We start from the raw sequence: 53,417 nt of genomic DNA, 5'->3' as shown, positions 1-53,417 counted from the left end.
GAGACAAACCACGTGAAGCCAGCACGTCTTTAATCTCAGTAAGAGATTTTTTACCCAGGTTCGGCGTTTTCAGCAACTCAACCTCGGTACGCTGTACCAGATCACCGATATAGTGGATAGCTTCTGCCTTGAGGCAGTTAGCAGAGCGGACAGTCAATTCGAGATCGTCAACAGGGCGCAGCAGGATCGGATCGAATTCTGGTTTCTCTTCTTTCACTTCCGGCTGACGTACATCACGTAAGTCAACAAAAGCTTCCAGTTGTTCTGCCAGGATGGTTGCCGCACGACGAATCGCCTCTTCAGGATCGATTGTACCGTTGGTTTCCATTTCGATGACCAGCTTGTCCAGGTCGGTACGCTGTTCTACACGCGCTGCTTCAACATTGTAGGCAATACGCTCTACTGGGCTGTAGCATGCGTCGACCAACAGACGGCCGATTGGGCGCTCATCTTCTTCCGAATGAATTCGGGCAGAAGCCGGCACATAACCGCGACCGCGCTGAACTTTGATACGCATGCTAATAGCAGCGTTCTCATCGGTCAGGTGGCAGATCACATGTTGCGGCTTGACGATTTCGACATCACCGTCATGGGTAATGTCGGCTGCGGTCACAGGGCCAATGCCAGATTTATTCAAAGTAAGGATGACTTCATCTTTACCCTGAACTCTCACCGCCAGCCCTTTCAGGTTGAGCAGGATTTCAAGGATATCTTCCTGAACGCCTTCTTTGGTGCTGTACTCATGAAGTACACCATCAATCTCAACCTCGGTCACCGCGCAACCCGGCATCGATGAGAGCAGAATACGGCGCAGTGCGTTACCCAGAGTATGGCCAAAGCCACGCTCTAAAGGCTCAAGGGTCACCTTGGCGTGCGTCGAACTCACTTGCTCGATATCGACCAGGCGCGGTTTTAGAAACTCTGTCACAGAACCCTGCATTGTGTCCTCTCTTTGGTACTAAGCTTTACTTGGAGTAAAGCTCGACGATCAGGTGTTCGTTAATGTCCGCAGACAGATCAGAACGTTCTGGCTGACGCTTGAACGTACCTTCCATCTTGCCAGCATCAACTTCCAGCCAGGTTGGCTTTTCACGCTGCTCAGCCAGCTCCAGAGCGGCTTTCACGCGAGATTGCTTTTTCGCTTTCTCACGAATGCTGACAACGTCATTCGCTTTAACCTGATAAGAAGCGATGTTAACAACACGACCGTTTACCATGATAGCTTTGTGGCTAACCAGCTGACGTGATTCAGCACGAGTCGCGCCGAAGCCCATACGGTATACAACGTTGTCCAGACGACCTTCCAGCAGAGTCAACAGGTTTTCACCAGTGTTGCCTTTCAGACGTGCTGCTTCTTTATAATAGTTACGGAACTGACGCTCCAGCACACCGTACATACGGCGAACTTTTTGCTTTTCACGCAACTGCACACCATAGTCAGACAGACGCGGTTTACGCGCACCATGCTGGCCAGGAGCTTGTTCAATTTTACACTTGGTATCGATCGCGCGAACGCCAGACTTAAGGAATAAGTCAGTGCCCTCACGACGGCTCAGCTTGAGCTTAGGACCCAAATATCTTGCCATTTTCTTTCTCCAACAATCCTAGAAACGAACGCGTTATACGCGACGTTTTTTCGGCGGACGACAACCGTTATGAGGGATCGGAGTCACATCAGTAATGTTCGTGATGCGAAAACCAGCGGCGTTCAGTGCACGAATAGTAGATTCGCGACCTGGACCCGGACCTTTAACCATAACTTCCAGATTCTTGATGCCGTATTCTTTTACGGCTTCAGCGCAACGCTCTGCTGCAACCTGAGCTGCGAACGGAGTGGATTTGCGAGAACCACGGAAACCGGAACCACCGGCTGTTGCCCAACCCAGCGCGTTACCCTGACGATCAGTAATGGTAACGATGGTGTTGTTAAAAGAAGCATGGACATGAGCCACGCCATCAGAGACTTGTTTTCTTACACGCTTACGTGCACGAACTGGTGCCTTTGCCATTATTCAATCACCCCGACTATTTCTTGATCGGTTTACGCGGACCCTTGCGGGTACGTGCGTTGGTCTTAGTACGCTGACCGCGAACCGGAAGACCACGACGATGGCGTAAACCACGATAGCAACCAAGGTCCATAAGACGCTTGATGCTCAGGGTGATTTCACGGCGCAGATCACCTTCAACGACAAATTTACCTACTGCTTCACGCAGGGATTCAATTTGTTCTTCAGACAGCTCACTGATCTTAACATTTTCAGCGATACCCGTGTCAGCACAGATGGCTTTAGAGCGGGTCTTGCCGATACCGAAAATTGCAGTTAATGCAATGACGGTATGTTTGTGATCAGGAATGTTAATGCCTGCTATACGGGCCACTATGCACTCCTACTATTTAATATGTACGCACCATGCTGAAAAGCCCGTTTTCAGGATACTCAAATGGAAACGTACAGACATACAAAAGATTGGCTGGCTAATCTAGCCAGCTCAACCCAACTTTGCAAGAAAAATATGCGAATAAATCAGCCTTGGCGCTGTTTATGCTTCGGCTCGGCACTGCAAATCACGCGGATGACGCCATCACGCTTAACGATTTTGCAGTTACGGCATAATTTCTTGACGGAAGCACGAACTTTCATTTTTACTCTCCGTAACTTCTCGGGCGCCCTGTTAGCGGCCGTAGCCTTTCAGGTTCGCCTTCTTCAATGCAGACTCATACTGACTTGACATCATCAGAGTTTGCACTTGAGCCATAAAGTCCATAATCACAACGACAACGATAAGCAGTGAGGTCCCACCGAAGTAGAACGGTACTTTCATTGCATCACGCATGAACTCCGGGATCAGGCAGATAAAGGTAATGTAGAGCGCACCAACCAAAGTCAGGCGGGTCATTACTTTATCGATATACTTCGCCGTTTGCTCTCCCGGACGAATTCCTGGTACAAATGCACCGGACTTCTTCAGGTTATCTGCTGTTTCACGCGGGTTGAAAACCAACGCCGTGTAGAAGAAACAGAAGAATATGATTGCAGACGCATAGAGTAACACATAAAGCGGTTGCCCAGGCTGCAAATACAGCGAAATTGTTGTCAGCCAGTTCCAACCAGTCCCGCCCCCGAACCATGACGTGATGGTAGCCGGGAACAGAATAATACTGGAAGCGAAGATTGCCGGGATTACCCCTGCCATATTCACTTTCAGCGGTAAATGTGTGCTCTGTGCAGCATAGACACGACGACCCTGTTGACGTTTCGCGTAGTTAACCACAATACGGCGTTGACCACGTTCTACAAAGACAACAAAGAAGGTCACTGCAAATACTAATACTGCAACCAACAGCAACAGGAGGAAGTGCAGGTCGCCTTGACGCGCTTGCTCGATAGTATGGGCGATGGCCGGCGGGAGTCCCGCAACAATACCAGCGAAGATAATGATCGAAATACCGTTACCGATACCACGCTCAGTAATCTGTTCGCCTAGCCACATCAGGAACATCGTTCCTGAAACCAGACTTACAACAGCGGTGAAATAGAACGCAAAACCTGGATTAATGACCAGGCCCTGCATACCAGGCATATTCGGTAGACCAGTAGCAATACCAATCGACTGAAATATCGCCAGCACCAGAGTTCCGTAGCGGGTGTACTGGCTGATCTTACGACGACCAGACTCCCCTTCTTTCTTAAGCTCCGCCAACGGCTGATAAACAACCGTTAACAGCTGGACGATGATCGATGCCGAAATATACGGCATGATACCCAGGGCAAAGATAGAAGCACGGCTGAGAGCACCACCAGAGAACATGTTGAACATTTCAATGATGGTGCCTCGCTGTTGCTCAAGCAGTTTGGCAAGTACAGTGGCATCAATACCAGGGATCGGAATAAAAGAGCCAATACGGAACACAATCAACGCACCGATTACAAACAAAAGTCTGCGTTTCAGCTCGCCAATCCCACCTTTGGCACTTTGAAAATCTAATCCCGGTTGCTTAGCCATCTGCTACTTATTCCTCAATTTTACCGCCAGCAGCTTCGATAGCAGCACGAGCACCTTTAGTCACGCGCAGGCCACGAACAGTTACCGGACGAGATACCTCACCAGACAGGATCACTTTCGCGAACTCAATCTGGATACCGATAATGTTAGCCGCTTTCAGCGTGTTCAGGTCGACTACATCGCCTTCTACATGAGCCAGATCAGACAGACGAACTTCTGCAGTGATCATTGCTTTACGAGAAGTGAAGCCAAATTTCGGCAGACGACGGTACAGAGGCATCTGACCACCTTCGAAACCGCGACGTACGCCACCGCCAGAACGAGAGTTCTGACCTTTGTGACCACGACCACCGGTTTTACCGAGGCCAGAACCGATACCACGACCCAGGCGTTTACCCGCCTTTTTGGAGCCTTCGGCCGGAGACAGAGTATTTAAACGCATCTCTTACTCCTCAACTTTAACCATGAAGGAAACCGCGTTGACCATACCACGAACAGCAGGAGTATCCTCGCGCTCTACGGTGTGACCAATACGACGCAGACCCAGGCCAAGCAGCGTTGCCTTGTGTTTCGGCAGACGACCGATTGCACTGCGGGTTTGAGTAATTTTAATAGTCTTTGCCATGGTTTATTTCCCCAGAATTTCTTCAACGGATTTACCACGCTTGGCAGCGACCATTTCTGGAGAATTCATATTTTCCAGGCCATCAATAGTTGCACGAACCACGTTGATCGGGTTAGTAGAACCATATGCTTTAGCCAGAACGTTATGAACTCCAGCAACTTCCAGAACGGCGCGCATTGCACCACCGGCGATAATACCGGTACCTTCGGAAGCTGGCTGCATGAATACACGAGAACCCGTGTGAACACCTTTAACCGGGTGTTGCAGGGTGCCGTGGTTCAGCGCGACATTAATCATATTGCGACGGGCTTTTTCCATCGCTTTCTGGATCGCTGCTGGAACTTCACGCGCTTTACCGTAACCAAAACCTACGCGACCGTTACCGTCACCAACTACAGTCAGAGCTGTGAAGGAGAAAATACGACCACCTTTAACGGTTTTAGATACGCGGTTAACCGCGATCAGCTTTTCCTGCAGTTCGCCAGCTTGTTTTTCGATGTGAGCCATCTTACACCTCTACCTTAGAACTGAAGGCCAGCTTCACGGGCAGCATCTGCCAGTGCCTGGACACGACCATGATATTGGAACCCGGAACGGTCAAAGGAAACATCTTTGATGCCTTTTTCCAGAGCGCGTTCAGCAACAGCTTTACCCACAGCTGCGGCCGCGTCTTTGTTACCGGTGTACTTCAATTGTTCAGCGATAGCTTTTTCTACAGTAGAAGCAGCTACCAGAACTTCAGAACCATTCGGTGCAATTACCTGTGCGTAAATATGACGCGGGGTACGATGTACCACCAGGCGAGTTGCACCCAGCTCCTGGAGCTTGCGGCGTGCGCGGGTCGCACGACGGATACGAGCAGATTTCTTATCCATAGTGTTACCTTACTTCTTCTTAGCCTCTTTGGTACGCACGACTTCGTCGGCGTAACGAACACCCTTGCCTTTATAAGGCTCAGGACGACGGTAGGCGCGCAGATCTGCTGCAACCTGGCCGATCACCTGCTTATCAGCGCCTTTCAGCACGATTTCAGTTTGAGTCGGACATTCTGCAGTGATACCGGCCGGCAGCTTATGCTCAACAGGATGAGAAAAACCTAAAGCCAGGTTTACTACATCCCCTTTGACCGCTGCACGATAACCTACACCAACCAGCTGAAGCTTTTTAGTGAAGCCTTCGGTAACACCGATAACTACTGAGTTAAGCAGGGCACGCGCGGTACCCGCCTGAGCCCATCCGTCAGCGTAACCATCACGCGGACCGAAGGTCAGTGCATTATCTGCATGTTTAACTTCAACAGCATCGTTGATAGTACGAGTCAGCTCGCCATTCTTACCTTTGATCGTAATAACCTGACCGTTGATTTTTACATCAACGCCGGCAGGAACAACGACCGGTGCTTTAGCAACACGAGACATTTTTTCCTCCGATTAGGCTACGTAGCAGATAATTTCGCCACCAAGACCAGCCTGGCGCGCTGCACGATCAGTCATAACACCTTTAGAGGTAGAAATAACCGCGATACCCAGACCCGCCATAACTTTCGGCAGCTCATCTTTACGTTTATAGATGCGCAGACCTGGGCGGCTGACACGCTGAATGCTTTCTACAACAGCTTTACCCTGGAAATACTTAAGAGTCAGTTCCAGTTCCGGCTTGATGTCGCCTTCAACTTTAAAATCTTCAATAAAGCCTTCTTCCTTCAGCACGTTGGCAATTGCCACTTTCAGCTTGGAGGAAGGCATGGTGACCGCAGCTTTATTCGCGGCCTGACCGTTACGGATACGGGTCAGCATATCCGCGATCGGATCTTGCATGCTCATCTGTCTTTACTCCCGTGATTCAATTGGTGACAATTACCAGCTAGCCTTTTTCAGACCCGGGATTTCACCGCGCATGGCGGCTTCACGGACCTTAATACGGCTCAACCCGAACTTCCGCAGGAAACCATGCGGACGACCTGTTTGACGGCAGCGATTACGCTGACGAGACGGGCTGGAATCACGCGGCAGAGTCTGCAGCTTGAGAACCGCATTCCAACGATCTTCGTCGGTTGCGTTCACATCAGAGATGATAGCTTTCAGTTCAGCGCGTTTAGCGAAGAATTTATCAGCTAAAGCCACGCGCTTTACTTCGCGTGCTTTCATTGATTGCTTAGCCATTAAGTAACCCTACCTTACTTGCGGAACGGGAAGTCAAAGGCAGCCAGCAGAGCGCGGCCTTCTTCATCAGATTTCGCAGTAGTGGTAATGGTAATATCCAAACCACGAACGCGGTCGACTTTATCGTAGTCGATTTCTGGGAAGATGATCTGCTCACGGACACCCATGCTGTAGTTACCACGACCGTCGAAAGACTTAGCGGACAAGCCACGGAAGTCACGGATACGCGGTACAGCAATAGTGATCAGGCGCTCAAAGAACTCCCACATGCGCTCGCCACGCAGAGTTACTTTACAGCCGATCGGATAGCCCTGACGGATTTTGAAGCCTGCAACTGATTTGCGTGCTTTGGTGATTAACGGCTTTTGACCGGAGATTGCTGTCAGATCAGCTGCTGCGTTATCCAGCAGTTTCTTGTCAGCGATCGCTTCACCAACACCCATGTTCAGGGTGATCTTCTCGACCCGAGGGACTTGCATGACAGAATTGTAGTTAAACTCAGTCATGAGTTTAGCGACTACTTCGTCTTTGTAGTAATCATGCAGTTTCGCCATCGTACTACTCCAAATTACTTGATAGTTTCGCTATTAGATTTAAAGAAACGGACTTTTTTGCCCTCTTCAAATCTAAAGCCTACACGGTCAGCCTTGCCGGTTGCCGCGTTGAAGATAGCAAGGTTAGAGATCTGAATAGCTGCTTCTTTCTCTACAATGCCGCCTGGTTGGTTCAGGGCCGGAACCGGCTTCTGATGTTTCTTAACCAGGTTGATACCTTCAACAATGACCTTGCCGGAAGACAGGACATTTTTTACTTTACCGCGTTTACCTTTATCTTTACCGGTTAACACGATAACTTCGTCATCACGACGGATTTTCGCTGCCATGATTCGCTCCTTAGAGTACTTCTGGTGCCAGAGAGATAATTTTCATGAACTTCTCGTTACGAAGCTCACGAGTTACCGGCCCAAAAATACGCGTACCGATAGGTTGCTCGCTGTTATTGTTTAAAATAACGCATGCATTACCATCGAAGCGAATGACAGAACCGTCCGGGCGACGAACACCCTTCTTGGTGCGCACCACTACCGCCTTCAGCACATCACCTTTCTTGACCTTACCACGCGGAATCGCTTCCTTGATGGTGATCTTGATGATGTCGCCTACGCCTGCGTAGCGACGGTGCGAGCCACCCAGAACCTTGATACACATTACGCGACGTGCACCGGAGTTGTCGGCGACGTTCAGCATAGTCTGTTCTTGGATCATTTTAGTGCTCCGCTAATGTCAACTACTACTGAGACCCAAAAGAGGGTCGTTAAAAAGCCCCATATCGAGGGCGCGGCATTATAACACCGCAGATCAAATATGGGTAGAAAAAATAAACGGCTCATTGCTGAGCCGTTTATTCGTTGAGAATGCGTACTGTATTACAGAACCGCTTTCTCTACAACGCGAACCAGCGTCCAGGACTTAGTCTTGGACAGCGGACGGCACTCAGCGATTTCAACTTTGTCGCCGATACCGCATTCGTTGTTCTCGTCATGTACGTGCAGTTTGGTCGTACGCTTGATGAATTTACCGTATACCGGGTGTTTCACCATACGTTCGATAGCAACAACAATGGATTTCTCCATTTTGTCACTAACCACACGACCTTGCAGAGTACGGATTTTATCGGTCATTACGCACCCGCCTTCTGAGTCAGTAAAGTCTTAACACGTGCAACATCACGACGCACTTGCTTCAGCAGATGAGTCTGTTGCAGCTGGCCACTTGCAGCCTGCATACGCAGGTTGAACTGCTCACGCAGTAGGTTCAGCAGCTCAGCGTTCAGCTCTTCAACGCTTTTTTCACGCAGCTCTTTTGCTTTCATTACATCACCGTCTTAGTTACAAAGGTGGTTTTGATCGGCAGTTTCGCTGCTGCCAGGCCGAATGCTTCACGGGCCAGCTCTTCCGGTACTCCGTCCATTTCATACAGGACTTTGCCCGGCTGAATCAAGGCAACCCAGTACTCCACGTTACCTTTACCTTTACCCATACGAACTTCCAGCGGCTTCTCAGTGATCGGTTTGTCCGGGAATACACGGATCCAGATCTTACCTTGACGCTTAACTGCACGGGTCATAGCACGACGTGCTGCTTCGATCTGACGTGCAGTCAGACGACCACGGCCAACAGCTTTCAGACCGAAAGTGCCGAAGCTAACATCCGTACCCTGCGCCAGACCACGGTTGCGGCCTTTGTGCACTTTACGGAATTTTGTACGCTTTGGTTGTAACATCAGCGACGCTCCTTATTTACGGCCTTTACGCTGCTGCTTTTTAGGTTGAGCAGCCGGTTCCGGTTGTTCAACAGCAGCCATACCACCCAGGATCTCACCTTTGAAGATCCATACCTTAACGCCGATTACACCGTAAGTGGTGTGCGCTTCAGAGGTGTTGTAGTCGATGTCAGCACGCAGAGTGTGCAGCGGTACGCGACCTTCGCGGTACCATTCGGTACGTGCGATTTCCGCGCCGCCCAGACGGCCGCTAACTTCAACTTTAATACCTTTAGCGCCAAGACGCATTGCGTTCTGTACAGCACGCTTCATAGCACGACGGAACATAACGCGACGTTCCAGCTGAGAAGTGATGCTGTCAGCAACCAATTTAGCGTCCAGTTCAGGCTTACGAACTTCGGCAATATTGATCTGTGCAGGAACGCCAGCGATATCCGCTACGACCTTGCGCAGTTTTTCTACGTCTTCGCCTTTCTTACCGATAACGATACCCGGGCGAGCAGTGTGAATAGTTACACGAATGCTCTTAGCCGGACGCTCGATAACGATGCGAGATACGGACGCTTTAGCCAGTTCTTTAGTTAAGAACTGACGTACTTTAAAATCGCTGTCCAGGTTGTCAGCGAATTCTTTGGTGTTCGCGAACCAGGTAGAGTTCCATGGTTTGACAATACCCAGGCGAATACCATTAGGATGTACTTTCTGACCCATTGCTAGTCTCCAGAGTCTCAGCGATCGGACACAACCACAGTAATGTGGCTGGTGCGCTTCAGGATGCGATCTGCACGACCTTTAGCACGCGGCATAATGCGCTTCATGCTCGGGCCTTCGTCTACGAAAATTTTCGTAACTTTCAGATCGTCAATGTCAGCGCCATCGTTGTGTTCAGCGTTAGCAATGGCAGATTCCAGTACCTTCTTGACCAGTACAGCCGCTTTCTTATTGGTGTAGGTCAGAATATCCAGGGCCTGCGACACTTTCTTACCGCGAATCAGGTCAGCAACAAGGCGAACCTTCTGAGCAGAAGAACGAGCATGGCGATGTTGAGCTAAAGTTTCCATCTCTTCCTCCTACCTTATTTTTTCTTCGCTTTTTTATCAGCAGCGTGGCCGCGATAAGTACGAGTCGGTGCGAATTCACCCAGTTTATGACCAACCATTTCGTCGGAAACAAAAACTGGAACGTGCTGACGACCATTATGGACAGCGATGGTCAAACCGATCATGTTAGGAAAGATCGTTGAACGACGGGACCAAGTGCGCAGGGGCTTCTTGTCTCCGCTTTCCACCGCTTTCTCTACCTTCTTCAGCAAGTGCAGGTCAATAAAAGGACCTTTCTTGAGAGAACGTGGCATGGCTTATCCTCTAAAATTATTTGCTACGGCGACGTACGATGAATTTATCAGTACGCTTGTTGCTGCGGGTCTTCTTACCTTTGGTCTGAACGCCCCACGGAGTTACCGGGTGCTTACCAAAGTTACGACCTTCACCACCACCATGTGGGTGGTCGACTGGGTTCATCGCAGTACCGCGAACGGTAGGACGAACACCACGCCAGCGTGCAGCACCTGCTTTACCCAGAACGCGCAGCATATGCTCAGCATTGCCAACTTCGCCCAGAGTAGCGCGGCAGTCTGCTTCGACTTTACGCATTTCACCAGAACGCAGACGCAGGGTGACATAAGCACCATCGCGAGCAACGATCTGAACGTAAGTACCAGCGGAACGTGCCAGCTGACCGCCTTTACCTGGTTTCATTTCTACGTTATGAACGGTAGAACCAACCGGGATATTGCGCATCGGCAGGGTGTTACCTGCTTTGATTGCAGCATCAACGCCAGACTGAATCTGGTCGCCAGCTTTCAGGCCTTTAGGGGCCAGAATGTAACGGCGTTCACCGTCTTTGTACAGAACCAGCGCGATGTTCGCGGAACGGTTCGGATCGTACTCAAGACGTTCAACAACTGCCGGGATACCGTCTTTGTTGCGTTTGAAGTCAACAATACGGTAAGCCTGCTTGTGACCACCACCAATATGACGAGTGGTGATGCGGCCATTGTTGTTACGACCACCGGATTTGCTGTTTTTTTCAACCAGCGGAGCAAAAGGTTTGCCCTTGTGCAGCTCTGGGTTGACCACTTTAACGACGTGGCGACGACCCGGAGATGTCGGTTTACATTTAACAACTGCCATTGTATTACTCCTCCGACTTACTCAGCGCCGCCAACGAAGTCCAGATTCTGGCCTTCCTTCAGGGTGACGTAAGCTTTTTTCCAGTCGCTACGACGACCGATACGCTGTCCGTGACGTTTAACTTTCCCTTTAACTACCAGGGTGTTAACGACTTCGACTTCGACTTCAAACAGTTTCTGCACAGCAGCTTTGATTTCTGCTTTAGTCGCGTCTTTAGCAACTTTGAGAACGATGGTATTGGTTTTTTCCATCGCAGCAGACGCTTTTTCAGAAACGTGCGGTGCACGCAGCACCTTCAGTAAACGTTCTTCACGAATCATGCCAGCATCTCCTCAACTTGCTTAACAGCATCAGCAGTCATTACGACTTTGTCGAAGGCGATCAGGCTAACCGGGTCAATACCAGTTGCATCGCGTACGTCAACCTTGTGCAGGTTGCGCGCAGCCAGGAACAGGTTTTCGTCCAGCTCACCGGTGATGATCAGCACATCTTCCAGAGCCATGTCTTTCAGTTTCTGTGCCAGCAGCTTAGTTTTAGGCGCTTCTACAGAGAACGTCTCGACAACGATCAGACGATCCTGACGTACCAGTTCGGACAGAATGCTTTTCAGCGCGCCGCGGTACATCTTTTTGTTAACTTTTTGACTGTGGTCCTGCGGACGTGCAGCGAAGGTTACGCCACCTGAACGCCAGATCGGGCTCTTGATAGAACCTGAACGCGCACGGCCGGTACCTTTCTGGCGCCACGGCTTTTTGCCTGAACCAGTTACTTCAGCACGAGTCTTCTGAGCACGAGTACCCTGACGAGCACCAGCTGCATAAGCAACAACAACCTGGTGAACCAGCGCTTCGTTGAAATCACGACCGAAGGTAGTTTCGGAAACAGTCAGCGCGCTCTGCGCGTCTTTCAATACTAATTCCATTGCTATCCCCTTACGCCTTCACAGCTGGTTTAACGATCAGGTCGCAGCCGGTTGCACCCGGAACTCCACCTTTAACCAGCAGCAGGTTGCGCTCAGCGTCAACACGTACTACGTCCAGGCTCTGAACAGTGACGCGTTCGTTGCCCAGCTGACCTGCCATTTTCTTGCCTTTGAACACTTTGCCCGGAGTCTGGTTCTGACCGATAGAACCCGGAACGCGGTGAGACAAGGAGTTACCGTGGGTAGCATCCTGGGTACGGAAGTTCCAGCGCTTAACGGTACCAGCGAAACCTTTACCTTTAGAGGTACCGGTTACGTCAACTTTTTTAACGTCAGCAAACAGTTCAACGCTAATGTTCTGACCAACGGTGTATTCTTCACCATCTGCCAGACGGAACTCCCACAGGCCGCGGCCAGCTTCTACGCCAGCTTTAGCAAAGTGACCAGCTTCCGGCTTGGTTACACGGTTAGCTTTTTTAGCACCAGTGGTAACCTGAACAGCGCGATAGCCATCGTTAGCCAGATCTTTGATCTGAGTAACGCGGTTTGCTTCAACTTCGATAACGGTTACTGGGATAGATACGCCATCTTCAGTGAAGATGCGGGTCATGCCCACTTTTTTACCGACTAAACCAATCATTGTATCAACCTCTCAATCGCTCGATGACCTGATTAACCCAGGCTGATCTGCACGTCTACACCGGCAGCCAGATCCAGACGCATCAGAGCATCAACGGTTTTTTCAGTTGGCTCAACGATGTCAACCAGACGCTTGTGAGTACGAATCTCGTACTGATCGCGCGCGTCTTTGTTGACGTGCGGAGAGATCAGAACGGTGAAACGTTCTTTGCGGGTCGGCAGCGGGATCGGACCACGGACTTGCGCACCAGTGCGCTTAGCAGTCTCGACGATTTCCGCGGTTGATTGATCGATCAGACGATGATCAAACGCTTTAAGGCGGATACGGATTCTTTGGTTCTGCATGAGACCAGAGCTCCAATTATTTTATAGACGAAATGGTTACTCCTCATACCCATTACGATTGATGGGAGAGTGTAACCGTTCTTACATAGTTCCCCAATTGGGAACATTGTTTGATAGCCAGTTTCGCTATCAGGGTTCATATCGAACCGGCCGTCAACTTTGACAGGCCCGCGCATTATACGCAAATTCAGCCGCAACGCAAGCATTGTCTAGTAATTCATCACTGGCTTCTGAGAGCAGGGATCATCATGTTCAGCAACGCTGTGAAATGCAGGCAAATACATCTGATGGCTACTTCCATTGCACATTATTGGCCTTTGCTACATGAACGACTTCTCAGCACCCTCACTACTACAGCCATATCACAGGAACTATCCATGTTCATCACTTCCTCAATATTTATTATTTTGTACTGTGGGTTATCGCTCATGCTCTGTTGGTGCGACTACCGAAGTGGTCTGCTTCCAGATCGATTTACCTGCCCCCTACTCTGGGTTGGTTTGCTTTATCATCTATATTTATCAGAAAGTACTCTTTCAAGCGCAGTATGGGGGGCGATCGCTGGCTATGTGTCCTTTGCTACTATCTACTGGTTATACAGAGGACTGCGCGGATATGAAGGCATCGGTTACGGTGACGTTAAATTTCTGGCCGCTCTTGGGGCCTGGCATGGATGGAGCGTATTACCTCAACTAGTGCTTATTGCAACCATACTCGCATGTGTCACACTTGGGATGAAGATCATAGCGGGAAGAAAAAGGCAGGTATTATACAACCCGCTGCCTTTTGGCCCTTTTCTGGCAGCAGCGGGTCTTTGGTGTGGATGGCAGACGCTTATTAGTCCGCCACCTTAATTTGTGACTGAAGATAATTCTGTAGGCCAATTTTACCGATTAAGTCGAGCTCAGTTTCCAACCAATCAATGTGGCTTTCTTCGTCTGTAAGGATCTCAATTAGCATATCGCGGCTGACGTAGTCATAGACACTATCGGCATAGGCAATAGCTTCTCGCAAATCTTTAGCCCCTTCCAGTTCCAACCGTAAATCAGATTGCAGCATCTCCTCGACATCCTCGCCGATGCGCAGTTTGCCAAGATCTTGCAGGTTAGGGATTCCTTCGAGAAACAAAATACGCTCGATATACTTATCGGCATGTTTCATTTCATCAATGGATTCGTGGTATTCGACATCGTTGAGGCGCATCAGGCCCCAATTCTTAAACATTCTCGCGTGGAGAAAGTATTGATTAATTGCGACAAGCTCATTTCCCAATAATTTATTGAGATAAGTTATGATTTTGACATCACCTTTCATTATATAGTCCCTCCGCTTCCACTTATTGAAGCGTAGTTCGACCTATAGATATGTCAAAAAAAGCAGTCGGGCTTCAGGCAATCTCTTGATATTCTGGCATGCGGGTTAATTCATCTTCCATAATTTCTCGCGCTGCGCGAATGCACTTACCACATTGATTTCCAACAGGAATAAATTTTCTTAGTTGTTGAAAAGACTGGGGGTGGAATTGACGCACAGCCTGACGAATTTTTTTATCGTTTACACCATTACACAGACAAACGTACATACAGACTCCCGTTCAACTTATATGCAAAGTGTAAATGAGAATAGTTATGATTACAATAGCCTGTTTATTAAATATACGACTGCACTAATTTCTGTAAACAATTTCCCTCATTAACTCAAATAGTCGACAGCAAAAAGGGCGCCTAAGCGCCCTTTTCTAATTCAGAACTAATAATTAGCCCAGAACTTTAGCAACAACGCCCGCGCCAACGGTACGGCCGCCTTCACGGATTGCGAAACGCAGACCATCGTCCATCGCGATCGGGTGGATCAGGGTAACAACCATTTTGATGTTGTCGCCCGGCATAACCATCTCTACGCCTTCCGGCAGTTCGATGGTGCCAGTCACGTCAGTTGTACGGAAGTAGAACTGCGGACGGTAGCCTTTGAAGAACGGAGTATGACGGCCGCCTTCATCTTTGGACAGAATGTACACTTCAGATTCGAACTTGGTGTGCGGCTTGATTGAGCCCGGCTTAGCCAGTACCTGGCCACGTTCGATTTCTTCACGTTTGATACCACGCAGCAGAACACCTACGTTCTCACCAGCACGGCCTTCGTCCAGCAGTTTGCGGAACATTTCAACGCCGGTACAGGTAGACTTCGCAGTCTCTTTGATACCAACGATTTCAACTTCTTCGCCAACTTTAACAATACCGCGTTCTACACGACCGGTAACAACGGTACCACGGCCTGAGATGGAGAATACGTCTTCGATAGGCAGCAGGAACGGCTTGTCAATCGCACGCTCTGGTTCCGGGATGTAAGAATCCAGGAAGCCAGCCAGTTCGATGATTTTCGCTTCCCACTCTGCTTCGCCTTCCAGCGCTTTCAGAGCAGAACCACGGATGATCGGAGTGTCATCGCCCGGGAAATCGTACTGAGACAGAAGTTCACGAACTTCCATTTCTACCAGTTCCAGCAGCTCTTCGTCATCAACCATGTCGCATTTGTTCAGGAACACGATGATGTACGGAACGCCTACCTGACGACCCAGCAGGATGTGCTCACGAGTCTGCGGCATCGGGCCGTCAGTCGCAGCAACAACCAGGATCGCGCCATCCATCTGCGCAGCACCGGTGATCATGTTTTTAACATAGTCGGCGTGGCCCGGGCAGTCTACGTGTGCGTAGTGGCGAGTCGGGGTGTCATATTCAACGTGAGAAGTGTTGATGGTGATACCACGAGCTTTTTCTTCCGGCGCGTTATCGATCTGGTCGAATGCGCGAGCAGCACCGCCGTAGGTTTTAGCCAGTACGGTAGTGATTGCAGCGGTCAGAGTAGTTTTACCGTGGTCGACGTGGCCGATGGTGCCAACGTTGACGTGCGGTTTTGTACGTTCAAATTTTTCTTTAGACACGGCTATATTCCTTACTATAGTGCTCTCCCCTTCAGGAGAGAGCACGGGACTTTGGTTTTAACCCTGCGGCTTATTTACCACGGGCTTCGATTACGGCCTGAGCAACGTTATTCGGCGCATCATCATACTTCAGGAACTCCATAGAGTAAGAAGCACGACCTTTGGTCAGAGAACGCAGCTGAGTTGCATATCCAAACATTTCAGACAGCGGAACTTCAGCGTGAATCACAACGCCAGTCACGTTGGATTCCTGACCGCGCAGCATACCGCGACGACGGCTAAGGTCACCGATAACGTCACCAGTATTCTCTTCCGGAGTTTCTACTTCAACCTTCATGATCGGCTCAAGCAGAACTGGTTTCGCTTTCTTAAAGCCATCTTTAAAGGCAATAGAAGCGGCCAGTTTAAACGCCAGTTCGGAGGAGTCAACGTCGTGGTAAGAACCGAAGTGCAGACGCACGCCCAGGTCAACTACCGGGTAACCAGCCAGAGGACCAGCTTTCAGCTGCTCCTGGATGCCTTTATCAACGGCCGGGATGTATTCACCAGGAATTACACCACCTTTGATGTCGTTGATGAACTCGTAACCTTTCGGGTTAGAGCCCGGCTCCAGCGGATACATGTCAATAATGACGTGACCATACTGACCGCGACCACCAGACTGCTTAGCGTGTTTACCTTCGATATCAGTAACTTTCGCGCGAATCGCTTCACGGTAAGCAACCTGAGGTTTACCAACGTTCGCTTCAACGTTGAATTCACGCTTCATACGGTCAACGATGATGTCGAGGTGCAGCTCACCCATACCGGCGATGATAGTCTGGTTAGATTCTTCGTCAGTCCATACGCGGAAAGACGGGTCTTCTTTAGCCAGACGGCCCAGAGCCAGACCCATTTTTTCCTGGTCAGCTTTGGTTTTTGGTTCAACCGCGATAGAGATTACCGGCTCAGGGAATTCCATACGCTCCAGAATGATCGGCGCGTTTGGATCACACAGAGTGTCACCCGTAGTTACGTCTTTCAGACCGATAGCTGCAGCGATGTCGCCCGCGCGAACTTCTTTGATCTCTTCACGCTTGTTAGCGTGCATCTGAACGATACGACCAAAACGCTCACGTGCTGCTTTCACGGAGTTCAGGATGGTATCACCAGAGTTAACCACACCGGAATACACGCGGAAGAAGGTCAGGTTACCTACAAACGGGTCGGTCGCGATTTTAAATGCCAGAGCAGCAAACGGCTCATCATCGCTAGCGTGACGTTCAGCAGGAGTATCTTTACCGTCGTCCAACATACCGTTGATCGCAGGTACATCAACCGGGGATGGCAGGTAATCAATTACCGCATCCAGCATCGCCTGAACACCTTTGTTCTTGAACGCAGAACCACAGGTTACCAGGATGATTTCGTTGTTCAGAACGCGCTGACGCAGAGCTACTTTGATCTCTTCTTCAGTCAGTTCTTCACCACCCAGGTATTTCTCCATCAGCTCTTCAGAAGCTTCAGCAGCGGACTCGATCAGGTTCTGGTGCCATTCTTCGGCCAGGTCCTGCATGTCAGCTGGAATATCTTCGTAAGTGAAGGTTACACCTGCGTCTTCTTCGCTCCAGTTGATGGCTTTCATTTTCACCAGGTCAACAACACCAGTGAAATGCTCTTCAGCACCAATTGCCAGCTGCAGCGGAACCGGAGTCGCGCCCAGACGGGATTTGATCTGACCAACAACTTTCAGGAAGTTCGCACCCATACGGTCCATTTTGTTAACGAACGCAATGCGTGGAACTTTATATTTGTTTGCCTGACGCCATACGGTTTCAGACTGCGGCTGAACACCACCAACTGCGCAGTAAACCATTACCGCACCATCAAGAACACGCATGGAACGTTCTACTTCGATTGTGAAGTCAACGTGCCCCGGGGTGTCGATGATGTTTACGCGATGCGGCTCATACTGCTTAGCCATACCAGACCAAAATGCAGTAGTCGCTGCGGAAGTGATAGTGATACCACGTTCCTGTTCCTGTTCCATCCAGTCCATGGTGGCAGCGCCGTCATGAACTTCACCGATCTTATGGTTTACACCGGTGTAGAACAGAATACGTTCGGTAGTAGTAGTTTTACCGGCGTCGATGTGCGCACTGATACCAATGTTACGGTAGCGTGCGATGGGTGTTGTACGAGCCATTTGATTCCTCGTTTATTTCTTTAGGCGTTCAGTTAAGTTATCCAAAACGGGCGACTTACTTGAAGCGCCCGCTTGGTGACTATGACTCCGAAGGGATTACCAACGGTAGTGTGCGAACGCCTTGTTGGCTTCTGCCATGCGGTGAACGTCTTCACGTTTCTTAACTGCAGTACCTTTGTTGTCTGCAGCATCAGAGAGTTCGTTCGCCAGACGCAGAGCCATGGATTTATCACCACGTTTACGAGCAGCTTCAACGATCCAACGCATTGCCAGGGCATTACGACGAACCGGACGGACTTCAACTGGTACCTGATAAGTAGAACCACCAACACGGCGAGACTTAACTTCTACAGTCGGGCGCACGTTGTCGAGAGCGACTTCGAAAGCTTCCAGTTCATTTTTACCAGAGCGCTGAGCCAGGGTCTCCAGCGCGCTGTATACGATTGCTTCTGCAGTAGATTTTTTACCATCTACCATCAGGATATTGACAAATTTAGCCAGCAGTTCTGATCCGAACTTAGGATCCGGCAGGATTTTACGCTGACCAATGACGCGACGACGTGGCATGGAAATACTCCGTTGTTAATTCAGGATTGTCCAAAACTCAAAGAGTTTAGTTTGACATTAATATAAAACGTTTGGCCTTACTTAACGGAGAACCATTAAGCCTTAGGACGTTTCACGCCATACTTGGAGCGTGCTTGCTTACGGTCTTTAACGCCGGAGCAGTCAAGCGCACCACGAACGGTGTGGTAACGAACACCCGGAAGGTCTTTTACACGACCGCCACGGATCAGGATCACGGAGTGCTCCTGCAGGTTGTGGCCTTCACCACCGATATATGAAGAAACTTCAAAACCGTTAGTCAAACGAACACGACATACTTTACGCAGTGCGGAGTTCGGTTTTTTAGGAGTGGTAGTATATACACGAGTACATACGCCACGTTTCTGCGGGCAGGCTTCCAGCGCAGGCACGTTGCTCTTTGCAACTTTGCGTGCGCGTGGTTTGCGTACCAGCTGGTTAATTGTTGCCATTAAATAGCTCCTGGTTTTAGCTTTTGCTTCGTAAACATGTAATAAATCGCCTCATATAATATGAGGACGCAGAATTCTAGGGCGGTGCTGAAAAGGTGTCAAGAAATATACAACGATCCCGCCATTACCAGGCTAATTGCCCAGGGTGTTTGACTGTAAGTCTGACGAAATCAGTATAGCTAAGCCTGACGACACTGTCCGCAATTTGACCACCCAGCCCACGGGCTTCGATATCTTCTTGCAGAACATGAATGGTTATGGGGGCAGATTGCAGAATTTCAAGGAAGCGACTCCCGGCAACTGCTGCGACGACGCCATCAGACATCAGCAGGAGATCGTCTCCTTCTTTTATCAAACGAAGCATTGTCGCAGTATCAGCATACCAGGGAGATGTGCTTAATGTGTGGAGCATGCGAACCTCAAAAACGCAGTATCACGTTAAAATCGTCAAGCTGGGTTCGTAAAGCCTCTGGCTCCAGCCACTCGGCATCTACGATCCATGGCGTCGAAGAATTCAGGCCGCGTTCACGTGCAGAAGCCGCACATACCCAGCATTGCTCAATATCGTAGAGTGATAAAAGTTTGAAGGTAGAGATATAGTCGCGTGCCAGCACCGCTGCGGGCCGCTGTCCCGGAAGTAACTGGAACACGCCATCTCCGATGAAGAATACACCAATTTCCTCCGTCAGAGCGGATGTTGCAAGCAGTGCATCCAACCCTTCTCTGCCGGATGCTGAGCCGTGAGGAGTAGAGGAAAAAACAAAAGCTACGCGCTTCATCAGAACTGTACCATCCGGTCGCAGGTTAACGCGGCTTCCGCCAGCGCACCTAATCCGCTCAGCGTAAATCCAGGCTGCAAATTACAGGCTGGTAATCCCAGCTGTTGTGCTTCCTGTTGATCCACAACTCCTCGACGCAAAGCCGCGGCCACGCAGATATGCAAGGAAACAGCGTGATCGTCATGTAACGATTGCCATGCACGAACCAGATCAAACTCATCGCTAGCCGGTGCTGATAGCTGGTTTGCATTATAAACACCTTCGCGATAGAAAAAGATGCTGACCAGTTCATGGCCTTCCTGCAAAACAGCATGGGCAAACTGCAATGCGCTACTGGCCAACTGCGTACCGTAAGCAGGCCCCGTCACCGTAATCGCAAAGCGCATTACTTATCCAGCCCCTGGAAATCTCCGCTTTTAAACTGACGAATGTAGAGATACACCGTGTGTTTAGAGATATTCAACCTATCAGCAACCTGGTTGATGGCATCTTTGATGTCAAAGATGCCTTTTTCGTAAAGATTCAGGACTATCTGGCGGTTTTTAGCATTGTTAGAAACGTTACGATCGGCATTCACCTCTTCGATGGTGAACTCAAGCGTCTGCGCAACCAGATCGTCTACCGATGAGGCAAAGTTGACCTGCGAGTTCACTTCCGTCGTTTCAGGCGGAATGAAGGTGCTCATTATTTGCGAGAACGGCACATCGAGATTCATGTTGATGCACAGCAGGCCAATGACCCTATGTTCACGGTTGCGAATTGCAATCGTGACCGACTTCATCAGCACGCCACTTTTGGCGCGAGTAAAATAGCATTTGGAAACGCTGCTATCGGCCCCGGTCATATCGTGCAGCATACGCAGCGCAAGGTCAGTGATTGGCGAGCCGATTTGACGGCCAGTATGTTCACCGTTGGCGATACGGATAGCGGAACATTTTAAGTCCTGCAACGAATGCAGTACGATTTCACAGTGGGAACCGATGAGCATCGCTAACCCGTCCACCACCGCTTCATAGGATTTGAGGATATCAAAGTCGGTCTGGTCAAAAGGACGTTGATCCAGCAAATCAAGCTCGCTGGTCTCGTTGGTTAAAAGCGACCTGGACATGAAAAAAAGCACTCCTTTTCAGGAGCCTGTCGTTATTGTCAGGGCAGGCTCATCATCATTATTAATCTATCTAAAGTAATACAGCGTCTGAGGTTCTTGCCAGTTTTAATTATATTTGCCCTCAATAAAAAAACCGCCGCCTGTAAAGGCGGCGGCTTAAACCAGATTACTTCTTGGCGTCAGCGGCCGGTGCTTCTGCGGCAGCTTCAGGCTTGGCATCAGCCTTTGGTGCCGGTTTGATATCCAGCAGCTCTACATCAAAGACCAGCGTGGAGTTCGCAGGAATTCCCGGAACGCCAGTTTTTCCGTAAGCCAGGTCCGGTGGGATAACCAGTTGAATTTTCCCGCCTTTCTTAATATTTTTCAGACCTTCTGTCCAGCCAGGGATAACGCCGTCCAGGCGGAAGGATAGCGGCTCGCCACGGGTGTAGGAGTTATCAAACTCTTTACCATCGATCAGCGTACCTTTGTAGTTTACGACGACAGTATCGCTATCTTTAGGCGCATCGCCAGTACCGGCTTTCTCAACTTTATACAGCAGGCCGGATTTAGAGGTTTTCACACCTTTCTCTTTAGCAAAGGTGTCGCGGTAAGCTTTACCTTTTGCATCGTTTTCAGATGCATCTTTTTCCATTTTCTGCTGAGCAGCAGTTTTTACACGAGTTTCAAATGTCTGCAGTGTCTGTTCGATTTCCTGATCGGACAGTTTGCTCTTATTAGCAAAAGCGTCCTGAACGCCGGCAATCAGCTGGTCTTTATCCAGTTTGATACCCAGTTTTTCTTGTTCTTTCAGGGAGTTTTCCATGTAACGTCCCAGTGATGCACCCAGCGCATAAGCAGATTTCTGATCGTCATTTTTGAATGCCGATTTGCTTTCCGTTGCAGGTGCTGCTTTCGCTGCGGTATCAGCAGCAAAGGTCAGCGGTGCATTCAGGGCGACGGCCATTGTGGTCGCCAGCAGCGTTACTTTAAACAGTGATTTCATCCATTTCTCCAGGGCCGGGGCATCTCACCCCAGGGTTATCGTAAAAAGCAAAAAACGTACTATAGAACGTTGTAGAGCAAATCTACATACAGACGTTCCTGAATATCGCCTCATTTAGGACTATTTTTGTATGAATTAGTTTCCTGCCACACGCAACGATGCTGCGCGGATGCTGAAACTTCAGTAGAATCCGACCGCAGAATAGGACAGAAGAGGTTACTCATGCACGATAGCACTTTAGAGACTCGCCTTGCGGAACTGGAGAGCAGGTTAGCGTTCCAGGAAATCACTATTGAAGACCTCAACAAGACCGTCACCGCTCACGAGATCGAAATGGCCAGGATGCGTGAACATTTACGCTTAATGGTAGAAAAGCTAAAAGCAACTCAACCATCGCATATCGCCTCACAGGCGGAAGAGACGCCTCCGCCCCATTACTAATGGCGTAAAAAAAGCGGGTTTCCCCGCTTTTTTATTCCAGAACGCTAATGCGATGGAATTAGTGGCAACCGCAACCGCCATTGCCGCCGCAACCACCTTTACCATGTTCGTGGTCATGGCCGTGGCCACCGCAGCAACCGTCATGATCGTGGTCATGGTCATGATCGTGTCCATTCGCGCCGTGGACATGACCGTGCTCCAGTTCTTCAGCCGTTGCTTCGCGAATCGCGATAACTTCAACATTGAACTTCAGATTCTGGCCAGCCAACATGTGATTACCGTCAACAACAACGTGTTCATCACCCACTTCAGTGATTTCAACCGGTACCGGGCCCTGGTCGGTTTCTGCCAGGAAGCGCATGCCTACCTGCAGTTCATCAACACCCATGAAAACGTCTTTAGGAACGCGCTGAACCAGGTTTTCATCGTACTGTCCGTACGCGTCGTTAGCGCCGACTTCTACATCAAACTTGTCGCCCACTACGTGACCATCCAGCGCATTTTCCAGGCCGGAAATCAGGGAGCCGTGACCATGCAGGTAGTCCAGCGGCGCGCTTGCCGGAGACTCATCAACCAACACACCGTCTTCTGTACGTACCTGATAGGCCAGGCTGACCACCAGGTCTTTTGCTACTTTCATGATATCTCCTGAGCAAGGGAAGAATAGTGGCGCAGATTGTAGCGGAATTCTGCAGCCGTGTACCCTCTAGCTTAAAAAAAGCCGATAGATAACGCTAGTCCGGATGAAAAATGCCTATCACTTGCTCCTCTTTGCGAACATGATCGCGAACTTCCTTATCAGCCTCACGCATCTGGTGGCCGCACTTAACGCATTCAACAATATCGACATTATTTTCACGCCACATTGCCAGCGAATCCAGAGCCTGGCACGCCGGACATTTCGCACCGGCAATAAAACGTTTACGCACCGCCATATTATTTACCTTTTATTCAAACTCATCCCAGCCGTCTAACTGCCTGCTCTCTTTTTGCATCTCTCGCTGAAAGATCTCTTCCAGCTCGCGCCTGGCTTCACGCACGCGGGATATCTGCAGGGTATCAGTATGCACCGGCATTAACTCACGCAGCATTCGCATATCGAGGCGACGAAAGTGCAGTTGCGCACGCTGTGCCTGGTGTGGATGCATACCTATAGAGATAAGCGCTTTACGCCCCAACTCCAGCGCACTGGAGAACGTCTCGCGCGAAAATTGCGCCACTCCAGCCTGCAAAAGCTCATGCGCCTCAACGCGTCCCCGAGCTCGCGCCAGAATATTCAGATGCGGAAAATGCTGCTGGCACATCTCCACAAGCCTCATCGTATCCTCTGGCTCGTTACAGGTGATCACTATCGATTGTGCGTCCTCAGCCCCCGCTGCACGCAGCAGTTCGAGCTGCGTCGCGTCGCCAAAGTAGACTTTATAGCCGTATTTACGCATCAGGTTTACCGCACTGATGTCGCGCTCCAGCACCGTAATGCGCATTTTATTCGCCATCAGCAGGCGGCCAATCACCTGCCCGAAACGCCCAAAGCCGACGATAATGACCTGTGGTTTATCATCCTCAACCCACGGAGCCTCATCCTCTTCTTCAGGCTGATTAAACCGCCGCGAAAGCACTTTATCGATTAGCGTCATCAGCAGCGGCGTGGTCATCATCGACAATGTCACTGTGACCAACAGCAGCGCCATCTGATCGTTTTGAAACAAACGAAGCGAAGCGGGCATCGAAAACAACACAAAGGCGAACTCTCCCCCTTGGCTTAGAACGCCTGCAAACTGCATGCGCTCCGAGCTACGTAAGCCGTAAACTCGCGCCAGCAGATACAGGACTCCTCCTTTCACCGCGACCAGTATTGCGACGCTGGCGATAACCCATAGCAGATGGGTGTACAGCACTCCGAGATTCAGCGCCATACCAACGGAAATAAAGAACAATCCGAGCAGCAGCCCTTTAAACGGCTCAATGGCGATTTCTAGTTCATGACGATACTCGCTCTCTGCCAGCAGTACGCCCGCGATAAACGTCCCCAGAGCCATCGATAAGCCGAGCGCATCCATAAATAGCGCCGATCCGAGTACCAACAGCAGGGTCGCAGCGGTAAAAACCTCTCGCACACCGGAACCAGCGATAAAACGGAAAACCGGTCGCAGTAGGTAGCGCCCACCGACCAGCATCCCACCGAAGGCCAGGACCTTTATCCCCACAGTAGCCCAATCAAAATGATCATCGCCCGAGCCAGCAAGTAGAGGAACCAGCGCAAGAGCAGGGATAACTGCCAGATCCTGGAACAGCAATACGGAGAAACCTAACTGTCCGGATTCGCTGCGGCTCATCCCTTTCTCACGCATGAGCTGTAGCGCCATGGCGGTTGAAGACATCGCCAACCCAATTCCGCCAACCACTGCGGCCTGCCATGAGAAGTCGCTAAGCATGAGCAAACCGCCAAGAATGAGCGCACTCAGGGCGACCTGCGCAGCGCCTACGCCGAAAATTGAGCTTCTTAACCGCCAGAGCTTGGCCGGATTCAGCTCTAGCCCGATGATAAACATCAGGAAAACAACGCCTAACTCTGAGAAATGAAGAATTTCATCGACATCGCTAATAAAACCCAATCCCCACGGGCCAATGGCAATACCGGCCAGCAGATACCCCAGAACGGCACCAATCCCCAGCCTCGCCGCCAAGGGTACCGCAACCACGGCGGCAAACAGAAACAACACCCCCGCCAGCAGTAGATCAGCTCCCGCCATTTGAACCTCCTGCCGTTATAGGGTTAGCCAACCAGTCGCGATAGGCGCGCGCGTGGCTTTTCAAGTCGTTGGGGGATTGCCGCCGCGCCCAGTAGACGATAATAGGGCTCATCCAGTGCATTCTGCACATGCCAGCGGTTAGTTCAAAAGGGCGCAGGATGTCGTTCATCGGATAGCGATGGGCATCCCGCCGATAGGCGCTCTCCGGCTCACCAGTGGTAATCACACTCCGCCAGTACTTTCCCGCCAGTTGGTTTCCCCCGGCTCCGCTGGCAAAGCCGCGGCTTAACACCCTGTCCAGCCACTCTTTCAGCAATGCCGGGCAACTCCAGGTATATAGCGGATGCTGGAAAACGATCACCTCATGCTGACGCAGTAACTCCTGCTCCCAGGCAATATCGATAAAAAAATCTGGATAGTGCGCGTAGAGATCGTGCACGGTGACATTCGACAACTGTAAGGCCGGTTCAAGCAAAACCCGGTTGGCCACGGAATCCTGAGATTCTGGGTGGGCATACAGCAGCAAAACCTTCGCTGTCTGAGACATCTTTCCCCTCCCGAACGTCTTCTGGCGGCCTGTGCAGCGGCTGCGTCCCGACGCAACCAGAATGACTTTGTGTATCGTCTTCATTTTGGGCTACCATTGCGGCCCGGTTGAGCGATTCGCTCCACACTACATTATCATAATGACAAATTAACATAATCAGAACATACGGCGCCTTATGATTGTTTTCTCCTCGTTACAAATTCGTCGCGGCGTACGCGTCCTGCTGGATAACGCAACCGCCACCATCAACCCTGGGCAAAAAGTCGGTCTGGTGGGCAAAAACGGCTGCGGTAAATCCACCCTGCTTTCGCTTTTGAAAAACGAGATTAGCGCCGATGGTGGCACTATGACTTTTCCTGGCAACTGGCAGCTGGCGTGGGTTAACCAGGAAACCCCGGCGTTACCGCAACCAGCCATTGATTATGTCATTGATGGCGACCGCGAATTTCGCCAGCTTGAGGCCGATTTAAACCTGGCCAATGAACGTAATGACGGTCACGCCATCGCGACGGTGCACGGTAAACTCGACGCTGTCGACGCCTGGACCATACGTTCGCGCGCGGCCAGTCTGTTGCATGGTCTGGGTTTCAGTAATGAGCAGTTGGAGCAGCCGGTAAGCGACTTTTCCGGTGGCTGGCGTATGCGCCTTAATCTGGCACAGGCGCTAATTTGTCGCTCTGACCTGCTGCTACTTGATGAACCGACCAACCACCTTGACCTCGATGCGGTCATCTGGCTGGAAAAGTGGCTCAAAGGCTATGCCGGCACCCTGATTTTGATCTCTCACGATCGCGATTTCCTTGACCCCATCATCGACAAGATTATTCATATCGAGCAGCAGTCAATGTTCGAGTATACGGGCAACTACAGCTCATTTGAGATACAGCGCGCCACCCGCTTGGCACAGCAACAGGCAACATACGAAAGCCAGCAATTGCGCGTCGCTCACTTGCAAAGCTATATCGATCGCTTCCGTGCGCAGGCTACCAAAGCTAAGCAGGCGCAGAGTCGTATCAAGATGCTTGAGCGCATGGAGCTTATCGCACCGGCCCACGTCGATAATCCGTTCCATTTTAGCTTCCGCGCACCGGAAAGCCTGCCGAACCCGCTACTGAAGATGGAAAAGGTCAGCGCCGGTTATGGCGAGCGAGTGATTCTCGACTCGATCAAGCTGAACCTGGTTCCGGGTTCACGCATCGGTCTGCTGGGGCGCAACGGTGCCGGTAAATCGACGCTGATAAAACTGCTGGCCGGTGAGTTACAGCCGCTACGCGGTGAGATTGGCCTGGCGAAGGGAATCAAACTTGGCTACTTCGCTCAGCATCAGCTTGAGTTCCTGCGCGCTGACGAATCCCCGCTGCAGCATCTGGCCCGTCTGGCTCCGCAGGTGCTGGAACAGAAGCTGCGCGACTATCTCGGCGGCTTTGGTTTTCAAAGCGACAAGGTCAATGAAGAGACACAGCGCTTCTCCGGCGGTGAAAAGGCGCGCCTGGTGCTGGCGTTAATCGTCTGGCAGCGGCCAAACCTGCTGCTGCTTGATGAACCGACTAACCACCTCGATCTCGATATGCGCCAGGCCTTAACCGAAGCGCTGATTGATTTTGAAGGCGCACTGGTGGTGGTCTCGCACGACCGCCATCTGATTCGCTCCACCACTGACGACCTCTATCTGGTGCACGACAGTAAAGTCGAGCCTTTTGACGGCGATCTGGAAGATTATCAGCAATGGCTAAGCGACTCGCAAAAGCAGGAAAGCCAGGCGTCAGAAGAATCAAAAGAGAGCGCCAACAGCGCTCAAGCGCGTAAAGATCAAAAACGCCGGGAAGCCGAGCTGCGCACGCAAACCCAACCGCTGCGTAAAGAGATTGCTCGCCTGGAAAAAGAGATGGAGAAACTGAACGCTAGTCTAACGCAGGCGGAAGAGAAGCTGGGCGACAGCGGCTTATACGACCAAAGCCGCAAAGCAGAGCTTACCGAATGTTTACAGCAACAAGCCAATGCAAAGTCCGGGCTTGAAGAGTGTGAAATGGCCTGGCTGGACGCCCAGGAACAGCTGGAGCAAATGCTGCAGGAAGGCTAATGTCTGATAGCTAACGGCACAAAAGGCGGGATAACCCGCCTTTTTTAATACCTCTCACCGAGGCTTAACGCTGCGCTGCCAACCGGGCGCGTATCTGTTCAAGATGTTCGCGGCGGAACACTTTGCCATCGAGGAAGCGAGTTTTTAGCTCTCCCTGCAGCTCCTGCTCCAGAGTTTGTTCATCATGCAGCTGCAGCTCTCCCAGAGCATCGCGCTCAACCCGTAAAAGACCGCGGGCCGAACGTTTCAGGCCATTGTCCGTTTTTGGCTCTTTGAAAATCATTCGCCCTTCGCCACTGACTTCCCCCCAGGTTGCTTTCATCGCAAAACCAAAGGTATCGCGCGTATTATACTGGTAGGTAAAGGAGCCCACGCCGAACACCACATTAGAACTGGCGAAACCCTTCGCTTCCAGACGACGCATGATCTCATCGGCTCTGGCGAGAGTAATGGAATCACCGTAAATCAGGCCCACATGGGGATCCAATACCTTGTAGCCTTTATCATTTATTGTGCCGCCAAAAATCTCCCACAGCACCTCGACAGAGCCTTTCTCTTCTACACTTCGTTCAGTACGTACATCATCGCTAGCAGCAGTACCGCATAGGATCTCAACCGGATCACCGCTATCCGGGCGGAACACAACCCGTCCCTGGCGCTGCATAATGCTCCCCTTGAGTTCGCGGGTAAATTCACTCAGTACCCGCCAGTAATCCCAGGTATCGGAGACGATAGAAACAAATCCCTGCGGATAAATATCGGCAATCAGACGACGGAAGGTTTCTATCTCATGCTCACGCTCCCCCATACACATCACACTATGCTCAGTCGCCGGAATGCTGGCGCCGATAAAATAGTCTTCACTTTCGGTATAGTAATCGCGGGCATAGAGCAGTGCCGGAATGCTATCTGTCCCCTTGAAGCTTAACAAATGCCCACACCCCGCCTGGGCGGCATCCTGCAATCCGGCCATACCGCGAAATGAAAAATCGTGACACTGAAAATCGAGATGGGTCAGATCGCTACAGGTCTTTTCCGCCCAGCGTTCGCAGATTTTGCGATAGTGATGGGCAATAGTGGCATTGGTGGATGCCTTCCAAAGCTCTGCCGAAAGCACCGTTTCCAGGTAATTCACCAGCCAGAAAAATTCTTCTTTCGTATTAATGATGGTCAATACCGGCACCTTCATCGGCACTTTTGTACCTTCATCCAGCGATTTAATGTGCAGCGGCAGATAGCCCAGACGATGTAGGTCGCGAATATGATCCACCGAGACCGCATCGCGACCAAGATAACTATCCATGACCTGCTTATATTCGTTCACCACTTCATCTTCCGGACGAGCAAAAAATGCCTCGTTGAACTGCTCGACAAGGAACCACTGCAAAAATCCCTGCAGACCGAAAAACACTAGCTTGCCATCTGCCAACGGCGACTGAAAAAAACGATCGCTACGCGGAGTGAAGTTAGAATAGACCCGAGTCGTACCCTGGGGATATTGCGCACGGTGAGAAACTTTGTAGCCATCAATAGCCAGAATAGGGTTAATTTTCATGATGATTTCTCCCTTAAGCGCAGTAGATCGCGTCAATGTCGATAAGTTCAAGCTGCGGATGTGCCAGCGTCGGAGCAGCCAAAGAAGTGGTGGTATAGATGGCATCAACGCCGTTGTTCAGCAGATGTTCAACGCCTTTTGAAAAAATGCCGTGTGTCACATACAAGCTGACGCTGCGGGCACCAGCATCGCGCAGCACCTGCGCCGAACCGATAAAGGTGCCGCCGGCGTCGCATAAATCGTCAACAATCAGCAGATCCCTGCCCCTGACATCACCCGCAACCAGCGCAAAGCCTGTCAGGTTGCCGCTTGCCACATCACGCTTTTTGCTCAGAATGGCGTACTCCGAGACGCCTGTTGCTCTGGCGACGGCATCAATTTTTTTCAGCGCCCCCGCATCTGGCGCCACCAGCATTAGCGCCTTTTGCTGAAACCGATGGCATAGAGTCGTACTCTGCAACAAGCACCTCTCCTGTGGAATCGCCACAAAGTTATCTATTGCCGCCGCCGCAGCGTCGCTGTGAGGATCAAGCACTTTCACCTTATCGAACTTCAGCGTGTTAAGTTGAGTAGCAAAGACTCTCAACGCAAAACTGTCACCAGCAACCATATGTCGGTCCTGACGCGCCCACGGTAGCCAGGGTAGTTCGAGGTGGCTGACCAGCACATCGGTCTGGTGACGGACCGCGTCCACCAGTTGCGCAAGCAACATAAAGTCGTTCATATCCCGCATCGCAGCAGCGCGAATGCACATCAGGCGGGCAGAGGATGGCAACGGATTAGTCACCTTCAGCCAGACAGCGCCATCAGGAAAAACACCGTTGGCGATAGTGTAAGTCTGGTTATCCAGGGTTAACGTCAATTTCATACTCATCACTCTCCCCTCACAATTATGTCCCTTCGACATAATTAATAATGTCCTTAAGACACATATTAAGCAAGCATAAAAATGTATTATTTCCCTGAAAAGGTAATCTACTGATAAATAATAATAAAAAACGCAGCCTTGCTGCTCAGTGTCGGGCTGGTACACTGATGGGCGTTCCAAATCATCGCGAGTAGCCTATGAACACCGAAGCCGACTATTTGAATCAATATGATGCCAGCCGCTTTCCCTCCCCTCTGGTGACGGTGGATAGCGTGTTATTCACGCTTCATCAACAAGCGCTGTGCGTCCTGCTGGTAGAGCGGGCAAACCACCCGCAGAAAGGGTATTGGGGATTGCCCGGCGGCTTTATTGATATGGCGCGCGATGACTCCACCCGCGCCACCGCGATGCGTAAGCTCACTGAGAAAACCGGGGTTTTCCCTTCATGGTTGGAACAGCTGGACACTTTTTCCGGGCCCGATCGCGACCCGCGCGGCTGGAGCCTGACCGTCACCTGGTTTGCACTAATTGCCTGGGCAGACTGCGAACCGCATATCGCCAGCGTCAACGATGCCCGTTGGGTGCCAATTGCCAGGCTTGCCGACTATTCCCTGGCGTTTGATCACCAGAAAATCATCGCCGCCGCTCTGCATCGCTTAAGGCAAAAGACCATGTATTCTTTACTGCCCGTTTACTGCTTGCCGGAGACCTTCACCCATGGCCAGCTACAGGAAGCGACGGAGATAATCCTCGGTCAATCCATACAGCGTAAAAGCCTGATTCGCCGTTTTGAAGCGTCAGGGATGTTTGAAGAGACAGGTGAGAGCATGGCGACAGGCACAAGAAAGGCCCGCCTGTGGCGGCGTAAGCCTGGAGTGGATATTCATCTTTTCTCACGCAATCTGCTTACCGATTAGCCACAAGACCACATATTGGCTAACCTGCGCACTTCATGCGCGGTATAGTATGTATAAAGATTATTAATTGCTCTGGTGCTATGGTTGATATCACTCCCACAGAAATGACGCCCCCCGAAGACGACTCGCAGCAGTTTCACCCGATGCGCGGCGTTGGCAATCGTCATTTGCAAACCATGTTGCCGCGGCTAATCCGTCGCAAGCTACGTTTCACTCCACACTGGCAGCGTCTTGAATTACCGGATGGCGACTTTGTCGATCTGGCGTGGAGCGAAGAACCATCTCAGGCTCGTCATAAACCGCGATTGGTGGTGTTTCATGGTCTTGAGGGCAGCCTGCACAGCCCTTATGCTCACGGACTCGTCCACGCGGCCATGCAGCGCGGCTGGCTGGGCGTGGTGATGCATTTTCGCGGCTGTAGCGGCGAACCCAACCGAAATAACCGCATCTATCATTCAGGCGAAACGGAAGACGGCTCCTGGTTTTTACGTTGGCTTCAGCGCGAATACGGCGACGTGCCAACTGCAGCTGTGGGTTACTCGCTCGGGGGCAATATGCTGGGCTGCCTGTTGGCGAAAGAAGGTGACGATATTCCTGTCGATGCTGCCGTTATCGTCTCAGCGCCGTTTATGCTGGAAGCCTGTAGTTCTCATATGGATAAGGGGTTTTCCCGCGTTTATCAGCGTTATCTGCTCAATCTGCTGAAGGCGAATGCCGCGCGTAAGCTGAAAGCTTATCCGGGCTCTTTGCCGGTTGATTTACGCCAGCTAAAAGGTATGCGTCGCATCCGCGAATTTGACGATAGCATCACCGCCAGGATCCACGGTTTTGCCGATGCGCTAGACTACTATCGCCAGTGTAGTGCGATGCCGCGCTTAAGCGACATCACTAAACCAACGCTGATTATTCATGCGAAGGACGATCCTTTTATGGATCACCACTCCATCCCGCCGCAAGAACAGCTACCGGCAAATGTCGAGTATCAACTTACAGAGCATGGCGGCCATGTTGGTTTTGTCGGTGGTACGCTGCGCAAGCCGGAAATGTGGTTAGAACAGCGAATCCCGGATTGGCTAACTCGCTGGTTAGGAGGGCAAATATGATTATTCCCTGGCAGGATCTCGATCCCGAAACGCTGGATAACCTGATTGAAAGTTTTGTATTACGCGAAGGCACCGATTATGGTGAGCATGAACGTTCGCTGGCGGATAAAGTCGCCGATGTCAAACAACAGCTGAAAAGCGGAGAAGCCGCGCTGGTGTGGTCAGAGCTGCACGAGACGGTCAATATTATGCCCCGCAAGCAGTTTCACGGCTAAGGCGGCATCACACTATCGTTTACCCTGGGAGTTGTTATGTCTGCCAAACATCCGGTGATTGCCGTCACGGGCTCTAGCGGCGCGGGAACCACGACCACCAGCCTCGCCTTTCGCAAAATATTCGCCCAACTAAACCTCCACGCCGCCGAAGTGGAAGGCGATAGCTTTCACCGCTACACCCGCCCGGAAATGGACATGGCGATCCGCAAAGCGCGAGATCAGGGCAAACACATCAGCTACTTCGGTCCCGAGGCTAACGATTTCGGCCTGCTGGAGCAGACTTTCAGAGAATACGGGCTGAACGGTACAGGTCAGTCACGCAAGTATTTACACACCTATGATGAAGCCGTGCCGTGGAATCAGGTTCCTGGCACCTTCACTCCCTGGCAGTCGCTGCCTGAACCCACTGACGTGCTGTTTTATGAAGGCCTGCACGGCGGAGTTGTCACGCCCCAGCACAACGTCGCTGACCATGTTGATCTGTTGGTTGGGGTTGTGCCGATCGTTAACCTGGAGTGGATCCAGAAGCTTATCCGCGATACCAGCGAACGCGGCCACTCTCGTGAAGCGGTGATGGATTCCGTCGTTCGCTCGATGGAAGATTACATCAACTTCATCACCCCGCAGTTTTCACGCACTCACCTCAACTTCCAGCGCGTACCTACGGTGGATACGTCCAATCCATTTGCAGCCAAAGCAATCCCATCGCTTGATGAAAGCTTTGTCGTTATCCATTTCCGCAACTTACAGAATATCGATTTCCCCTGGCTACTGGCGATGCTTCAGGGCTCGTTTATCTCGCATATGAACACGCTAGTGGTGCCGGGAGGGAAAATGGGGCTGGCCATGGAGCTCATCATGGCGCCATTGGTCGAGCGGCTAATGGAAGGCAGGAAAATCAATTAACAAAAAACCCCGGTAGCGCAGCGCATGCCGGGGCGACGAGTTCGCGCCGTTCGGCTTATCCCTCGATCACTTCATAAGAGTGAGTTATGTTTACCGCTTTCTCCAGCATCAGCGCCACCGAGCAATATTTTTCCGCCGATAGGTCAACTGCGCGAGAAACGGCAGCATCTTTCAGCTCTTTACCGGTCACGATAAAATGCAGATTGATATGGGTAAACAGACGCGGTGCTTCCTCGCGACGCTCAGAAGTCAGCTTAACTTCGCAGTTAGTGACGTTATGGCGTCCCTTCTGCAGGATAGAAACCACGTCAATTGCGCTACATCCGCCCGCCGCCATCAACACCATTTCCATCGGGCTAGGCGCTTTATCCCCGGAATTACCGTCCATCAGAATCTGGTGACCAGAAGCCGACTCACCAATGAAGGTTAACCCTTCAACCCATTTCACTCGCGCTTGCATAAATTTAACTCCAGGGCTGTAATTTTCCTGACAGATTACGCGCACATAACAATTCTCGCAACGGAAGGCGACCTAGGTCATGCTGAAGCGAGACACCAGGAGACACGCGGCGAAAGCTATGCTAAAACAATCGGGATGCTACAGTAATACATTGATGCACTGCATGTATGCTGAGGAGTTCACATTACAGGCTGCAGGAAATTTTCAGCCAGATTCCCAGGTATAGGGATTTAATACGATTGCATGCCCGGATGCCGTGTAGTGTCGGCATCTGGAGATAGCTTATAACAGAGGATAACCGCGCATGGTGCTTGGCAAACCGCAAACAGACCCTACCCTTGAATGGTTCTTGTCTCATTGCCACATTCATAAGTACCCCTCAAAGAGCACGCTGATCCACCAGGGTGAGAAAGCAGAAACGTTGTACTACATCGTTAAAGGCTCCGTGGCTGTACTCATCAAGGATGAAGAAGGTAAAGAGATGATCCTCTCTTACCTCAACCAGGGCGATTTCATCGGTGAATTAGGCCTGTTTGAAGAAGGTCAGGAACGTAGTGCATGGGTACGTGCGAAAACCGCATGTGAAGTGGCCGAAATCTCCTACAAAAAATTCCGTCAGTTGATCCAGGTTAACCCGGACATCCTGATGCGTCTCTCTTCGCAAATGGCACGTCGCCTGCAGGTTACGTCAGAGAAAGTCGGTAACCTCGCCTTCCTCGACGTGACGGGTCGTATCGCCCAGACGCTGCTGAACCTGGCAAAACAGCCTGATGCGATGACCCACCCGGACGGTATGCAAATTAAAATTACCCGTCAGGAAATCGGTCAGATCGTTGGATGCTCCCGCGAAACCGTTGGTCGTATCCTGAAAATGCTGGAAGATCAAAACCTGATCTCCGCGCACGGTAAAACTATCGTCGTCTACGGTACCCGTTAAGTCGGCAAAACGGCGTATTGCATAGCAATACGCCGTTTTTGTTTCCCCCTCATGTGGCGCAGGCTGATTTACCACCCGGAAGTCAACTACGCACTGCGGCAAACGCTGGTGTTGTGTCTGCCGGTCGCAATCGGACTTCTTCTCGGACATTTACAGCAGGGCTTACTGTTTTCCCTGGTACCAGCCTGTTGCAACATTGCCGGTCTGGACACACCACATAAGCGCTTCTTTAAACGCCTGATTATTGGCGGTTGCCTGTTTGCTGGCTGTAGCCTGATTGTCCAGCTCCTGCTGCAACGCGAGATCCCTCTACCGCTGATTCTCACTGGTCTGGCGCTAATCCTTGGGGTGACTGCCGAAATCAGTTCACTGCACGCGCGACTACTGCCTGCTTCACTTATTGCCGCCATTTTTACCCTCAGCCTTGCGGGCAACATGCCGGTGTGGGAGCCACTGCTAATCTACGCGCTCGGCACCTTATGGTATGGCGTCTTTAACTGGTTCTGGTTTTGGCTATGGCGCGAACAACCGCTGCGCGAGTCGCTGAGCCTGCTCTACCGCGAACTGGCTAACTATTGCGAGGCCAAATACAGCCTGCTGACCCAGCATACGGACCCGGCCACCTCGCTGCCGCCGCTACTTAACCGCCAGCAGAAAGTGGTTGATCTGATTACCCAGTGTTACCAGCAGATGCATATGCTGGCGGCCAATCAACGCAACGACCACAAACGTCTGTTGCGCGCTTTTCAGGTGGGGTTGGATTTACAGGAACATATCTCCGTTAGCCTGCATCAGCCGGAAGAAGTGCAGAAACTGGTGGAACGCAGTCACGCAGAAGCAGTGATTCGCTGGAATGCGCAAACCGTTGCCGCCCGCCTGCGTGAGTTGGCGGACGATCTTCTCTACCATCGTTACCCACAGCGTTTTCAGATGGATAAACAGATCGGCGCGCTGGAAAAAATTGCCTGGCAACATCCGGATAACCCGGTCGGCCAGTTCTGCGCCTGGCACTTCAGCCGTATCGCCAGGGTTCTGCGTACCCAGCGTCCTCTGTACACGCGCAACTTGATGGCGGATAAAACCCGACGTTTACCCCTGCTGCCAGCGCTAAAAAGCTACCTGTCGTTTAAATCTCCGGCGTTACGCAACGCCGCGCGCATCAGCGTAATGCTGAGCGCCGCCAGCCTGATGGGCAGCGCACTGCATCTGCCGAAACCCTACTGGATCCTGATGACTGTGCTGTTCGTGACGCAAAACGGCTACGGCGCGACGCGGGTGCGCATTGTTCACCGGGCGGCTGGAACGATTGCCGGACTGGTGATCGCCGGACTGACGCTACACTTCCACGTGCCTGAAGGCTATACGCTGACCGCCATGCTCTTCATCACGCTGCTAAGCTACCTGATTATTCGTAAGAACTACGGCTGGGCAATGGTTGGTTTTACCGTCACGGCGGTTTATACCCTGCAATTACTCACGCTAAACGGTGAGCAGTTTATCATCGCCAGATTAATCGACACGCTTATTGGCTGTCTGATCGCTTTTGGTGGGATGGTTTGGCTATGGCCGCAGTGGCAAAGCGGTCTGCTACGCAAAAATGCCCACGACGCGCTGGAAGCCGATCAGGAAGCGATCCGGCTCATTCTTAGCGACGATCACCAGGCTCCGGCGCTGGCCTATCAGCGAATGCGCGTTAATCAGGCGCACAATGCGCTGTTTAACTCACTCAATCAGGCGATGCAGGAACCGGGCTTTAATTCGCACTATCTGGAAGATATGAAGCTGTGGGTAACCCATAGCCAGTTCATTGTTGAGCACATCAATGCGATGACCACCCTGGCGCGCGAGCACAATATGCTGACGCCGGATCTAGCTCAGCGTTATCTGGAGTCCTGTGAAATTGCGCTACAGCGCTGTCAGCAACGGCTGGATTCAGATGGACCGGGGAGCGCTGGAGATGTGAATATTATGGAGGCCCAGGATGCGGAAGTCCCTCGCGGCCCGCTCAGTACCATGGAACAGCATCTGCAGCGCATTCTGGGTCACCTGAACACCATGCACACCATTTCGTCGGTAGCATGGCGTCAGCGTCCGCATCATGGCATCTGGCTACGCACCACTAAGCGCTAAGCACACGCTCAACTGCCTGGGCAAAGCGCGCCATTCCTTCGGCAATATCGCTATCGTCAATCACCAGCGACGGCACAAAGCGCATGACGTCAGGCCCGGCGTTAAGCACCATCACGCCAGCGTCTGCGGCAGCATAAAGGAAGTCGCGCGCCCGGCCCTGATGCTGCGGCTTAAGCTCAGCACCGATTAGCAACCCCATTCCGCGGATATCGCTAAACAAATCGAACTGCGCGTCAATCTGCTGGAGATGTTTAACAAACAGCTCACGCTTCGCACTCACACCATCCAATACTTCTGGCGTGTTAATCAGATCGAACGCCGCCCCGCCCACTGCGCAGGCCAGCGGATTCCCGCCGTAGGTTGAACCATGAGATCCGGCATGGAAAGCACTGGCGATTTCATGAGTGGTTAGCATCGCGCTAATCGGGAAGCCACCGCCAAGCGCCTTAGCGCTGGTCAGAATATCCGGCGTCACGCCGTAGTGCATATAAGCGAACAGCGAGCCCGTACGCCCCATACCGCACTGCACTTCATCAAACACTAACAGTGCCTGGTGCTGATCGCACAGTTCACGCAACCCTTGCAGGAATTCAGGCGTCGCCGCAGTCACGCCCCCCTCGCCCTGAATCGGTTCTACCACTACCGCGCAGGTATGATCGTCCATGACGGCTTTTACCGCGTGTAAATCGTTAAACGGCACGTGAACGATATCAGCCGGTTTCGGGCCAAAGCCATCGGAGTATTTCGGCTGACCGCCTACGGAGACGGTGAACAGCGAACGACCATGGAACGCATTGTGGAAGGCGATGATTTTGGTTTTATACGGGCTATGGCGAGTCACGGTGTAATGACGCGCCAGCTTGAACGCGGTTTCGTTAGCTTCCGTCCCGGAATTCATAAACACCACGCGATCGGCAAAAGTCGCATCGACCAGCTTACGTCCCAGGCGCAGGGCCGGTTCGTTGGTAAACACGTTACTGGTATGCCACAGAGTTTCGCCCTGCTCATGCAGTGCCGCCACCAGCGCCGGATGGCAATGACCGAGCGCGGTCACGGCAATACCGCCTGCGAAATCAACGTACTCTTTGCCCTGCTGATCCCATACGCGGCTGCCCTTGCCCTTCACCGGAATAAATTCTGCCGGTGCATAAATCGGCAAAATGACCTCATCGAATGTGGCGCGGGTGATTGCCGGTTGTTCAGTTGCCATGTCATGCCCATCCTTCTTCGTTATGCAGCAATGATTATGATAATCTAATCACAAAATATGCATAAAAAATCAATCAATGGCAACTACAAATCAACGATTGAGGAAGTTTGCCAGCAGTTGATGCCCCTGCTCGCTAAGAATGCTCTCCGGGTGAAACTGCACGCCTTCGAGATCAAACTCGCGATGGCGAATCCCCATGATCTCGCCCTCTTCGCTGCGGGCGGTGATCTCAAAGCATTCCCGTAGCGTTGGGGGATCGATCAATAAGGAGTGGTAGCGAGTAACGATGAGTGGATTATTCAACCCAGCAAACACCCCTTGCCCATTGTGAATGACAGGAGACGTTTTACCATGCATCACTTTGGCAGCCCGCACGATGGTCGCGCCGAAAACCTGCGCGATAGCCTGATGACCAAGGCAGACGCCCAGGAGCGGAGTCTTGCCGGAAAAGTGGCGAATCACCGCCAGCGAAATCCCTGATTCATCAGGGGTACAGGGGCCCGGCGAAATAACGATTTTCTCCGGCGCCAGCGCGATAATCTCCTCCAACGTCAACTCATCATTACGCCTGACAAGGACTTCCGCTCCCAGCTCGCAGAAGTACTGATATAAATTCCAGGTGAAAGAATCGTAGTTGTCGATAAGCAGGATCATGGCGGCTCCGGAAGTTACAAACCGGGGTATTCTACGCAGATTCTCGGGTTTCGCTTATCACTTTATCTGGCGGGAGAAAGCAGCGCGGGCTTGGTGCCCGCGCAGGAGACATATTTTACGGCAGCACTTTCGCCGACAGGATAACAATCGGTTTAGACGGAACATTTTGATAAGGCCCAACGTTATGGGTCTGTACCTGAGAAATCTTATCCGCAACGTCCATTCCTTTCACGACCTTGCCGAAGACCGCATAGCCAAAATCACGCTGGCCGTGGTCGAGGAAAGCGTTATCTGCAATGTTGATAAAGAACTGGCTGGTCGCGCTGTCCTGATCGGCAGTACGCGCCATGGAGATGGTTCCACGGGTATTACGCAGGCCGTTGTCCGCTTCGTTTTTAATCGGCGGGTTAGGTTGCTTTTGCTGCATCTGCTCGTTAAAGCCGCCACCCTGCACCATAAAGCCCGGGATCACACGGTGAAAGGTGGTGTTGTTATAGAAACCACTGTTGACGTACTTCAGGAAGTTATCTACCGAAATGGGTGCCTTCTGGCTATTCAGCTCAAGCTCAATATTGCCCGCAGAGGTGGTCAGCAACACATGAGGGTCGCCCTTCGCCGCCATGGCCGGGGAAAATGCTGAAAAGGCGAAAACGGCAGCCACCGCCACGAGAGTTGATTTGAGCATGGAAATTCCTTAACGGAGCAGAATAAAAAGCGAGTGCCTTGATTCTAAAGAGCCTTTGCATCCTGGGCCAGCCTTTTACCTAATTTTACTTAGCTGAAACACTTGTTACGACGCAATCATTAATCCATCAAATAATTAAATGTGATTTCAATCACATTTATTCGTGCAAAAAGATCTACATTTCAGAATAAACATTTAATTACATCACGCAAACGAATAAAATCTGTCCGCCCGGCGCAGAGTCAACGCGCTATACATTTCTATTCACAGGCCAGTCATGACTAACAGCAACCGTATCAAGCTCACATGGATCAGCTTCTTCTCCTACGCCCTGACCGGCGCGTTGGTGATCGTCACCGGGATGGTGATGGGAAACATCGCAGATTATTTCCATCTGCCCGTTTCCAGTATGAGCAACACCTTTACCTTCCTCAACGCCGGTATCCTGATTTCTATCTTCCTGAATGCCTGGCTGATGGAAATCGTTCCGCTGAAAACCCAACTGCGCTTTGGCTTTATCTTGATGGTACTCGCCGTCGCAGGTTTGATGTTTAGTCATAGCCTGGCGCTGTTCTCTGCCTCAATGTTCGTACTTGGGCTGGTCAGCGGGATCACCATGTCGATTGGTACCTTCCTGATCACCCATATTTATGAAGGTCGTCAGCGCGGCGCGCGCCTGCTGTTCACCGACTCCTTCTTCAGCATGGCGGGCATGATTTTCCCGATGCTTGCCGCATACCTGCTGGCACGAAGCATCGAGTGGTACTGGGTCTATGCCTGCATCGGTCTGGTTTATGTGGCTATTTTCGTACTGACTTTCGGCTGTGAATTCCCGGTATTAGGTAAAAAAGCGCCGCTGGACAGCCAGCCGGTAGCAAAAGAGAAATGGGGTATCGGCGTGCTGTTTCTCTCCATTGCCGCACTCTGTTACATCCTCGGCCAGTTGGGCTTTATCTCTTGGGTGCCGGAATACGCCAAAAGTCTGGGCATGAGCCTGGGTGATGGGGGTAAGCTGGTGAGTGATTTCTGGATGTCGTACATGATTGGCATGTGGTCATTCAGCTTTATCCTGCGCTTCTTTGACCTGCAACGTATTCTGACCGTGCTGGCAGGCGCGGCGACGGTCCTGATGTATCTGTTTATTAACGGTTCACCGGAGCATATGCCGTGGTTTATCCTGACCCTCGGCTTCTTCTCAAGCGCAATCTACACCTCTATTATTACGCTGGGCTCGCAGCAGACCAGAGTATCATCGCCAAAGCTGGTGAACTTCATTCTCACCTGCGGTACCGTCGGCACCATGTTGACCTTTGTGGTTACCGGCCCAATCGTCGCTGCCAGCGGTCCGCTGGCAGCGCTGCATACCGCTAACGGCCTCTATGCCGTGGTATTTGTGATGTGCGTGATCCTCGGCTTTGTTTCCCGCCACCGCCAGAACAACGCAGCGGCGTAATCTCACTAATCCTCAGACCCCTTTGTTCCGGCAAAGGGGTTGTTTTTGGTAAAGAATAGCTCTTCCCCGCCCTTGTCCGTCTGCACCCAGGTCTGCGCTAATTGCGTCGTGGCGATGACTCTCCCCTGACGAATTGACCAACGTACTGGCACCTGGCAGCGCACGGCTTCAAAACCATTCTCCGCAGGAAGAATCACCAGATTCGCCGGATTTCCGGGCACAATGCCGTAATCGCTCAGGCCAAACGTCCGTGCGCTGTTTTCCGTCACCAGTTTCAGCCCGTCGTTAATCTGTTGATAACCCATCATCTGGCAAACGTGCAGCCCCATATGCAGCACCTGCAACATGTTGCCGGTACCCAGCGGATACCACGGGTCAAACACATCATCATGACCAAAGCAGACGTTAATCCCCGCCGCCATCAGTTCCTTCACGCGGGTAATACCACGGCGCTTCGGATAGTCATCAAAACGTCCCTGGAGGTGGATATTAACCAGCGGATTAGCCACGAAGTTAATGCCGGAAAGTTTCAGCAGGCGAAAGAGCCGCGAGGTGTAAGCGCCATTATAGGAGTGCATGGCGGTGGTATGGCTGGCGGTAACGCGTGGCCCAATTCCCTCTTTCAGCGCCAGAGCAGCCACGGTTTCGATAAATCGTGACTGCTCATCATCGATTTCATCACAATGGATATCCAGAGGCCGTTGATACTGCTTCGCCAGGCGAAATGCGATATGTAGAGATTCCACGCCGTATTCACGGGTGAACTCAAAATGCGGGATCGCGCCCACCACGTCAGCCCCCAGACGCAGTGCCTCCTCCAGCAGAGCCTCACCGTTGGGGTAGGATAAAATCCCCTCCTGAGGAAAGGCGACTATTTGCAGCTCAATCCACGGCGCAACCTCCTTTTTCACCTCCAGCATCGCTTTGAGTGCGGTGAGCGTAGGGTCGGAAACGTCGACGTGGGTACGCACAAACTGGATGCCGTTAGCAATTTGCCATTTCAGCGTCTTCCATGCGCGAGCTTTAACATCTTCATGGCTCAGTAAAGCCTTACGCTCTGCCCAGCGCTCAATACCTTCAAACAGAGTCCCGGACTGATTCCAGTTAGGCTCTCCGGCGGTTTGGGTGGTATCGAGGTGGATATGCGGTTCAATAAAAGGGGGAATAGCCAATCCACCGCGCGCATTCAGCACCTCATAACTCTCATTGCGCGCCTCGCCCATAGGGGTTATATCCCCGAAGCGCCCCTTGTCTATCGCTATCTGCCAAAGACCTTCGCGATCGGGTAGGCGAACGTTCTCAATCAACCAAAGCGACGCTGCTGTCATACCGATGACCCTCGTTAAACATTGCTAAAAATTCACTCAGCCTTATGCCGGTTTCTTCTGCTGATTTTGTACACAAAAAAAGCAAAAAGGAAAAGTTAGTGTTTTCCAAGACTTATAAAAATGCTGACAAATCAAAAATATACCACTTAAGTAGTAGGTAAAGGTGTAATTGATTTGCATCAATAAGTGTCTTGGCTGAATCGTTAAGGTAGGCGGTAATATAAAAGAAATCGAGGCAAATATGAGCAAAGTCAGACTCGCTATTATTGGTAATGGTATGGTCGGCCATCGCTTTATTGAGGATCTTCTTGATAAATCCGACGCTGCCAATTTTGATATTACCGTCTTCTGTGAAGAACCCCGTATCGCCTACGACCGCGTACACCTCTCCTCCTACTTCTCTCACCATACCGCTGAAGAGCTCTCTTTGGTACGAGAAGGTTTTTACGAGAAGCACGGCGTTAAGGTGCTGATTGGCGAACGCGCTATCACCATCAATCGCCAGGAGAAGGTTATCCACTCCAGCGCGGGTCGTACCGTATTTTATGACAAGCTGATCATGGCGACCGGCTCCTATCCGTGGATCCCACCGATTAAAGGTTCCGAAACCCAGGACTGTTTTGTCTATCGCACTATTGAAGATCTCAACGCCATTGAGTCCTGTGCCCGTCGCAGCAAACGCGGCGCGGTAGTCGGCGGCGGCCTGTTAGGTCTGGAAGCTGCGGGCGCGCTGAAAAACCTCGGCGTTGAAACCCACGTGATTGAATTCGCTCCTATGCTGATGGCTGAACAGCTCGATCAGATGGGCGGCGAGCAGTTACGTCGCAAAATTGAAAGCATGGGCGTGCGCGTGCACACCAGCAAAAATACCAAAGAGATCGTCCAGGAAGGTACCGAAGCGCGTAAAACCATGCGTTTTGCTGACGGTAGCGAACTGGAAGTCGATTTTATCGTTTTCTCAACCGGTATTCGCCCACGCGATAAGCTAGCCACCCAATGCGGTCTGGAAGTCGCCCAGCGCGGCGGTATCGTAATTAACGACCGTTGCCAGACGTCCGATCCGGATATCTACGCCATCGGCGAATGTGCCAGCTGGAACAATCGCGTTTATGGTCTGGTTGCTCCTGGCTATAAAATGGCACAGGTGACCGCTGATCATATCCTCGAAACGGAAAACGCCTTTGAAGGTGCGGACCTGAGCGCCAAGCTGAAGCTGCTGGGCGTTGACGTTGGCGGTATCGGCGATGCCCATGGTCGTACGCCGGGCGCACGTAGCTACGTTTATCTTGATGAAAGCAAAGAAGTCTACAAACGTCTGATCGTCAGCCCGGATAACAAAACGCTGCTCGGTGCGGTACTGGTGGGCGACACCAGCGATTACGGCAACCTACTGCAGTTGGTTCTCAACGCGATTGAACTGCCGGAAAACCCGGACTCACTGATCCTGCCAGCCCACGCGGGCAGCGGTAAGCCGTCCATCGGCGTGGATAAACTGCCGGACAGCGCGCAGATCTGCTCCTGCTTCGACGTTACTAAAGGCATGCTGATCTCCGCCATCAATAAAGGCTGCCACACCGTGGCGGCGCTGAAAGCGGAAACCAAAGCGGGTACCGGCTGCGGCGGTTGTATTCCGCTGGTAACCCAGGTGCTCAACGCCGAGCTGGCGAAACAAGGCATCGAAGTGAACAACAACCTGTGTGAGCACTTCGCGTACTCTCGCCAGGAACTGTTCCACCTCATCCGCGTGGAAGGCATCAAAACCTTTGAAGAACTGTTGGCGAAACACGGCAAAGGCTACGGCTGCGAAGTGTGTAAGCCAACCGTTGGCTCCCTGCTGGCCTCCTGCTGGAACGAATATATTCTCAAACCGCAGCATACCCCGCTGCAGGATACCAACGACAACTTCCTGGCGAACATCCAGAAAGACGGTACCTACTCTGTTATCCCTCGCTCTGCCGGTGGCGAAATCACGCCAGAAGGCCTGGTGGCCGTCGGTCGTATCGCCCGTGAATTTAATCTGTACACCAAGATCACCGGTTCTCAACGTATTGGCCTGTTCGGTGCGCAAAAAGACGATCTACCGGAAATCTGGCGTCAGCTGATCGACGCAGGCTTCGAAACGGGTCACGCGTATGCCAAAGCGCTGCGTATGGCGAAAACCTGCGTAGGCAGCACCTGGTGCCGCTACGGCGTGGGCGATAGCGTCGGCTTCGGCGTCGAGCTGGAAAACCTCTATAAAGGCATCCGCACCCCGCACAAAATGAAGTTTGGCGTTTCCGGATGTACCCGTGAATGTGCGGAAGCCCAGGGTAAAGACGTCGGCATCATCGCGACAGAAAAAGGCTGGAACCTGTACGTCTGCGGTAATGGCGGGATGAAACCGCGCCATGCCGATCTGCTGGCGGCGGATCTGGACCGTGAAACGCTGATGAAATACCTCGACCGCTTCATGATGTTCTACATCCGTACGGCCGATAAACTGACCCGTACCGCGCCGTGGTTAGATAACATGGAAGGCGGCATTGAATACCTGAAATCGGTCATCATCGACGACAAGCTGGGTCTGAACGAGCATCTGGAAGAAGAGATGGCCCGCCTGCGCGAAGCGGTGATATGCGAGTGGACGGAAACCGTCAACACACCAGCCGCCCAGGTTCGCTTCAAGCACTTCATCAACAGCGACAAGCGCGATCCGAACGTCCAGGTGGTTCCTGAACGTGAACAGCATCGCCCGGCTACGCCGTACGAACGCATCCCGGTAACTCTGGTGGAGGAAAACGCATGAGCCAGTGGAAAAATATCTGCAAACTCGATGACATCGTGCCGGAAACCGGCGTCTGCGCGCTGTTAGGTGATAAACAAGTGGCAATTTTCCGCCCTTATCACGGCGACCAGGTTTTTGCGATCAGCAACATCGACCCGTTCTTTGAGTCCAGCGTCCTGTCCCGTGGACTGATTGCAGAGCATCAGGGCGAGCTGTGGGTTGCCAGTCCGCTGAAAAAACAGCGTTTCCGCCTGCGCGATGGCCTGTGTCTGGAAGATGAAAGCCATTCGGTGGCGCACTATGAAGCCCGAGTGAAAGACGGCGTCGTGCAGCTACGCGGTTAATAGATTAACGGGAGGCGCAACGCCTCCCTTTTTTTGAATTTCTTTTTTATTTTTATATCTCAAGGGTAATCAATCATATGTTTACGGACACTATAAACAAGTGCGCGGCTAACGCTGCGCGCATTGCACGCCTCTCGGCCAATAATCCATTCAGTTTCTGGGTCAGCTCCATGATGGCAGGCGCTTATGTCGGCTTGGGCATCATCCTTATTTTCACCCTCGGCAATCTGCTCGACCCATCCGTTCGTCCTCTGGTGATGGGCGCCACTTTTGGTATCGCCTTAACCCTGGTGATTATCGCCGGTTCTGAATTGTTTACCGGCCACACCATGTTCCTGACGCTGGGCGTGAAAGCGGGCACCATCAGCCAGGGGCAGATGTGGGCCATTTTGCCACAAACCTGGATGGGCAACCTGCTCGGTTCTATTTTCGTGGCGCTTCTGTATAGCTGGGGTAGCGGCAGTTTGCTGCCGGTCGATACCAGCCTCGTTCACACCGTCGCGCTGGCTAAAACCAGCCAATCTGCGATGGCGCTGTTTTTCAAAGGCGCGCTGTGTAACTGGCTGGTATGTCTGGCAATCTGGATGGCGATCCGTACTGAAGGCTCAGCAAAATTTATCGCTATCTGGTGGTGCCTGCTGGCGTTTATCGCTTCCGGCTATGAGCACTCCGTTGCCAACATGACGCTGTTTGCCCTCTCCTGGTTCGGTCATCACAGCGATGCCTACACCCTTGCGGGAATTGGTCACAATCTGTTATGGGTAACACTCGGCAATACTTTGTCCGGTGTCGTATTTATGGGATTGGGTTATTGGTATGCTACGCCGAAATCGGAGCGCCCAGCTCCGGAAAAAATTAAACAATCAGAGGCTGCTGCCAATAATTAAGAGGTAATGTCGTGGACCATTTGCCTATATTTTGCCAATTACGCGATCGCGACTGTTTGTTAGTCGGCGGCGGCGATGTTGCCGAACGTAAAGCTCGCCTGTTACTCGACGCGGGAGCCAAATTAACGGTCAACGCGCTGGATTTTGTGCCCCAGTTCCAGGTGTGGGCCGATTCGAACATGCTCACCCTGGTAAAAGGCGAGTTTAACCCTGCTCTGCTGGATAACTGTTGGCTGGCGATTGCTGCTACCGACAACGAAAAGGTGAATCAGCAGGTCAGTGAGTCATCAGAAGCAAGGCGAATATTTTGCAACGTGGTCGACGCCCCTCAGCAGGCCAGCTTTATCATGCCGTCGATTATCGACCGCTCACCATTGATGGTTGCCGTCTCTTCAGGCGGTACCTCACCGGTGTTGGCGCGCCTGCTGCGTGAAAAGCTGGAGTCAGTTCTGCCGCTCCATTTAGGTCAGTTGGCTCAGTACGCCGGGCAATTGCGTTCACGTGTGAAGAAACAGTTTGCGACCGTGAGCGAGCGTCGCCGTTTCTGGGAGAAGCTGTTTGTTAGCGACAGGCTGGCACAATCTCTGGCGAATGAAGATCGTCAGGCAGTTGCAGATACCACGGAACAGCTCCTGACCGAGCCGCTGGATCATCGCGGTGAAGTGGTGCTGGTTGGCGCGGGCCCTGGCGATGCTGGGCTGTTAACCCTCAAAGGGTTGCAGCAAATCCAGCAGGCCGATGTGGTGGTTTATGATCGTCTGGTTTCCGACGATATTATGAACCTGGTGCGCCGCGATGCCGATCGGGTCTTCGTCGGCAAACGCTCAGGCTACCATTGCGTGCCGCAGGAAGAGATTAATCAGATTCTATTGCGCGAAGCCCAGGGCGGAAAACGCGTCGTGCGCCTGAAAGGCGGCGACCCGTTTATCTTTGGCCGCGGCGGTGAAGAACTGGAAACCTTGTGCAGCGCCGGTATTCCTTTCTCAGTCGTCCCGGGTATCACCGCAGCCTCCGGCTGTTCCGCCTATTCTGGTATCCCCCTGACCCATCGCGATTTTGCCCAGGGCGTGCGTCTGGTCACCGGCCACCTTAAGACCGGCGGCGAATTGGACTGGGAAAATCTGGCGGTAGAAAAGCAAACTCTGGTGTTCTATATGGGCCTGAATCAGGCACCGGCCATCAGGGAAAAACTGATTGCTCACGGTATGGCGGCGGATATGCCTGCGGCTATCGTTGAGAACGGCACGGCGGTAACCCAAAAGGTCGTTACCGGCACGTTAGAACAGTTGGATTTGCTGGCTCAGCAGATGGCCAGCCCGGCACTGATCATTGTGGGTCGCGTGGTCGGTCTGCGCGATAAGTTAAACTGGTTCTCAAATCACTAATCTTCCTGGCCCAATATAACCATCATTATTGGGCCTTATTTCTCTGCACTACAATTTCCGCAGTCAATATATTCTATAATAATTAAACACTCATTAAGTTAATTTAAGCCCTGAAAAAATTGACACCTAAAATCAAATCATATTAAATCCCAAATAAGAAATGACTCAAAAGCATTTCTTATTAGCAATGGAAAGTCGAATATATTACATATAATACAACAGGGATTATCTCATGAAGAATATGATCAAATTCGCAGCGTTAGCCGCGGTTCTCACGTCGCTGACTGCATGTACCGGCCACATTGAAAACAAAAATAAAACATGCTCTTACGATTACCTCCTTCACCCTGCAATTTCTATTTCTAAGATTATTGGTGGCTGCGGCCCCGCAGCGGACCAAAAATAAAAAAGCTAAGGCCGGAATATCCGGCCTTTATTTATCTACGTACATACTTAAGAAATTAATAATTATGTATTAGTGATACCACACATCACTATTCTACCTCACAGCTTTCCTGCAATATTCTCAACACCGTTTCCTCACCGCTACGATTAGGGTTAATACGAATCGCATAGCGTTCAATACCCGGATTTGCCTCACGGAAGGTTCCGGATAGGCGATAGAACAACGGCGGTATTTCATATTTTGACTCGGCGCCAACCGGATATGGCAACGCCCCAAGCCGCTGCGCATTAGCCAGTACCTGCTCCGCAATCGGCTGATGAAACTCAACCAGCAGGACCCGGGACTGCGCGTTGGCGATAATTGCCTGTTTAACCTGCGGCACCACGCCGTGATTCAACTGCAGCAGAAGCCGCTCCGTCACCCCCGCCTGCACTGCGTGCATCACTGGAGCGAACACCAGCCCTCGCAGTACTTCCAGCGCCTGCGCCCCCTGAATCTGGCTGCCGCCGGAATACATGCTGGCGCGGATGCGGGCAACGGCATCAGCACGACCCACCACTGCACCAACGCCTTCCGGACCAAACAGCTTAAAGCAGGAAAATGTCGCCAGCGTCGCACCGCATTCGCAGCCGATATTCGCCACCTTCATCACCGCGTAGTTATCGTCGGTCAGCGTCGGAACATGCTGCTCATTAAGCACAGAGAGCACCTCTGCTAACTGATAACTATCTTCAGGGCGCTGGCGCGTATGCTGCACCAGCGCCGCATCGGGTCGATGCTGAGCCACCGTCTCTGAGAGCGCCGCCAGATCGTTAAAGTCCACGCGAATTGGCTTTAGTCCCATCTGCTCAATAATCACCGAGGTCGTCGGATAGACCGGCGCATCATGGATTAACAGCGTACCGCCGGGCTTCACTAATGCCGCTATCGCCGCGCGAATCGCCCCGGTTCCGGCTCCCTGCACCAGCACGGCGGCCTCGGCATGGAACGCATCAGCCAGCACTGCTTCGACGCGCTGCGTGACGCGGGGCTGGTTCAGCCCCGACACCAGACCGAAGTCACCACCGCGCAGGAAATCGACCCCAGGAAAATGGCGACAGATAGCATCCACTAGCGCGAACTGCTTATGTTGGGCTTCAACCAGCGACAAACTTTCCAGCGGAAAGGTTCTCATGACCCACGCTCCTTGTTATGCCGGAATAAATAATCCGAGCCAGAACAGAATATTCAGCACGATCCCGGTAATCATGACTGCCACAACCGGCGCGGCCATTTTTTGAACCGGACGTCCCAACGACTCATTGAGGAAGTAGATCGCAGCGGTAATTGAGAAACCGGTATACCCAGCCATTTTGATGGAGGCAAAAATAGAGCCAACCAGCAGCGCCATCTCCATCAGCATGTTCATCGCATTACGGATGTTATCTGACGCATTGCGCACTGATGGATAGCGTCCCAACCACTTACCGATTGAGCGCAGCAGCAGCACTTCCGCCGAAATCACCAGAGCGCCCAGCAGCGCGGCAATCCATGGATTCGGCGCCAGATAACCCACCGCATAAACGAAGGTAAAACCGGCAACCGCATACACCCCGGTAGCCAGCGCGGTGGTGGCGATCATCGGCACGAAGCCCAGACCACGCATAAACTCCGCCAAAGCCGCCTGATGAATCAGCGTTTGCGACTGCTCCGGCGTCACGCCTGCCGAATACGCTTTTTCCAGAGTAAAGATGGACACCTCGCTACCGGCAAAAATTTTCATGCTGGCTACCGCCGCAATCAACGCGCCCACAATAGCAATATACGGCAGGTTTTTGATAATCCGCGACGTGCGCTCTTCAAACACCGACATCCCGCTGGCGTCATGATCCTCGCTACCGCGATTGCGCAGATCCTGGGTAATCGCAATCCCCAACAGCATCACCATACCAACGAAAATCTCAATCGACTCAGGGTTGAGATGCGGGAAGTAGCGGACGACCAGTACGCGTGTAATCAGTACAACAACCGCCGCTAGCAGGCTGCTTTTCCAACCGAACTGGTAGAAAATGGCCACCAATGGGAACAGTGCAAAAGCGGATACTACCGGCGAACTCAATTCGCCCAACGATCCCAATACATCGACCGGTAGCGCCGTCAGCAGATGGTTAACCGGCAGCAGGCAGGTAAGGATCAGAATCCCCCAAACCGCCCCCAGGCCGAAAGCCAAAAGACTATTCGCTGCCAGTACACCGAGGATATCGGTAGGCAAAAACAGCAGCCAGGCATTCAGCAGCCCGGTTTTCAACGTGAACGAAATCCCGACTGAGGCGACAAAGCCAATACTTAAACCAAATGCGATACTGCCCGCTTCCCGACGATGCATGTTGCCTTCAATCAACTGCGGGAGGATCGGGCGAATACCATCATGAAAAACCGCAGCTGACCGGTGCGCCAGTAACGACGTCATCCCCGTCAGACAAGCCACCACAATGAGTTGAATATAAAGCGCCATAACAGTGCCTTTTTATTTTAAATGGTTGATCAGTAATGGGATCGCATGTTCAATGTGCTCAACAGAAAGGCCAAACGCGACTCTTCCTTCCGCCACCATTTTTGCAATCTGATCCTCTTTTGCCTTAATACCCGGCTTAGCAATAGTGCAACTTTTGTTGAACCCGATAATGGCGATCGCAATGGAAAGTGCCGCGCCAGCACCGGTGTTACACGCGCCAATGTAGTAATCCAGCTGGCCGTTTTTCACCTTCATAGCCGCTTCCATGTCGTTGTAGATGAACACCTCGAAACACCCCGGCGCCGTATTTTCAATCGTTTTTTTAATCAGCTCGCGCTGTAAGCCAGCAACACCAATCTTTTTCATCTCTATGTCCTTACAGGAAAAATTGAGTAGGGTTAGTACGTAACATCAGATCCACATCGGCCTGGCTGAAACCGGCCTGGTAAAGCTGAGGGACAAAAGTAGTCAACAGATAGTCGTAACCGTTGCCGCCATTGGCCTTTAAGTGAGAACGGCGGGTGATATCCATCGACAGCATGACGTGATCCAGGCAGCCCCTTTCACGCAGGGCGAGCAGCATAGCGATGCGTTTTGCGTCGGGGTAATAATTGTTTTTGCCAATTGTGTCGAACTGAACGTAAGCGCCGAGATCGATCATGCGCAAAATATCATCGAGGTTATCTTTCAGGTCGCAATGGCCAATGACCACGCGGGAGAGATCGACGCCATGCTGTTTCAGCAGTGCAAGCTGCTCCAGCCCCATGGTGCTAAACGAGGTGTGCGTTGAGATAGGTCGTCCGGTCGCGTTATGCGCCAGCGCCGCGGCGCTAAACACTTTGGCTTCCAGATCGGTAATGACCCCTTCACTGGAGCCGATTTCGGCGATGATTCCGGCTTTGAGCGGCGTACCGTCAATACCGATTTCGATCTCATCGATCATCTCCTGCGCCAGTTCCTGTGCAGAACGGGTAGCAACGTGCTCAGGAAAGAAAGCGTGCTGATAATAGCCGGTGCAGGCAATCACGTTGATGCCGGTATCGCGCATCAGATCCAACATAAAGGACGGGTTGCGCCCCATGTAGCGGTTGGTCATCTCAACAATATTGCGCACGCCGAGGTGCATTAAATCGCGCATCTCGTTACGAATCAGTTCGTATTGATCCAGTCGGCAATCGATGTCGCCTTTAAAGCCGGACAAATCAATGTGCAAATGCTCATGTGCATAGGTATAACCAGAGCTATCAATCATCATTGTGTATTCCTTGCGGGCAGTAAAAGCGAAAGGAAAGAGTGTCCATTCTCCGGGGCATGTGCACCGAAAAAGTCGCAAACGGTGGCCCCGACATCCGACAAGGTGCGCCGGGTCCCGAGCTGCGCAGAGGATTGTCCTGGTGACCACACCAGCAGAGGCACCTTCTCACGCGTATGTTTGCTGTGGCCTATCGTCGGATCGTTACCGTGGTCGGCCATCACCACCAGGCAATCATCCGGGCGCATATCCGCCATCAGCAGGGCTAACTGCTCATCGACCAGCTCCAGCCTGTCGACATAGCGCTCCACATCTTCAGCATGACCCGCCAGATCGGTTTCCTGGATGTTGGTGCAGATAAATGCCGTCTCCCGGCGGTTAAACTCCGCCCGGGTGATCTCCATAATCTGCTGGCTATCGACCAGATTTTCCCAGCTGATGCCATGGGGATTGCTAACGATATCAGCGACCTTGCCAACGAGTACCGTCGGTACGTCAACCGCAAACAGCTGGGCAGGAACCTGCACCTGTTCATCGACGCCGTAGCCCATATGTACAACCTGAAATCCCTGCTTATAGGCTCCCGAGCGCGGCGCGTTGATGCCGATATAGCCGCCCTCTTTTTCTTCCACGGCATCAAAGATGTTCTGTGTACTGGTGAGCTGGCCGCCAAAGGCGATAACGCGTCCCACTGAGGCCTGTTCACGTACCGTCCGGCCGATGGCCTTCACCTCAGCAAAGCTTTTTTCACTCAGATTGCCGGTAATGTTGTAAACCTGCCCCAGATCGGCTTCGAGGTTATCGCCAACCGCCACCGCACCATCCACCAATAGCCAAAATGGACCTTTGCCGTGGCGCTCTGTTTGATGTCCGGCGGCAAGCAGCGCGGCTTCAACTTTATCGATGACATCATTAAATGGCATCCGCAGCGGAGTCCGGGGTTTAGTCCCTAAAATCTCCTGATGTCCCATAAAGGTATCGCCACCCTCATGCTCAAGTTCTGCGGTTCCCCATACGGCATCTTCAGAAGGCTGCATCACACCTGGAGCAAAACCGAGGGCGTTTATCAGTCCCAGTTTTTCTAGCGTCGGCAGACGCAGCGTGGGAAAACGCTGCAAGATGTGTCCACAGGTATTCGCACCAATATCCTGCGGCCTCACTTCGGGAACATCGGCCATCGCGCCGACGCCAAAGCTGTCTATCACCAACACCACAAATCGCGCCATTAGTCCTCCAGTACGTTGCCAAGGCTGTCGTAGCGGGCAACGATTTCAGGGTTACCGCTTTGAATACCCGCAACCAGCACCACGTCGCTACGGGTAACGAAAATCTGCGTGCGGAAACAGAAGATTGCCGCGCTGCCGACTGGGAACTCACCTTCCAGCGGCAGGTAGTAATCAATGCTGCTATCATCTACCGCGTTAAGCTGCGCC

General features: G+C 51.9%; 70 protein-coding genes (2 of these 70 only partly in view). 15 read left to right on the top strand and 55 right to left on the bottom strand.

The window, feature by feature from the left end; all coding sequences use genetic code 11:
* The 27 genes from ACMYSL_RS02680 to rpsJ form a co-directional block, all read right to left on the bottom strand.
* Positions 1–940: the 5' portion of a DNA-directed RNA polymerase subunit alpha gene (locus ACMYSL_RS02680; RefSeq protein WP_002919219.1), read on the bottom strand. The gene continues 50 nt to the left of window position 1, outside the view; the window shows 940 of its 990 coding nt (coding positions 1–940); the start codon lies at positions 938–940; its stop codon lies beyond the left edge, outside the window.
* Positions 941–965: 25 nt separating this feature from the next.
* The gene (gene rpsD / locus ACMYSL_RS02675; protein WP_004125897.1) at positions 966–1,586 is read right to left on the bottom strand and encodes a 30S ribosomal protein S4; all 621 of its coding nucleotides are present in this window, start codon (positions 1,584–1,586) and stop codon (positions 966–968) included.
* Positions 1,587–1,619: 33 nt separating this feature from the next.
* On the bottom strand, positions 1,620–2,009 hold the full coding sequence (gene rpsK, locus ACMYSL_RS02670; RefSeq protein ID WP_004138423.1) for a 30S ribosomal protein S11: 390 nt from the start codon (positions 2,007–2,009) through the stop codon (positions 1,620–1,622).
* A gap of 16 nt (positions 2,010–2,025) precedes the next feature.
* Complete coding sequence (gene rpsM, locus ACMYSL_RS02665) at positions 2,026–2,382, bottom strand: 30S ribosomal protein S13 (protein WP_004106333.1); 357 nt, start codon at positions 2,380–2,382, stop codon at positions 2,026–2,028.
* Between the two features lie 146 nt (positions 2,383–2,528).
* Positions 2,529–2,645 carry a 50S ribosomal protein L36 gene (gene rpmJ, locus ACMYSL_RS02660; protein WP_000868187.1) on the bottom strand — a complete coding sequence of 39 codons (117 nt, stop codon included), beginning with the start codon at positions 2,643–2,645 and terminating at the stop codon, positions 2,529–2,531.
* Positions 2,646–2,676: 31 nt separating this feature from the next.
* On the bottom strand, positions 2,677–4,008 hold the full coding sequence (gene secY, locus ACMYSL_RS02655) for a preprotein translocase subunit SecY (protein ID WP_110275027.1): 1,332 nt from the start codon (positions 4,006–4,008) through the stop codon (positions 2,677–2,679).
* A gap of 7 nt (positions 4,009–4,015) precedes the next feature.
* Positions 4,016–4,450: a 50S ribosomal protein L15 gene (gene rplO / locus ACMYSL_RS02650; protein WP_110275025.1), complete on the bottom strand. Its 435-nt coding sequence runs from the start codon at positions 4,448–4,450 to the stop codon at positions 4,016–4,018.
* A 3-nt stretch (positions 4,451–4,453) separates the two neighbouring features.
* Positions 4,454–4,633, bottom strand: a complete 180-nt coding sequence (gene rpmD / locus ACMYSL_RS02645; protein ID WP_001140434.1) for a 50S ribosomal protein L30 — start codon at positions 4,631–4,633, stop codon at positions 4,454–4,456.
* A gap of 3 nt (positions 4,634–4,636) precedes the next feature.
* The gene (rpsE, locus tag ACMYSL_RS02640) at positions 4,637–5,140 is read right to left on the bottom strand and encodes a 30S ribosomal protein S5 (RefSeq protein WP_004106339.1); all 504 of its coding nucleotides are present in this window, start codon (positions 5,138–5,140) and stop codon (positions 4,637–4,639) included.
* A 14-nt stretch (positions 5,141–5,154) separates the two neighbouring features.
* A complete protein-coding gene (gene rplR, locus ACMYSL_RS02635; RefSeq protein WP_000358960.1) occupies positions 5,155–5,508 on the bottom strand; it encodes a 50S ribosomal protein L18 in 354 nt (117 codons plus the stop codon).
* A 9-nt stretch (positions 5,509–5,517) separates the two neighbouring features.
* Positions 5,518–6,051: a 50S ribosomal protein L6 gene (rplF, locus tag ACMYSL_RS02630; RefSeq protein WP_110275023.1), complete on the bottom strand. Its 534-nt coding sequence runs from the start codon at positions 6,049–6,051 to the stop codon at positions 5,518–5,520.
* 12 nt (positions 6,052–6,063) lie between these two features.
* On the bottom strand, positions 6,064–6,456 hold the full coding sequence (rpsH, locus tag ACMYSL_RS02625; protein ID WP_004106343.1) for a 30S ribosomal protein S8: 393 nt from the start codon (positions 6,454–6,456) through the stop codon (positions 6,064–6,066).
* A 33-nt stretch (positions 6,457–6,489) separates the two neighbouring features.
* On the bottom strand, positions 6,490–6,795 hold the full coding sequence (rpsN, locus tag ACMYSL_RS02620) for a 30S ribosomal protein S14 (RefSeq protein ID WP_002919667.1): 306 nt from the start codon (positions 6,793–6,795) through the stop codon (positions 6,490–6,492).
* A 14-nt stretch (positions 6,796–6,809) separates the two neighbouring features.
* Positions 6,810–7,349, bottom strand: coding sequence for a 50S ribosomal protein L5 (rplE, locus tag ACMYSL_RS02615; protein ID WP_003031123.1), 540 nt, complete (start codon positions 7,347–7,349; stop codon positions 6,810–6,812).
* 14 nt (positions 7,350–7,363) lie between these two features.
* Positions 7,364–7,678, bottom strand: coding sequence for a 50S ribosomal protein L24 (rplX, locus tag ACMYSL_RS02610; RefSeq protein ID WP_110275021.1), 315 nt, complete (start codon positions 7,676–7,678; stop codon positions 7,364–7,366).
* A 10-nt stretch (positions 7,679–7,688) separates the two neighbouring features.
* Complete coding sequence (gene rplN / locus ACMYSL_RS02605) at positions 7,689–8,060, bottom strand: 50S ribosomal protein L14 (protein ID WP_000613954.1); 372 nt, start codon at positions 8,058–8,060, stop codon at positions 7,689–7,691.
* 161 nt (positions 8,061–8,221) lie between these two features.
* The gene (gene rpsQ, locus ACMYSL_RS02600; RefSeq protein WP_110275019.1) at positions 8,222–8,476 is read right to left on the bottom strand and encodes a 30S ribosomal protein S17; all 255 of its coding nucleotides are present in this window, start codon (positions 8,474–8,476) and stop codon (positions 8,222–8,224) included.
* On the bottom strand, positions 8,476–8,667 hold the full coding sequence (gene rpmC / locus ACMYSL_RS02595) for a 50S ribosomal protein L29 (RefSeq protein WP_002919754.1): 192 nt from the start codon (positions 8,665–8,667) through the stop codon (positions 8,476–8,478). Before rpmC ends, rpsQ begins: the two co-directional genes overlap by 1 nt.
* Complete coding sequence (gene rplP / locus ACMYSL_RS02590; protein WP_002919759.1) at positions 8,667–9,077, bottom strand: 50S ribosomal protein L16; 411 nt, start codon at positions 9,075–9,077, stop codon at positions 8,667–8,669. The genes rpmC and rplP overlap by 1 nt, the downstream gene beginning before the upstream one ends.
* Positions 9,078–9,089: 12 nt before the next feature.
* Entirely contained in the window at positions 9,090–9,788 is a 699-nt protein-coding gene (gene rpsC, locus ACMYSL_RS02585; RefSeq protein ID WP_002919766.1) for a 30S ribosomal protein S3, read from the bottom strand.
* Positions 9,789–9,805: 17 nt separating this feature from the next.
* Positions 9,806–10,138 carry a 50S ribosomal protein L22 gene (gene rplV / locus ACMYSL_RS02580; RefSeq protein WP_000448832.1) on the bottom strand — a complete coding sequence of 111 codons (333 nt, stop codon included), beginning with the start codon at positions 10,136–10,138 and terminating at the stop codon, positions 9,806–9,808.
* A gap of 14 nt (positions 10,139–10,152) precedes the next feature.
* On the bottom strand, positions 10,153–10,431 hold the full coding sequence (gene rpsS, locus ACMYSL_RS02575) for a 30S ribosomal protein S19 (protein ID WP_001138115.1): 279 nt from the start codon (positions 10,429–10,431) through the stop codon (positions 10,153–10,155).
* A 16-nt stretch (positions 10,432–10,447) separates the two neighbouring features.
* Positions 10,448–11,269, bottom strand: a complete 822-nt coding sequence (rplB, locus tag ACMYSL_RS02570; protein ID WP_000301869.1) for a 50S ribosomal protein L2 — start codon at positions 11,267–11,269, stop codon at positions 10,448–10,450.
* A gap of 17 nt (positions 11,270–11,286) precedes the next feature.
* Positions 11,287–11,589: a 50S ribosomal protein L23 gene (rplW, locus tag ACMYSL_RS02565; protein ID WP_004868363.1), complete on the bottom strand. Its 303-nt coding sequence runs from the start codon at positions 11,587–11,589 to the stop codon at positions 11,287–11,289.
* On the bottom strand, positions 11,586–12,191 hold the full coding sequence (rplD, locus tag ACMYSL_RS02560) for a 50S ribosomal protein L4 (protein ID WP_015960716.1): 606 nt from the start codon (positions 12,189–12,191) through the stop codon (positions 11,586–11,588). Before rplD ends, rplW begins: the two co-directional genes overlap by 4 nt.
* Positions 12,192–12,201: 10 nt before the next feature.
* Positions 12,202–12,831 carry a 50S ribosomal protein L3 gene (gene rplC / locus ACMYSL_RS02555; protein WP_052284882.1) on the bottom strand — a complete coding sequence of 210 codons (630 nt, stop codon included), beginning with the start codon at positions 12,829–12,831 and terminating at the stop codon, positions 12,202–12,204.
* A 32-nt stretch (positions 12,832–12,863) separates the two neighbouring features.
* Positions 12,864–13,175, bottom strand: coding sequence for a 30S ribosomal protein S10 (gene rpsJ, locus ACMYSL_RS02550; RefSeq protein ID WP_001181005.1), 312 nt, complete (start codon positions 13,173–13,175; stop codon positions 12,864–12,866).
* Positions 13,176–13,552: 377 nt separating this feature from the next.
* On the opposite strand from rpsJ, the gene ACMYSL_RS02545 reads away from it, so the two are divergent.
* Positions 13,553–14,029: a prepilin peptidase gene (locus tag ACMYSL_RS02545; protein WP_434661311.1), complete on the top strand. Its 477-nt coding sequence runs from the start codon at positions 13,553–13,555 to the stop codon at positions 14,027–14,029.
* Here ACMYSL_RS02545 and bfr read toward each other — a convergent pair.
* The 11 genes from bfr to fkpA form a co-directional block, all read right to left on the bottom strand.
* Positions 14,013–14,489, bottom strand: a complete 477-nt coding sequence (bfr, locus tag ACMYSL_RS02540) for a bacterioferritin (RefSeq protein WP_110275015.1) — start codon at positions 14,487–14,489, stop codon at positions 14,013–14,015. The two genes, ACMYSL_RS02545 and bfr, sit on opposite strands and share 17 nt — an antisense overlap.
* Before the next feature lie 73 nt (positions 14,490–14,562).
* Positions 14,563–14,757 (bottom strand): bacterioferritin-associated ferredoxin, encoded by a 195-nt coding sequence (gene bfd, locus ACMYSL_RS02535; RefSeq protein WP_110275013.1) that lies wholly within the window; start codon positions 14,755–14,757, stop codon positions 14,563–14,565.
* A gap of 174 nt (positions 14,758–14,931) precedes the next feature.
* Positions 14,932–16,116: an elongation factor Tu gene (gene tuf / locus ACMYSL_RS02530; protein ID WP_181621071.1), complete on the bottom strand. Its 1,185-nt coding sequence runs from the start codon at positions 16,114–16,116 to the stop codon at positions 14,932–14,934.
* Positions 16,117–16,186: 70 nt separating this feature from the next.
* Positions 16,187–18,301: an elongation factor G gene (fusA, locus tag ACMYSL_RS02525; protein WP_110275009.1), complete on the bottom strand. Its 2,115-nt coding sequence runs from the start codon at positions 18,299–18,301 to the stop codon at positions 16,187–16,189.
* A 96-nt stretch (positions 18,302–18,397) separates the two neighbouring features.
* Positions 18,398–18,868 carry a 30S ribosomal protein S7 gene (gene rpsG, locus ACMYSL_RS02520; protein WP_004106370.1) on the bottom strand — a complete coding sequence of 157 codons (471 nt, stop codon included), beginning with the start codon at positions 18,866–18,868 and terminating at the stop codon, positions 18,398–18,400.
* 95 nt (positions 18,869–18,963) lie between these two features.
* On the bottom strand, positions 18,964–19,338 hold the full coding sequence (rpsL, locus tag ACMYSL_RS02515) for a 30S ribosomal protein S12 (protein WP_110275007.1): 375 nt from the start codon (positions 19,336–19,338) through the stop codon (positions 18,964–18,966).
* A gap of 124 nt (positions 19,339–19,462) precedes the next feature.
* Positions 19,463–19,750 carry a sulfurtransferase complex subunit TusB gene (tusB, locus tag ACMYSL_RS02510; protein ID WP_434661310.1) on the bottom strand — a complete coding sequence of 96 codons (288 nt, stop codon included), beginning with the start codon at positions 19,748–19,750 and terminating at the stop codon, positions 19,463–19,465.
* Positions 19,751–19,757: 7 nt separating this feature from the next.
* Positions 19,758–20,117 carry a sulfurtransferase complex subunit TusC gene (gene tusC, locus ACMYSL_RS02505; protein ID WP_112214738.1) on the bottom strand — a complete coding sequence of 120 codons (360 nt, stop codon included), beginning with the start codon at positions 20,115–20,117 and terminating at the stop codon, positions 19,758–19,760.
* Positions 20,117–20,503: a sulfurtransferase complex subunit TusD gene (gene tusD / locus ACMYSL_RS02500; protein WP_181484674.1), complete on the bottom strand. Its 387-nt coding sequence runs from the start codon at positions 20,501–20,503 to the stop codon at positions 20,117–20,119. The genes tusC and tusD overlap by 1 nt, the downstream gene beginning before the upstream one ends.
* Positions 20,503–21,225 carry a helix-turn-helix transcriptional regulator gene (locus ACMYSL_RS02495; RefSeq protein WP_110275001.1) on the bottom strand — a complete coding sequence of 241 codons (723 nt, stop codon included), beginning with the start codon at positions 21,223–21,225 and terminating at the stop codon, positions 20,503–20,505. Before ACMYSL_RS02495 ends, tusD begins: the two co-directional genes overlap by 1 nt.
* A gap of 166 nt (positions 21,226–21,391) precedes the next feature.
* Positions 21,392–22,210 (bottom strand): FKBP-type peptidyl-prolyl cis-trans isomerase, encoded by an 819-nt coding sequence (gene fkpA / locus ACMYSL_RS02490; protein ID WP_110274999.1) that lies wholly within the window; start codon positions 22,208–22,210, stop codon positions 21,392–21,394.
* A gap of 222 nt (positions 22,211–22,432) precedes the next feature.
* Between fkpA and ACMYSL_RS02485 the strand changes: the two genes are divergently transcribed.
* Complete coding sequence (locus ACMYSL_RS02485; protein WP_110274997.1) at positions 22,433–22,651, top strand: protein SlyX; 219 nt, start codon at positions 22,433–22,435, stop codon at positions 22,649–22,651.
* A 58-nt stretch (positions 22,652–22,709) separates the two neighbouring features.
* On the opposite strand, the gene slyD is transcribed toward ACMYSL_RS02485, so the two are convergent.
* The 4 genes from slyD to kefG form a co-directional block, all read right to left on the bottom strand.
* Entirely contained in the window at positions 22,710–23,291 is a 582-nt protein-coding gene (gene slyD, locus ACMYSL_RS02480) for a peptidylprolyl isomerase (protein WP_434661308.1), read from the bottom strand.
* A 94-nt stretch (positions 23,292–23,385) separates the two neighbouring features.
* Positions 23,386–23,586, bottom strand: a complete 201-nt coding sequence (locus tag ACMYSL_RS02475; RefSeq protein ID WP_110274993.1) for a YheV family putative zinc ribbon protein — start codon at positions 23,584–23,586, stop codon at positions 23,386–23,388.
* Positions 23,587–23,598: 12 nt separating this feature from the next.
* The gene (gene kefB / locus ACMYSL_RS02470) at positions 23,599–25,404 is read right to left on the bottom strand and encodes a glutathione-regulated potassium-efflux system protein KefB (protein WP_182235110.1); all 1,806 of its coding nucleotides are present in this window, start codon (positions 25,402–25,404) and stop codon (positions 23,599–23,601) included.
* Positions 25,391–25,951 (bottom strand): glutathione-regulated potassium-efflux system ancillary protein KefG, encoded by a 561-nt coding sequence (gene kefG / locus ACMYSL_RS02465; protein WP_142513304.1) that lies wholly within the window; start codon positions 25,949–25,951, stop codon positions 25,391–25,393. The genes kefB and kefG overlap by 14 nt, the downstream gene beginning before the upstream one ends.
* Before the next feature lie 175 nt (positions 25,952–26,126).
* Between kefG and ACMYSL_RS02460 the strand changes: the two genes are divergently transcribed.
* Entirely contained in the window at positions 26,127–28,031 is a 1,905-nt protein-coding gene (locus ACMYSL_RS02460) for an ABC transporter ATP-binding protein (RefSeq protein WP_434661307.1), read from the top strand.
* Positions 28,032–28,095: 64 nt separating this feature from the next.
* Here the strand turns inward: ACMYSL_RS02460 and ACMYSL_RS02455 are convergent, their stop codons facing one another.
* Together ACMYSL_RS02455 and prs are read right to left on the bottom strand one after the other, a co-directional pair.
* On the bottom strand, positions 28,096–29,586 hold the full coding sequence (locus ACMYSL_RS02455; protein WP_434661306.1) for a nicotinate phosphoribosyltransferase: 1,491 nt from the start codon (positions 29,584–29,586) through the stop codon (positions 28,096–28,098).
* Between the two features lie 13 nt (positions 29,587–29,599).
* Complete coding sequence (gene prs / locus ACMYSL_RS02450) at positions 29,600–30,460, bottom strand: ribose-phosphate diphosphokinase (RefSeq protein WP_434661304.1); 861 nt, start codon at positions 30,458–30,460, stop codon at positions 29,600–29,602.
* A 191-nt stretch (positions 30,461–30,651) separates the two neighbouring features.
* Between prs and ACMYSL_RS02445 the strand changes: the two genes are divergently transcribed.
* From ACMYSL_RS02445 to ACMYSL_RS02430, 4 genes are all read left to right on the top strand, one after another.
* Positions 30,652–31,371, top strand: coding sequence for an NUDIX hydrolase (locus ACMYSL_RS02445; protein ID WP_434661302.1), 720 nt, complete (start codon positions 30,652–30,654; stop codon positions 31,369–31,371).
* Between the two features lie 143 nt (positions 31,372–31,514).
* Complete coding sequence (locus ACMYSL_RS02440; protein ID WP_249421905.1) at positions 31,515–32,474, top strand: hydrolase; 960 nt, start codon at positions 31,515–31,517, stop codon at positions 32,472–32,474.
* A complete protein-coding gene (locus tag ACMYSL_RS02435; protein WP_110274983.1) occupies positions 32,471–32,689 on the top strand; it encodes a YheU family protein in 219 nt (72 codons plus the stop codon). The genes ACMYSL_RS02440 and ACMYSL_RS02435 overlap by 4 nt, the downstream gene beginning before the upstream one ends.
* A gap of 36 nt (positions 32,690–32,725) precedes the next feature.
* The gene (locus ACMYSL_RS02430) at positions 32,726–33,595 is read left to right on the top strand and encodes a phosphoribulokinase (RefSeq protein WP_110274982.1); all 870 of its coding nucleotides are present in this window, start codon (positions 32,726–32,728) and stop codon (positions 33,593–33,595) included.
* Between the two features lie 55 nt (positions 33,596–33,650).
* On the opposite strand, the gene ACMYSL_RS02425 is transcribed toward ACMYSL_RS02430, so the two are convergent.
* A complete protein-coding gene (locus ACMYSL_RS02425) occupies positions 33,651–34,055 on the bottom strand; it encodes an OsmC family protein (protein WP_004106401.1) in 405 nt (134 codons plus the stop codon).
* 304 nt (positions 34,056–34,359) lie between these two features.
* On the opposite strand from ACMYSL_RS02425, the gene crp reads away from it, so the two are divergent.
* Both crp and ACMYSL_RS02415 read left to right on the top strand, forming a co-directional pair.
* A complete protein-coding gene (gene crp / locus ACMYSL_RS02420; RefSeq protein WP_000242758.1) occupies positions 34,360–34,992 on the top strand; it encodes a cAMP-activated global transcriptional regulator CRP in 633 nt (210 codons plus the stop codon).
* A gap of 51 nt (positions 34,993–35,043) precedes the next feature.
* Complete coding sequence (locus ACMYSL_RS02415) at positions 35,044–37,122, top strand: YccS/YhfK family putative transporter (protein ID WP_182235115.1); 2,079 nt, start codon at positions 35,044–35,046, stop codon at positions 37,120–37,122.
* Here the strand turns inward: ACMYSL_RS02415 and argD are convergent.
* From argD to ppiA, 3 genes are all read right to left on the bottom strand, one after another.
* Complete coding sequence (argD, locus tag ACMYSL_RS02410; RefSeq protein WP_182235116.1) at positions 37,112–38,332, bottom strand: bifunctional acetylornithine/succinyldiaminopimelate transaminase; 1,221 nt, start codon at positions 38,330–38,332, stop codon at positions 37,112–37,114. The genes ACMYSL_RS02415 and argD overlap by 11 nt on opposite strands.
* 90 nt (positions 38,333–38,422) lie before the next feature.
* A complete protein-coding gene (gene pabA, locus ACMYSL_RS02405; protein WP_182235117.1) occupies positions 38,423–38,986 on the bottom strand; it encodes an aminodeoxychorismate synthase component 2 in 564 nt (187 codons plus the stop codon).
* 115 nt (positions 38,987–39,101) lie between these two features.
* Entirely contained in the window at positions 39,102–39,671 is a 570-nt protein-coding gene (ppiA, locus tag ACMYSL_RS02400) for a peptidylprolyl isomerase A (protein ID WP_110274978.1), read from the bottom strand.
* A 277-nt stretch (positions 39,672–39,948) separates the two neighbouring features.
* Here ppiA and tsgA point away from each other — a divergent pair, with 277 nt between their 5' ends.
* Positions 39,949–41,124 (top strand): MFS transporter TsgA, encoded by a 1,176-nt coding sequence (gene tsgA / locus ACMYSL_RS02395; RefSeq protein WP_434661300.1) that lies wholly within the window; start codon positions 39,949–39,951, stop codon positions 41,122–41,124.
* A gap of 5 nt (positions 41,125–41,129) precedes the next feature.
* On the opposite strand, the gene ACMYSL_RS02390 is transcribed toward tsgA, so the two are convergent.
* Positions 41,130–42,452, bottom strand: a complete 1,323-nt coding sequence (locus tag ACMYSL_RS02390; protein ID WP_434661299.1) for a cytosine deaminase — start codon at positions 42,450–42,452, stop codon at positions 41,130–41,132.
* A gap of 241 nt (positions 42,453–42,693) precedes the next feature.
* Here ACMYSL_RS02390 and nirB point away from each other — a divergent pair, with 241 nt between their 5' ends.
* The 5 genes from nirB (at position 42,694) to ACMYSL_RS02365 (ending at position 48,238) form a co-directional block, all read left to right on the top strand.
* Positions 42,694–45,237: an NADPH-nitrite reductase large subunit gene (nirB, locus tag ACMYSL_RS02385; protein ID WP_304253834.1), complete on the top strand. Its 2,544-nt coding sequence runs from the start codon at positions 42,694–42,696 to the stop codon at positions 45,235–45,237.
* Positions 45,234–45,560, top strand: coding sequence for a nitrite reductase small subunit NirD (gene nirD / locus ACMYSL_RS02380; protein ID WP_112214756.1), 327 nt, complete (start codon positions 45,234–45,236; stop codon positions 45,558–45,560). The genes nirB and nirD overlap by 4 nt, the downstream gene beginning before the upstream one ends.
* A gap of 77 nt (positions 45,561–45,637) precedes the next feature.
* Complete coding sequence (gene nirC, locus ACMYSL_RS02375) at positions 45,638–46,447, top strand: nitrite transporter NirC (RefSeq protein WP_142513312.1); 810 nt, start codon at positions 45,638–45,640, stop codon at positions 46,445–46,447.
* A gap of 11 nt (positions 46,448–46,458) precedes the next feature.
* The gene (gene cysG / locus ACMYSL_RS02370) at positions 46,459–47,832 is read left to right on the top strand and encodes a siroheme synthase CysG (RefSeq protein WP_434661298.1); all 1,374 of its coding nucleotides are present in this window, start codon (positions 46,459–46,461) and stop codon (positions 47,830–47,832) included.
* A gap of 232 nt (positions 47,833–48,064) precedes the next feature.
* A complete protein-coding gene (locus ACMYSL_RS02365; protein ID WP_434661297.1) occupies positions 48,065–48,238 on the top strand; it encodes a YhfL family protein in 174 nt (57 codons plus the stop codon).
* Positions 48,239–48,326: 88 nt separating this feature from the next.
* Here ACMYSL_RS02365 and ACMYSL_RS02360 read toward each other — a convergent pair whose 3' ends face one another.
* The 6 genes in view from ACMYSL_RS02360 to ACMYSL_RS02335 are tightly spaced (at most 15 nt apart) and all read right to left on the bottom strand, a layout consistent with a single transcriptional unit that may run on beyond the window.
* Positions 48,327–49,412, bottom strand: a complete 1,086-nt coding sequence (locus tag ACMYSL_RS02360; RefSeq protein WP_434661296.1) for an aminotransferase class I/II-fold pyridoxal phosphate-dependent enzyme — start codon at positions 49,410–49,412, stop codon at positions 48,327–48,329.
* Positions 49,413–49,427: 15 nt separating this feature from the next.
* Positions 49,428–50,732, bottom strand: a complete 1,305-nt coding sequence (locus ACMYSL_RS02355; RefSeq protein ID WP_182235122.1) for a YhfT family protein — start codon at positions 50,730–50,732, stop codon at positions 49,428–49,430.
* 12 nt (positions 50,733–50,744) lie between these two features.
* Positions 50,745–51,098, bottom strand: coding sequence for a DUF2620 domain-containing protein (locus tag ACMYSL_RS02350; protein ID WP_110274970.1), 354 nt, complete (start codon positions 51,096–51,098; stop codon positions 50,745–50,747).
* Between the two features lie 10 nt (positions 51,099–51,108).
* Complete coding sequence (locus tag ACMYSL_RS02345) at positions 51,109–51,987, bottom strand: phosphotriesterase-related protein (protein ID WP_434661295.1); 879 nt, start codon at positions 51,985–51,987, stop codon at positions 51,109–51,111.
* Positions 51,984–53,210 carry a phosphopentomutase gene (locus ACMYSL_RS02340; protein WP_434661294.1) on the bottom strand — a complete coding sequence of 409 codons (1,227 nt, stop codon included), beginning with the start codon at positions 53,208–53,210 and terminating at the stop codon, positions 51,984–51,986. The genes ACMYSL_RS02345 and ACMYSL_RS02340 overlap by 4 nt, the downstream gene beginning before the upstream one ends.
* Positions 53,210–53,417, bottom strand: partial view of a YhfX family PLP-dependent enzyme gene (locus tag ACMYSL_RS02335; RefSeq protein WP_434661292.1) — the end only. 956 nt of this gene lie beyond the right edge of the window; 208 of the gene's 1,164 nt are visible here — the last part of the coding sequence; its start codon lies beyond the right edge, outside the window — the gene reads right to left on this strand; its stop codon occupies positions 53,210–53,212. Before ACMYSL_RS02335 ends, ACMYSL_RS02340 begins: the two co-directional genes overlap by 1 nt.

Origin of the sequence: Klebsiella sp. MISC125, assembly GCF_051131775.1 — a bacterium.
In the GTDB taxonomy this organism is placed as follows: domain Bacteria; phylum Pseudomonadota; class Gammaproteobacteria; order Enterobacterales; family Enterobacteriaceae; genus Klebsiella.
The sequence above is the reverse complement of the archived record's forward strand: the minus strand, read 5'-3'. Positions and strand labels throughout refer to the sequence as shown.

Bases quoted from the DNA above. Each gene is read 5' to 3' on its own strand.
- tusB (WP_434661310.1), bottom strand. From the start codon at position 19,750: ATGCTCCACACATTAAGCACATCTCCCTGGTATGCTGATACTGCGACA.
- nirC (WP_142513312.1), top strand. From the start codon at position 45,638: ATGTTTACGGACACTATAAACAAGTGCGCGGCTAACGCTGCGCGCATT.
- rpsD (WP_004125897.1), bottom strand. From the start codon at position 1,586: ATGGCAAGATATTTGGGTCCTAAGCTCAAGCTGAGCCGTCGTGAGGGC.
- ACMYSL_RS02545 (WP_434661311.1), top strand. From the start codon at position 13,553: ATGTTCATCACTTCCTCAATATTTATTATTTTGTACTGTGGGTTATCG.
- nirB (WP_304253834.1), top strand. From the start codon at position 42,694: ATGAGCAAAGTCAGACTCGCTATTATTGGTAATGGTATGGTCGGCCAT.
- ACMYSL_RS02365 (WP_434661297.1), top strand. From the start codon at position 48,065: ATGAAGAATATGATCAAATTCGCAGCGTTAGCCGCGGTTCTCACGTCG.
- rpmJ (WP_000868187.1), bottom strand. From the start codon at position 2,645: ATGAAAGTTCGTGCTTCCGTCAAGAAATTATGCCGTAACTGCAAAATC.
- rpsS (WP_001138115.1), bottom strand. From the start codon at position 10,431: ATGCCACGTTCTCTCAAGAAAGGTCCTTTTATTGACCTGCACTTGCTG.
- ACMYSL_RS02415 (WP_182235115.1), top strand. From the start codon at position 35,044: ATGTGGCGCAGGCTGATTTACCACCCGGAAGTCAACTACGCACTGCGG.
- ACMYSL_RS02390 (WP_434661299.1), bottom strand. From the start codon at position 42,452: ATGACAGCAGCGTCGCTTTGGTTGATTGAGAACGTTCGCCTACCCGAT.
- argD (WP_182235116.1), bottom strand. From the start codon at position 38,332: ATGGCAACTGAACAACCGGCAATCACCCGCGCCACATTCGATGAGGTC.
- rpmD (WP_001140434.1), bottom strand. From the start codon at position 4,633: ATGGCAAAGACTATTAAAATTACTCAAACCCGCAGTGCAATCGGTCGT.
- ACMYSL_RS02445 (WP_434661302.1), top strand. From the start codon at position 30,652: ATGAACACCGAAGCCGACTATTTGAATCAATATGATGCCAGCCGCTTT.
- bfr (WP_110275015.1), bottom strand. From the start codon at position 14,489: ATGAAAGGTGATGTCAAAATCATAACTTATCTCAATAAATTATTGGGA.
- rpmC (WP_002919754.1), bottom strand. From the start codon at position 8,667: ATGAAAGCAAAAGAGCTGCGTGAAAAAAGCGTTGAAGAGCTGAACGCT.
- rpsE (WP_004106339.1), bottom strand. From the start codon at position 5,140: ATGGCTCACATCGAAAAACAAGCTGGCGAACTGCAGGAAAAGCTGATC.
- ACMYSL_RS02430 (WP_110274982.1), top strand. From the start codon at position 32,726: ATGTCTGCCAAACATCCGGTGATTGCCGTCACGGGCTCTAGCGGCGCG.
- ACMYSL_RS02455 (WP_434661306.1), bottom strand. From the start codon at position 29,586: ATGAAAATTAACCCTATTCTGGCTATTGATGGCTACAAAGTTTCTCAC.
- rpsG (WP_004106370.1), bottom strand. From the start codon at position 18,868: ATGCCACGTCGTCGCGTCATTGGTCAGCGTAAAATCCTGCCGGATCCT.
- pabA (WP_182235117.1), bottom strand. From the start codon at position 38,986: ATGATCCTGCTTATCGACAACTACGATTCTTTCACCTGGAATTTATAT.
- ACMYSL_RS02355 (WP_182235122.1), bottom strand. From the start codon at position 50,732: ATGGCGCTTTATATTCAACTCATTGTGGTGGCTTGTCTGACGGGGATG.
- crp (WP_000242758.1), top strand. From the start codon at position 34,360: ATGGTGCTTGGCAAACCGCAAACAGACCCTACCCTTGAATGGTTCTTG.
- rplF (WP_110275023.1), bottom strand. From the start codon at position 6,051: ATGTCTCGTGTTGCTAAAGCACCGGTCGTTGTTCCTGCCGGCGTTGAT.
- ACMYSL_RS02460 (WP_434661307.1), top strand. From the start codon at position 26,127: ATGATTGTTTTCTCCTCGTTACAAATTCGTCGCGGCGTACGCGTCCTG.
- ACMYSL_RS02435 (WP_110274983.1), top strand. From the start codon at position 32,471: ATGATTATTCCCTGGCAGGATCTCGATCCCGAAACGCTGGATAACCTG.
- kefG (WP_142513304.1), bottom strand. From the start codon at position 25,951: ATGTCTCAGACAGCGAAGGTTTTGCTGCTGTATGCCCACCCAGAATCT.
- rplO (WP_110275025.1), bottom strand. From the start codon at position 4,450: ATGCGTTTAAATACTCTGTCTCCGGCCGAAGGCTCCAAAAAGGCGGGT.
- rpsJ (WP_001181005.1), bottom strand. From the start codon at position 13,175: ATGCAGAACCAAAGAATCCGTATCCGCCTTAAAGCGTTTGATCATCGT.
- rplV (WP_000448832.1), bottom strand. From the start codon at position 10,138: ATGGAAACTTTAGCTCAACATCGCCATGCTCGTTCTTCTGCTCAGAAG.
- prs (WP_434661304.1), bottom strand. From the start codon at position 30,460: ATGAGTATGAAATTGACGTTAACCCTGGATAACCAGACTTACACTATC.
- ACMYSL_RS02345 (WP_434661295.1), bottom strand. From the start codon at position 51,987: ATGATGATTGATAGCTCTGGTTATACCTATGCACATGAGCATTTGCAC.
- ACMYSL_RS02440 (WP_249421905.1), top strand. From the start codon at position 31,515: ATGCGCGGCGTTGGCAATCGTCATTTGCAAACCATGTTGCCGCGGCTA.
- ACMYSL_RS02495 (WP_110275001.1), bottom strand. From the start codon at position 21,225: ATGTCCAGGTCGCTTTTAACCAACGAGACCAGCGAGCTTGATTTGCTG.
- tusD (WP_181484674.1), bottom strand. From the start codon at position 20,503: ATGCGCTTTGCGATTACGGTGACGGGGCCTGCTTACGGTACGCAGTTG.
- rpsN (WP_002919667.1), bottom strand. From the start codon at position 6,795: ATGGCTAAGCAATCAATGAAAGCACGCGAAGTAAAGCGCGTGGCTTTA.
- rpsQ (WP_110275019.1), bottom strand. From the start codon at position 8,476: ATGACCGATAAAATCCGTACTCTGCAAGGTCGTGTGGTTAGTGACAAA.
- slyD (WP_434661308.1), bottom strand. From the start codon at position 23,291: ATGAAAGTAGCAAAAGACCTGGTGGTCAGCCTGGCCTATCAGGTACGT.
- ACMYSL_RS02340 (WP_434661294.1), bottom strand. From the start codon at position 53,210: ATGGCGCGATTTGTGGTGTTGGTGATAGACAGCTTTGGCGTCGGCGCG.
- rplR (WP_000358960.1), bottom strand. From the start codon at position 5,508: ATGGATAAGAAATCTGCTCGTATCCGTCGTGCGACCCGCGCACGCCGC.
- ACMYSL_RS02350 (WP_110274970.1), bottom strand. From the start codon at position 51,098: ATGAAAAAGATTGGTGTTGCTGGCTTACAGCGCGAGCTGATTAAAAAA.
- ppiA (WP_110274978.1), bottom strand. From the start codon at position 39,671: ATGCTCAAATCAACTCTCGTGGCGGTGGCTGCCGTTTTCGCCTTTTCA.
- fkpA (WP_110274999.1), bottom strand. From the start codon at position 22,210: ATGAAATCACTGTTTAAAGTAACGCTGCTGGCGACCACAATGGCCGTC.
- ACMYSL_RS02425 (WP_004106401.1), bottom strand. From the start codon at position 34,055: ATGCAAGCGCGAGTGAAATGGGTTGAAGGGTTAACCTTCATTGGTGAG.
- tsgA (WP_434661300.1), top strand. From the start codon at position 39,949: ATGACTAACAGCAACCGTATCAAGCTCACATGGATCAGCTTCTTCTCC.
- secY (WP_110275027.1), bottom strand. From the start codon at position 4,008: ATGGCTAAGCAACCGGGATTAGATTTTCAAAGTGCCAAAGGTGGGATT.
- rpsL (WP_110275007.1), bottom strand. From the start codon at position 19,338: ATGGCAACAATTAACCAGCTGGTACGCAAACCACGCGCACGCAAAGTT.
- fusA (WP_110275009.1), bottom strand. From the start codon at position 18,301: ATGGCTCGTACAACACCCATCGCACGCTACCGTAACATTGGTATCAGT.
- nirD (WP_112214756.1), top strand. From the start codon at position 45,234: ATGAGCCAGTGGAAAAATATCTGCAAACTCGATGACATCGTGCCGGAA.
- rplN (WP_000613954.1), bottom strand. From the start codon at position 8,060: ATGATCCAAGAACAGACTATGCTGAACGTCGCCGACAACTCCGGTGCA.
- ACMYSL_RS02475 (WP_110274993.1), bottom strand. From the start codon at position 23,586: ATGGCGGTGCGTAAACGTTTTATTGCCGGTGCGAAATGTCCGGCGTGC.
- rpsH (WP_004106343.1), bottom strand. From the start codon at position 6,456: ATGAGCATGCAAGATCCGATCGCGGATATGCTGACCCGTATCCGTAAC.
- kefB (WP_182235110.1), bottom strand. From the start codon at position 25,404: ATGGCGGGAGCTGATCTACTGCTGGCGGGGGTGTTGTTTCTGTTTGCC.
- ACMYSL_RS02485 (WP_110274997.1), top strand. From the start codon at position 22,433: ATGCACGATAGCACTTTAGAGACTCGCCTTGCGGAACTGGAGAGCAGG.
- rplD (WP_015960716.1), bottom strand. From the start codon at position 12,191: ATGGAATTAGTATTGAAAGACGCGCAGAGCGCGCTGACTGTTTCCGAA.
- rplP (WP_002919759.1), bottom strand. From the start codon at position 9,077: ATGTTACAACCAAAGCGTACAAAATTCCGTAAAGTGCACAAAGGCCGC.
- rplX (WP_110275021.1), bottom strand. From the start codon at position 7,678: ATGGCAGCGAAAATCCGTCGTGATGACGAAGTTATCGTGTTAACCGGT.
- ACMYSL_RS02360 (WP_434661296.1), bottom strand. From the start codon at position 49,412: ATGAGAACCTTTCCGCTGGAAAGTTTGTCGCTGGTTGAAGCCCAACAT.
- rplW (WP_004868363.1), bottom strand. From the start codon at position 11,589: ATGATTCGTGAAGAACGTTTACTGAAGGTGCTGCGTGCACCGCACGTT.
- rplE (WP_003031123.1), bottom strand. From the start codon at position 7,349: ATGGCGAAACTGCATGATTACTACAAAGACGAAGTAGTCGCTAAACTC.
- rpsC (WP_002919766.1), bottom strand. From the start codon at position 9,788: ATGGGTCAGAAAGTACATCCTAATGGTATTCGCCTGGGTATTGTCAAA.
- bfd (WP_110275013.1), bottom strand. From the start codon at position 14,757: ATGTACGTTTGTCTGTGTAATGGTGTAAACGATAAAAAAATTCGTCAG.
- rplB (WP_000301869.1), bottom strand. From the start codon at position 11,269: ATGGCAGTTGTTAAATGTAAACCGACATCTCCGGGTCGTCGCCACGTC.
- rpsK (WP_004138423.1), bottom strand. From the start codon at position 2,009: ATGGCAAAGGCACCAGTTCGTGCACGTAAGCGTGTAAGAAAACAAGTC.
- rplC (WP_052284882.1), bottom strand. From the start codon at position 12,831: ATGATTGGTTTAGTCGGTAAAAAAGTGGGCATGACCCGCATCTTCACT.
- tusC (WP_112214738.1), bottom strand. From the start codon at position 20,117: ATGAAGCGCGTAGCTTTTGTTTTTTCCTCTACTCCTCACGGCTCAGCA.